The sequence below is a fragment of the Polaribacter sp. WD7 genome (assembly GCF_003335085.1).
Taxonomy (GTDB): Bacteria; Bacteroidota; Bacteroidia; order Flavobacteriales; family Flavobacteriaceae; genus Polaribacter.
The window spans coordinates 230687-288357 of sequence record NZ_QPEJ01000015.1; the positions used below are offsets into that span (position 1 = coordinate 230687).

Consider the following 57671-nt stretch of genomic DNA (forward strand, 5'->3'; position numbering starts at 1 on the left):
AAAAGCAAGGTGGGGAAGGTTTAATGTAATTAAAGGCAAGATTAAAGTAGAATTACCAAAAACTACTAAAATCGAAAAGTTATCTAAGGAGGAAGCTGTCAAAATGATTGAAGCAAAAACACCAAAGAAAAAAACTACAAAAAGAAAAACTACCACTAAAAAAACAGTAAAAAAGAAATAAGTATTTCTTATATTGCGTTAGTTTTCTAAAAAAAATTGATGAACCAAGATTTTTTAACCCCTATAAAAGATTCGGTTGTAGCACATTTAGTGTTGCAGTCTCCATTGTGTCTTGGTAAAAAAATTAAATTTCATTCCGCTCAAGAAGGTTTTCCAGATCTAGAAAATATCACTATTGCAATTTTTGGTGTTCAAGAAGATAGAAATTCAGAAAACAATTTTGGTTGTGGAGATCATTTGCAATTTATTCGTAGAAAACTGTATCAATTATTTCCTGGAAATTGGGATACTGAAATAGCTGATTTAGGAAACGTTTTAAAAGGAAACACTGTAAAAGATACTTATTTTGCGGTAAGAGAAATTATTTCAGACTTACTTAAAAGTAATATTTTACCCATTATCATAGGAGGAGGTCAAGATATTACCTATGTTAATTACAGAGCATACGATACCTTAGAGCAAACTGTAAATATCACAACAGTGGACAGTCGTTTTGATATCGGAAATTTAGATGATGAACTGACTTCACAATCTTATCTAAGTAAAATTATTATGGAGCAACCTAATAATTTGTTTAACTATTGCAATGTAGGATACCAAACGTACTTCAATCCTCAAGAAGAAATTCAACTGCTAGAAAGTTTAAATTTTGATGCATACAGATTGGGTAGGGCAAAAGAGTTAGAAAATATAGAACCAGCATTTAGAAATGCAGATATTGTTTCAATAGATATAGGAGCTATAAGGCAAAGTGAAGCGCCTGCAAATAACAATGCATCACCAAATGGTTTTTATGGAGAAGAAATTTGTGCCATATCCAGATACGCAGGTTTAAGTGATAAAGTATCTTCTTTTGGTATATATGAATACAACTCTAAATACGATAATAATCATCAAACCGCTAATTTAATAGCACAAATGATTTGGTATTTTATAGAAGGAGTAAATTACAGAGTAAAAGACTATCCGTTTTCAGGTAAAGAAAACTATCAAAAGTTTACTGTGCTATTAGAAAATGATGATCCAATGGTTTTTTACAAGAGTAATAAATCAGGAAGATGGTGGATGGAGATAAATATTTTGTCAGATAATAAATATAAAAGGCATGCGTTAATACCATGTACATATAACGATTACATTGAAGCTACCAAACAGAATATACCTGAAAAATGGTATAAGGCTATGAAAAAAATGGTGTAATCAAAAAAGAATAGAATAACATTACGTTAAAATGCATTACGAACGTTGTATTTTAGCAAAAAAAATAATAGGTTTACGAACTTTTTAGTAAAGATATTTTATAATATGAAAAAAGCAGCAATATTTGCACTTTTAGTAACCGTTTTATACAGTTGTGGCTCTAATGATAGAGGAGAGTTGGTTGGAGTAAGGTCTAAGAAAAAATGGTTTTCAGAAAAGCCTTTTGGAATGGCGCTAATTCCTGGTGGGTCTTTTACCATGGGAAAACAAGATCAAGACGTTATAGGAACATTAAATTCTCCTACAAAAACAGTAACAGTAAGGCCTTATTATATGGACGAAACTGAAGTTACCAACAATGAGTACAAAGAGTTCGTTTTTTGGGTTAAAGATTCTGTAGTAAGAACAAGACTAGCATATCAACAAGAATTTGCAGCTATGATTGCAGGAAATCCAGATGGCACACCTTTGTCAGGAGGCATTCATGATTATGCTTTTGCTGTAGCAGATACAACAGATGCATCAGCATATCAAAAATACATGTACGACAATTATTGGAGTTTAGGAGATGGTATAGATTCTATAAAACCATTAAATTGGAATGTTGATATTATTTGGGATAAAGAAGAATTTCCAGATGTAGATTATGTAGAGGTTATGGATTCTTTATATATTCCTAGAGAAGAAGCCGTAGACGGTTTGAGAACATTTAATACAAAATTCTTAAAATACAGGTATTCTTGGTTTGATAGAGATAATGCAGCAAGAAAAGGGGGCAATAGAAAAGATTTTGTAATTACAGAAGTACTAAATATCTATCCAGATACAACAGCATGGGTTAAAGATTTTAATTACTCTTACAACGACCCTATGCATCAAGATTATTTTAATCATCAATCTTATGGAGATTACCCAGTAGTTGGGGTTACATGGGGGCAAGCAAACGCTTTTTGTAATTGGAGAACTAAAAAGAAAAATGATTATTTAAGAAGTAGAAAAAACGCTACTACTGTTCCAAATTTTAGATTGCCTACAGAAGCAGAATGGGAATATGCTGCAAGAGGAGGCCTAGAATTTGCAACATATCCTTGGGGTACAGGAGGTACAACAAGTGATAGAGGTTGTTTTTTAGCAAATTTTAAACCTGTTCGTGGTAATTATGCTGTAGATGGTGCATTGTATACAATGGAAGCAAAATCATTTAATGCTAACGATTATGGTTTATACAACATGGCAGGAAATGTAGCAGAATGGACAAATACTGCATACAATCTATCTTCATACTATATGGCCTCAACAATGAATCCAAACGTAGAGGATCGAAAAAATAAAAGGAAAATTATTCGTGGTGGATCTTGGAAAGATGTTGCTTATTTCTTAGAGGTCTCTTCAAGAGATTACGAATATGCAGATACAGCAAGAAGTTACATAGGCTTTAGAACTGTACAAAACTACATAGGAACTTCAAACAAATAAAAAAAAAGAATAAAAATTAAAAAAATATTATGGCACAGTCAAGAACTTACAAAAAAACAATGAATTTTGTATACGGAATGGGAGCAGCAGTAGTTATCGTTGGAGCTTTATTTAAAATCCAACACATTTCTATTGGCCCAATAACAGGAGGTGTAATGTTAACAATTGGTCTGCTAGTAGAAGCTGCAGTATTTGCAATATCTGCTTTTGATACTCCTGAAGAAGAATTTGACTGGTCTAAAGTATACCCAGAGTTAGGAGAAGGTGGTAATGTTTCTGAACCAGAAAATACACAAGGTCTATTATCTCAAAAATTAGACAATTTATTACAAGAAGCAAAAATAGATGCTTCTCTAATGAGTAGTTTAGGAAATAGCATGAAAAATTTCCAAAATGCTGCCGAAGGTTTGTCTTCAGCATCAGAATCGGTTTCCTCTACAAACAAATACAATGAACAAGTTTCTTTAGCCGCAGCACAAATGGAAACTTTAAATAATTTATATAAAGTTCAAGTTGAAAATGTAGGGAAACAATCTGAGCTTAACGGAGCGGTTGCTGAAAATGCTGAAAAATTAAAAGCTCAAATGGATGCCTTAGCAGAAAACTTATCTTCTTTAAACGGAGTTTATGGTGGGATGCTTTCTGCAATGTCAAAAAAATAATTAGTGATAATTTGTATAAATATTAACTGTAAAACTAATTAAGAATGGCAGGAGGAAAAATGTCCGCAAGACAAAAAATGATAAACTTAATGTACCTCGTATTTATTGCAATGTTAGCATTAAATATGAGTAAAGAAGTTTTATCGGCTTTTGGCTTTATGAATGAGAAATTGTCGGATAATAACAAATCAACAATTGAAAAAAACAATGCTGCCTATGCTAATCTAGCTACAAAAGCTAGTGAGCAAGCTGCAAAATTTGGGCCTTTAAAGAAAAAAGCAGACCAAATAAAACAATACTCGGATGAATTTTATAGCTATATAGCTGAAGTAAAATCTGATATGTTAGCTACCATAGAAGATAATAAAGATTATGAATCTATGGATAAAACTGATTTTTTGGATGCTTATTTCTTTAAAGGAGATGGGTATACTCCAAAAGGACAAGAGTTTTTGAATAAAATTAATGGTTACAGGACAAACATCATCAATGAGTTAGGTCAAGATAATAAGTACGTTCCTGTTATTAAAGAACGATTTAATACTGATGATGTTAACAGAGGAGGAAAAAAAACAGAGCCTTGGTTAAGAGCTAGATATGAAGGTTTCCCTATGATAGCTTCTTTAACAAATCTTACACAAATACAAGCAGATATTAGAAATACGGAAAGCGATATTGTCGCTGATTTATTAGGAGGCCAACTGGAGTCTGAGGTGTCTTTGAATAACTATAAGGGTATCGTAGCTTTAGATAAAAATGCATATTTTTCAGGAGAAAAAGTTACAGGTAAAATTGTATTAGGACGCTACGATGCCACTTTAGAACCAGATAAAGTAATTTTAAACGGTAAAGATTATAGCAACATCAAAGCGGGTCAAGTTATTATAGATATGCCAGCAGGTAATGTAGGAAGCCATGATGTTAAAGGTAAAATAACTTTTACACAAGGAGGCGAACCAGTAGAAGTACCTTTTGAAAGTTCGTATTCTGTAATACCAGAACCAAGTACTGCCGTAGTTTCTGCTGATAAAATGAATGTGGTCTATAGAGGTTTAGATAATCCAATTTCTGTATCGCTACCAGGTGTTAGCGATAATAATCTAAAAGTATCTGCTTCAGGAGGTAGAATTGCTGGAAGAGGAGGAAAATATAGCGTAAGTCCAGGATCAGGCAAAGAACTCTCTATAAACGTAAGCGCAAAATTGAGTAGTGGTAAAAATGTTACTTCAAAAAAACAATTCAGAATAAAAGATATACCTGCAGCAATGGGAAGTGCTAGAGGGCAATTTGGAGTTGTTAGAATGCCAAAAGCAAGTTTAGCAAGAACTCCGATAGGAGCAGGTTTACCTGATTTTGTATTCGATTTAAAATTAAAAGTAAATAGTTTTAAGGTAAAAGTTCCGGGTCAGGTAACTGTCTTAGTTAAAGGTACTGTTTTTAGTGCACAAGCAAAAAAAGCATTAGCAAAGGCAAAGAGAGGAGATGTCGTTACAATTTTTGATATAAACGCATCTATAATAGGTAATTCTTCTTATAAATTACAAAAAGTATTACCTGTTAGTATAGAAATAACAAACTAGAAGAAAAAAATAGAATATGTTTAAAAATTGTTCAATATTATTTTTCGCTTTGATAATAAGCAGTTCAATATGTGCGCAAGCAAATTTATTGAATGTGAAATCTGTAGATCAAATAGGAAAGAAAAGTGATCAACAATTAGCCGCAGATAATGATGGGCCAATTCCTTATGGTTACATAGATGATAGAGATGTATTGTGGTCTAAAGTGGTTTGGGAATTTATTGATTTAAACCAAAAAATAAATTTACCATACTATTTTCCAATAGACACTACAAATATTTCCACTCATAGAAGATCTTTATTTGACACTTTATTAAAAGGAATTAAACAAGGAAAGATTAAAGAAGCATATTCAGATTCTTTTTTCACTTCAAAAGTAACTCAAGAAGAAATAGATACACGTTTAGTTAATGTTCGTGATGAAAATGGATACCAAGATACATTTAGAATTCAAACACAAGATGTAGAAGGGTATATGATAAAAGGAATGTGGTATTTTGACAAAAGACAAGGCGAATTAAAATATAGATTGTTGGCTTTAGCACCAATGGGCAAAGATGTACAAACATTAGGAGTTTCAGAAATTGATGATGAAAATTTATATGAGTTGTTTTGGATTTTTTATCCTTCGGCAAGACAGGTTTTACATGACTCTAAAGTTTTTAACCCTAAAAATGCATCCCAACCTATTTCTTTTGACCACATGTTAAATGCAAGAAGGTTTAGTGCAACAATTGTACGGGAAGAAAATATTTACGGTAACAGAGCAATATCTGACTACGTTAGAGGAAATTCTTTATTCCAATTGTTAGAAGCTAATAAGATTAAAGAAGATATTAGAAATAGAGAAATGGATATGTGGAATTACTAATAATGAATAACTGTCATTATATAAGACTATAAATTCAATAAAAAAATGAATAAGAAGCGTTCTGCAAAAGAACGCTTTTTTTGTGTAAAAAAGTTATTTTTGAAAAGTGAAGATAGATTATATTATAGTTGGTTTAGGTTTAGCAGGTTTAGCTTTTTGTGAAGAACTCTTAGCGGCAAACAAAACGTTTATAGTGTTTGAAGATGACTCACAAACATCTTCTTTAGTCGCTGGTGGCGTGTACAACCCTGTAATTTTGAAAAGATACACACCCGTATGGAATGCAAAACAGCAATTGGAAATTGCATTACCTTTTTACACTCATCTAGAAAAAAAATTGCAAATAGAAGTAGACCAAAAATTCATAACAAAAAAAGTTTTTAAATCTATAGAAGATCAAAACAATTGGTTCTCGGCATTAGACAAACCTAAATTAAAACCGTATTTAGATGGTAATTTAGACACAAGAAAATATAAAGGTGTTGTTTCTTTATATAATTTTGGTAATGTAAATAAAACAGGGAGAATAGATACATTGCAATTGGTAGAATCTTATAGAAAATATTTAAGAAAAAAAGAATGTATCCTTTTTGAACAATTCGATTATTCAGTTTTAGAAATTTTAGAAAATAAAATTCGTTATAAAAATATAGAAACAAAAAAGATTGTTTTTGCAGAAGGTTTTGGTGTTAAGAAAAACCCATTCTTTAATCACCTACCTTTACATGAAGCTAAGGGAGAATTACTTACCATACACGCTCCAAATCTTAAAATAGATTTTTTATTAAAATCCACTCTATTTGTATTGCCTTTGGGCAATCATTATTATAAGGTAGGGGCAACTTTCAATTGGAAAGATAAAACTTCCATTCCTTCACAAGAAGGAAAAGAAGAGTTAACCAATAAGCTTAAAAAAGTAATTGATGTACCCTATACAATAGTACAGCAAACCGCAGGTATTAGGCCCACTGTAAAAGATAGAAGACCTTTGGTGGGGGTTCATTCTAAACATTCTCAATTGTCAATATTAAATGGTTTAGGTACTAGAGGGGTAATGATAGCACCAACAGTTGCAAAAGAATTGTTTAACCATCTAGAATATGATGAAAAACTAGATAAAGAAATTGATATTAGTAGGTTTTTTTGATGTTTTAAATTATTATTTTTTGGTGCACAAAAAGTGGGGGATAGACCTTTTATAAGTAATAGATCTACTTTAAGTGCACCTTTTAAAAAATATTAATTTGTGAAAGTCTTCATCTTTTTATGAATTAGTGCTTAATAAAGTTATTATTTTTATTTAGAGATGCTAATCTTCTTTTTTCATTATCACGCAGATAAAAATATAAACAATAACAACTATTTGCTTTTCTTCTTTGAGTCTTGAAGTCTATTCTTTTTTTGTAACGTTTTATTTGCTTTTGAAATATCATTATTAAATTTTCAAAAAAAATCTCCTACAAAAATCGATACATTGTTTTAATTTATATTAGGTGTTAATACCCTATACACTAAAAATATTTAGTTAAATAAATGCTTGTTCTTTTGAACCCATGTATAAAGAGCTCTAGTTTGTTGAGGTAAATCTAATTTTAAGATTATTTTACTTCGGTATTTCTCTACTGTTCTTGGTGATAAAAATAGCAGATGACCAATTTCTTTATTGCTCTTATGTTGCGCAATTAGTTTTAAAATTCGTTTTTCAGCAACACTGAATATAGTTAGAATGGAAGAAGATTCTTCTGTAAAACCAATGAATTTTTGTAAAGCTTCACTAAAATAAGGTGTTTGTTTAGATACAGTAATAATGCAGTTTTCGATTTCATCTAAGGCAAACTCTTTTAACAGATAACCAAACACCCCGTTTTTTTTAGAAGCCAAATAAAGGTTCATATCTTTATGTAAAGTAATTAATATGATTTTTGTTTTCAGTTTGTTTTTTTTACAATATTCTGCTATTTCTAAACCAGAATAAAAAGGCATTTCAACATCCAAAATAGCAATATCTGGTATGTTTTTTATAATGAAATTTAATGCACTTCTACCTTCAACTGCTTTTCCTACTACATTAAATTTTTTTTCTAATAATAAATCTTGTAGTCCTTTTAATAAAATAGGATGATCATCAGCTATAAAAATTTTTAAGGTACTCAAATTTTAGGTATTTTAATGGTTATATTGGTTCCTCCATTTTTAAAAGAATCTATTTTTAAACTACCTTTTAAAAAATTAACACGTTCTTTTATATTCTTTAAACCAAGACTATTTAGAAGGCTATATTTATCTTTAAAATGAAAGCCAATTCCATTATCTTTTATATATAAATACAAATAATGTTTTTTATTTATTAATGTAATTCTTGCAGAATCTGCCTTAGAATGCTTGATGATATTTGATAAACATTCTTGAACAATTCTAAAAAGGTGAGTTTGATTTTCTTCTTTTAAAACTCCTTCAATATTATCAAAGTCGTAAAAAAAATATATTCCTTTATAAGAATTATCTAGCTGTTTAATTAAATTTTTAAGAGCATCATTTATTGATATCTGATTAAATTGTAAAGGTCGTAAAAACCTAGATATTGTTCTTACTTCATCAATAGATTTTTTAACTAATTCTTTAATATTTTGTGGGCAACATCTGGTAATCTCGTTATTAATTAATAATAGTGTTTGTCCTAGGCTATCATGTAAGTCTTTAGAAATTCGTTTACGTTCTTGTTCTTGAAATAAAATTAAATTTTGGGCATATTTTTCTCGAAGATCTTTTTTCTTATGCAAAATATTACGCTTAAATATTAAAATAATAACTAGAATAATTAAACTAGTACCTACCATTCCAAAAAGAATAATTTTAGTTTTGTGTTTTTTGTCTTGTTCTAATAACTTTATTTTAGAATTGCTATATGCAATAATTTTTTTGTTTTTTTCGCTCTCAAAAAGTGCAAAAATGTAATTGACAGCATTAATTTTTTCTAAAGAATTAAGAGAGTCTTTTTTTTTCGTATAAATCTTATAATAATACAATTCTTGCTTAGGGTCATTTAATTTTTCAAATACAAGAGATAGTAGTTTTACTGCCTCCAATTTGGTTTCTGGAGATAAGTTTTTCTTTTTAAGTAGATAGGTTAGTTTTTTTTTAGCTTTTTGAAATTTATTAGATCCAAATAATAAAAAAGCTTCAGATAAACAGAATGCATTTTTTATAAAATGATTTTCATCAATATTAATAATATATTCTTGAGATTTTTTAAAATATTTAGACGCTTCTGTTATATTTTTTGTGGCATAAAATTTTGTAAGAGAAGTATATATGCCAATTTTTAAGTGGTCTGCTGTTTTATGGGTTATTTGTTCAAGCGCTTTTAGTAAATATTCTTCTTGTTTATTTATATTAGAACTTTTTTTATAACTATTTGCAAGGTAGCAGAAATTAAAAATAAGTCCGTCTGTTTTTTTTAACTTAATTTTCTCTTCAATCAATTTTTCACTTTCAGAAATTGCTTTCTTATAAAAGCCACACGAAGTATTTAAGTTTATAATACATTGTCTTACTAAAAAAATATATTCTAAATCGTTTAAATTTTTGTAATACTTTATGGCAAGATGAAAGTTTTTCATAGCCTCTACGTATTTTTTTGTTTCAAGATATAACTGTCCCTTAAAAAAAATTACATCTGCGATAAAGATAGAATCTCTCTTGCCAAAAAAGTTTAATGCTTTGTTGTAACTATTTATTGCTTTTTTAAAATTGTTATTATTGTAATAAGCTGCACCTTTATCAGTAAATAATTTACCAATTAAATTAGAGTCATTTACTTGTAAGGAGTATTTTTCTACCTTATTTATCAAACTTAAGATGTTATTAGTTTTCCCTAACTGATGCCCTATATAATTATAACACTCTAAAACTTTATTAATTGCTTTTTCGTAATCTTTATGTTTTATAGATAAATCAACAAATTTGTTTGTGTATTTTAAAAAAGCTTTGTGTTTCTTTTCTTTCTTATATACTAGCAATAAACTATCTAAAGATAATAGCTGATTACTAAAGTTTTTAATAGTATCCTTTTGTTGTATGTTTTTGTAGATTTTACTTTGAGAAAAACCATAAGAAAAAATTAGAGAGACAAAAATATTTAATAAAAATTTCATCGTTATACTATAAAATTAGAAAGTAATTCGGGATAATTAGTTCGTATTAATACCCAAAAAAAAAGATTTATTTCTTGTAGGGTATAAACATGTTTATCCAAAGTAACCGAGAAAGTCTTAAGTTTATAGGAGCCAAAATTATAAGGACTACAACAATAGCTAAAAAACTTTGTAATAATGTAAAATTTAAAACTAATTTACATAGTAAAAAAGTAGTAACACTCAAAGCCACAGTAATGCCATAATTTACATACATGGCACCGTAAAAGAAAGAAGGTTCTAGCATATACTTTAAACTACATTTAGGACAATTGTGGTGCAGTTGCGTTATTTTTGAAGGATGAAACGTAAAATTATATTTAAAGAACTCACCCTCATGACATCGAGGACATTTTCCTTTTAAAATACTATATAGCTTTGTCCCTTTTTTTATCATTCCCCACATTAAATTATATACTTTTGTAAAGATAACATCTTTCAAATTTTAAATTCAATTATAATGAAAAAACTACACATAATATTGATGCTATTATTGCTAAATATAAACTTTTGTGTTGCACAAAATTTTAATTGGCAATCTGTAAAAAGTATTACTAATATAGACAACCAGAGATTTGATGATGTCTTTTTTCTAGATAAAAATACAGGATGGGCTGCAAATGGTTTTCATGCAGAAGTTTATAAAACCATAGATGGGGGGGTAAATTGGACAAAACAATTGGATGGAGCAGATTTAGGCACAGGGCTTTATTTTAGAAATATTGAATTTTTAAATACTGATATTGGTTTTTTAGGAACATTTCAGGGTAGGTTTTTCAAAACAACAAACGGAGGAGAAACTTGGGGAGAAGTAACAGGAATTATACCAAACCCAAGCGGAATTTGTGGTATAGAAACTGTAGGAACGTCTACCGTATACGGTGTTGGTGTTTTTTCTGAACCAGCAAGACTTATAAAATCAACAGATAGTGGAAATACTTGGGTTTCAATAGATATGTCTGTACATGCAACAGCCTTGGTAGAAGTACAATTTGTAGATGAAAATACAGGTTATGCTTCTGGAAGAAATGAAACTGGTGGTATTATTATAAAAACAACTGATGCCGGAGCAACTTGGACAGAAATTTACAACACAGGAATAGGAGGAGAATATATTTGGAAATTACAAATTCTAGAAGCATCTGAAAACAATATAATTTTTGGAGCAGTTCAGCAAGCATCTGCAAATCCGGGTAGATTGCTAAAATCTATAGATGCTGGATCAACTTGGGTAGAAAAGAATGTTCCTGGCGCAGATATACAAGCTGTAGGGTTTATCTCTGAAACTCATGGTTGGATGGGAGGTTCTGAATTAGGAATTATGGAAACATTAGATGGAGGAGATACTTGGGCTAAAATTGATGTTGGTGGTAATCTAAATAGAATATTTGTTATTAACAATATCTATGCTTTTGCATCAGGAACAACAATTTACAAATACACCAATGAAACACTATCAACCCAAAATATTGCTAATGCTAGAAATCCATTATCTATCACCTTATCAGAAAACCCAGTAGCAAAAGAGTTGTTATTTACTGTGCAATATAGAGGTTCAGATAATATGGTTATAGAATTGTACGATATTAATGGTAAACTTTTAAGACAACTGGCTAAAGATAAAATCTCAGACGCATCTGGAATTCAAAAAGAATATTCGTTTGAAGTAAGTGATTTGTCTGCAGGAGTCTACCTTGTCAATTTTCATAACAATACAGGTAGACAAACATTAAAATTTATAAAAAAATAAGCGAATAACATATGCTAAATGTCCATAATTTAACGGTTTCTTTTATGGGAACCGATCTCTTTTCTGGAATCACGTTTAAATTGAACAAAGGAGACAGAATAGGTTTAATTGGAAAAAACGGTGCAGGAAAATCTACATTGTTAAAAGTACTTTCTAAAGATATAGAAAGTAGTGGTGGTACCATGGCTTTTGATAAAGATGTAAATATAGGGTTTTTACGTCAAGATATAGATTTTGTAGAAGGAAGAACCATTTTAGAAGAAGCTTATCAAGCTTTTGAAGAAATTAAAGAAATAGAAGCAAAGCTAGAGCATATTAACACTCAATTAACAACAAGATCAGATTATGAGAGTGATGCTTACTCACAACTCATTCAAGATTTAACAGATTTTCAAGAACGATATGAATTATTGGGTGGTTACAATTATCAAGGTGATACAGAAAAAATTTTACAAGGTTTAGGGTTCCAAAGAGAAGATTTTGACAAACTAACAGATATTTTTTCTGGAGGATGGAGAATGCGCATAGAATTAGCAAAATTACTACTACAAAACAATGATATTTTATTATTAGATGAACCTACAAACCATTTAGATATAGAATCTATTATTTGGCTAGAAAACTTTTTAAAAAGTTATGCTGGTGCAATTGTATTGGTTTCTCACGATAAAATGTTTTTAGACAACGTAACCAACAGAACTATAGAAATCTCTTTAGGGCAGATTTACGATTACAAAAAACCTTACTCACAGTTTTTATTATTAAGAGGAGAAATTAAAGAAAAGCAATTGCAAGCGCAAAAAAATCAAGAAAAAGAAATTAAGCAAAAGCAGCAATTAATTAATAAATTTAAGGCAAAAGCAAGCAAAGCTTCTATGGCGCAATCTTTAATGAAACAGCTAGATAAAGTGGAGTTAATTGAAGTAGACCAAGATGATAATGCCGCCATGAATGTACGTTTTGCAATTTCTAAAGAACCCGGGAAAATTATTGTTGAAGCAGAAAATTTATCTAAAAGTTACGGAGACAAACATGTTTTAGATAAGGTAGATTTGTTAATTGAACGCAATAGCAAAATTGCGTTTGTTGGTCAAAACGGACAAGGTAAATCTACCCTGGCAAAAATGATGGTTGGTGAAATTCCGTTTGAAGGAAAATTAAAGCTTGGTCATAATGTAGAAGTAGGGTATTTTGCTCAAAATCAATCTGAACATCTACCACCAGAAAAAACCGTGCTAGAAATAATGGAAGATGCAGCAACGGATACCAATCGAATGCGAGTTAGAGATATGTTGGGGTCATTCTTGTTTGGTGGAGATGCAGTAGATAAAAAGGCAAAAGTACTCTCAGGTGGAGAAAGAAATCGTTTGGCTTTGTGTAAATTACTTTTACAACCGTTTAATGTATTGATAATGGATGAGCCCACAAACCATTTAGACATTGCTTCTAAAACCGTGTTAAAAGAGGCCTTAAATCAATTTAACGGAACGTTAATAGTTGTTTCTCATGATAGGGAGTTTTTACAAGGTTTAACTTCTACGGTATATGGTTTTAAAGACAAAGAAATTAAAGAATATTTAGGAGATATAGATTATTTCTTAGAGCAACACAAAATGGAAAGTTTACGAGATGCAGAAAAGAGAACTGTCGTGAAAGTTGAAAAAGAGAGTTCTAAAAAAGAAGCATACCAACTATCTAAAGAGCAAGAAAAAGAGTTGAAGAAACTCAATAATAAGTTGTCTAAAATAGAAGCCGAAATTGCAGATTTAGAGTCTGAAATTGAAAAGATAGACTTAGAGTTAGCAAATAACTACGATGAAGTTTCTGCAAGACCTAACTTCTTTGAAAAGTACAAAGCCAAAAAAGCTAAAGTTGATGCTCTAATGGAAGAATGGGAAAAGGTTGAAGAATTAGTTTCTAGCTATTAAAAAAAAGGTTAGCTAACGCCCCTGTATAAGCCTTGTTGCGTTGTTTTAAGACTTAAAGTTAACAAATAATTACTGACTAGAAAATTAGCTAGAATTTTTCCAAGTAAGCTAAAAGCTAGCAATAAGGCTTATACTTTGTTTGCTATAGTTAATTTAAAAATTAACATTAAATTATATTATTATTTCGTTTATTTCGTTTAATATTGTTGTAACTAAATTCACTATCAGTAATTATGGAAATCATAAAAAAAATTAATAGACCTTCAAAGGATGAGCAAAAATTAGCTATAGAGTCCTATGACGCATTAGCTTCTGTTATTGAACAGTTAAAGTCTGACAATCCTGAAATTGAAATAGAAGAAACACAAGAAAGAATAAAAATTCCATTAAAGGCATTAAAGTTTTTAGGGGAAATATTAAAGGCTATGAGTCAAGGAAAACCTTTTTCACTTGTTCCTATTGCAACAGAAGTAACAACTCAGAAAGCTGCCGAGATCTTAGGTTGTTCAAGACCACATTTAGTTAAATTACTTGAAGACGGTGAAATTGAGTTTACTAAAATTGGAAAGCATAGACGTGTTAGATTTGAAGATGTTATGGAATATAAAAAGAAAATGAAAAAGATTCAGAAACAACATATTATTGATATGATGAAATCTGATGAAGAATTAGGTTTATATGATTCACAGTGTAAGGTTTAAATGTGTATTGGATACAAATGTTATTTATCCAATAGAGATTAGAGATTTGCTTTTTTGGTTTGCATATTTTGATATGTATACTCCCAAATGGAGCGAACATATATTTGATGAATGGAGAAGTGTAATGAAAAGAAAAGGAATAAGTGAAGAGGAAGCAAATAAAAGAGTTGAAAGAGCTAATTCAGCATTTCCAGACGCTTTAGTAACTAACTATTCAGGATTGATAGGCAACTTAAGTTTGCCAGACCCTAAAGATTGCCACGTTTTAGCTGCTGCAATTAAAACTAATGCAAATGTTATAGTAACCAATAATATTAAGGATTTTCCTGAAGAATATTTAGCTTCTTTTGGTTTGACAGCAAAAACAGCAGATGATTTTTTGACAGATATTTTAGATTTAAATCCTGAACAAGCTGTAAAAGCTTTCAAGGAGTTAGTTTTAAATAGAAGAAATCCTGATTTAGATGAATTTCAAGTTCTTGATATTATGAGAAGGCAAGGGTTGAATGAAACAGCAGATTTCTTACATTCACAGATTTAGCCAATTAATTATAGCCAACTTAAGACGATCATAACGTCGTTTTTATGACTTACAATCGGCATTAGCTAATTTCGTATTTTAAATTGACAAAGTCAAGTTGGTTTTATGATAATTCAAAAATATATCTGTTATTTTTGCTTTACATGAGTGCAAAAGAAAATTCCTTTTTGAATCAAGATTTTAAAAGTAGAAACCAAGAAATAATTCTTCCAATTTTAAAAGAAAAACAAATCTCACTTTTTATTAAAAGAGAAGATTTAATTCACCCTTTTGTCTCTGGTAATAAATTCAGAAAACTAAAATACAATCTATTTGAAGCTGTTTCTCAAAAGAAAAACACACTGTTAACTTTTGGGGGTGCTTACTCAAATCACATCGTTGCTACCGCTGTTGTATCAAAATTAATGGGGTTGAATTCTATAGGAATTATTAGAGGAGAAGAATTAGCATCAGACTTAAAAAAAAACTTAAAAAATAATGCAACTTTAAAAAAAGCAGACCAAAACGGAATGACTTTAGAGTTTGTTTCAAGAGAACAATATAGAGAGAAAACAGACAAAGATTTTATTAAAAAACTTAAAGAGAAGTTTGGCGATTTTTATTTAGTTCCAGAAGGTGGTACGAATGATTTAGCTATAAAAGGATGTGAAGAAATTTTAACAAAAGAAGATGCTGAATTCAATTATATTTGTGCTGCAATGGGTACAGGAGGTACAATTTCTGGAATAATCAATTCTGCTTGCAAGCATCAAAATGTTTTAGGTTTTCCTGCCTTAAAAGGCAATTTTTTGGTTGATGAAATTAATCGGTTTACCAAAAAAAATAATTGGAAATTAATTACAAACTATCATTTTGGAGGGTATGCAAAATATAAACGAGAATTAATCGGTTTTATAAATGATTTTATTGAAGCCACACAAATCCCCCTTGATCCTATTTATACGGGTAAAATGATGTTTGGTGTTATAGATTTAATCAAACAAGATTATTTTGCAAAAGGAACAAAAATTCTTGTTATTCATACAGGAGGATTACAAGGTATTGAAGGCTTTAATGCAAAGTTGAAACAAAAAAATGAAGAGATTATAAAAAGTTTATGAGGTTAAGAGTTGTTGTATATATGGTTGGTTTATGTTTTTTAGCTAGTTGTAACGCTAAAAAAACAGTTGTTCAAAAAAGAAAGAATACAAAAACAATTACAGAGCCTAAACCTAAAAAACTGCCTTCTGTTAAAGAAGAAAAGTTGATAGAGAAATTAGAAAAATCTAAAAAAAATCTCAATAAAACTACCTTACAATACATAGAAGATTATGCGCCAGTAGCGGTTAATGAAATGTTTACATACAAAATACCTGCAAGTATAACCCTAGCACAAGGTATCTTAGAGTCTGGGAATGGAAAAGGACCGTTAGCTCGTAAATCTAACAATCATTTTGGAATTAAATGCCATACGGAGTGGAAGGGAGAACGTGTATACCATGATGATGATGAAAAGGGAGAATGTTTTAGAAAATACGAATATGTAGAAACCTCTTACCACGACCATTCAAAATTTCTAACTCAAAGAAGACGATATGCTTTTTTATTCAACTACAAAACTACAGACTATAAAAGTTGGGCAAGAGGTTTAAAAAAAGCGGGTTATGCAACCGATAAGAAATATCCATCAAAATTAATAAGCCTTATAGAACGTTATAAGTTATACGAATTTGACAAGATAAAAAAGAAAGACTTTACTTATAAGAAAGAGAAAATAAACGCAAAAAAGAACCGTAAAGATTCTAAAAAAGTTTATCAAGTACAAAAAGGAGATACCTTATACGCTATTGCTAGAAAGTTTAATACCACTGTAAGCAAACTTAAAAAAAGAAACAACTTAACCAATAATACGCTTGCTATTGGGCAGTTTTTAGTTATACAGTAGTTTGATCTTTTAAGAGTTTTGTCAAAACTTTTTCTACTCCAAAATTATCATTACTCTCTGTAATATAGTTGGCAATTTCTTTAATGTCTTTATGTGCATTTTTCATGGCAAAACTAAAATCTGCTTCTTGCAACATTTCTATATCATTATGGTAATCTCCAAAAACCATTGTTTCTTCTTTAGTGATATTTAATTGCGCTTGAACTTCTCTTAAAGCATTGCCTTTATTGGCTTTTGCGTCTGAAATATCTAACCAATTTTTACTAGAAATTTTGATTAGAAAATCTGAAGATAAATCTTTTACATGAGGGTATATGTACTTTTCTGATGAGGTATAATGGTATACCGCAATTTTTAAAAAGTCATGAGTTTCTGCCACTGAAACCAAATTATCCACAACATTATAACTTTGGTAATATTCTTGAAATAGTGTTATAAAATCTTTGTTTTTAGACTCTATAAAGGCCTTATCTTTTCCGCACAATACAATGTGTACACCTTCTATTTCTCTTAAAATTGAAATTAGTTGTTTTATTTTTTCTGCCTCAAGAACATTCATTTTCAATACTTGAGTTCCTTTTTTTGCCATTCCACCATTTTCAGCAATAACAAAAATATCTTCTTTAATAGTGTCTAATTTGTGTACAATACTGTTGTATTGTCTTCCGCTAGCAGCAGTAAAATGAATGTTTTTTTCTTTTAATTGTTTAAACAAATCAAAAAACAAATTACTTACTTCTCCTTTAGAGTTTAGTAATGTACCGTCCATATCAGAAACAACTAACTTTACTTTAGATAAATTCATAGATTTTTTTTTTGGCTTAAACATCAGGCGCTGCTGATAGTTGCATTATAAAATGTTTTTGGTAGAATTTCTTTCTACTAAATCTGTCTTTATGACGATGGTTTCTGCATTTTTTTTCTCTTCAGATTTGTTTTCTAAACGATTAATTAATCTTTCTGCAGCAGTTGCGCCCATAATTTCTCCATGTTGACTAACAGTAGTCATTCTTGGATTAGAATGTCTTGCTAAAATTCCGTTAGAAAAAGAAATTACAGAAAAATTTTCAGGCACTTTATGACCTAGTTTTTGGGCAACTTTCATTGCTGCAATGGCACAAGATTCATCTGTAGCCAACACACTATTTACAGTATTATTTTTAAAAATAGGCTCTAGTATTTTTTCGTAGTTTTTATAATTATCATCAATATTTATAATTAAATCTTTATTTACTTTAATTTGATGATCTTCTAAGCCTTTTAAATAGCCTAATTGTCTTCTTCTTCCAATATCTAAATTAGCCATAGAAGAAACGAATGCAATGTTTTTATGACCCAATTTAACCAAATGCCCAACGGTACTTCTGGCACTATCAAAATTATCGGTAACTACTTTGTCACATTCTAAATTTTCTGCAACCCTATCAAACATCACCACAGGTGTACCATTATGTATCACGTCTTTAAGGTGTTTGTAATCTTTTTTAGAAACGGTTTCTTCTGCAAGAGAAAGTATAAAACCGTCTATACTTCCGTTAGAAAGCATTTCTATAGTTTCTACTTCTTTGTCAAAAGACTCGTTAGAAATACAAGAAATAATTTTATAACCTCTATCGTTAGCAACCTTTTCTACACCCTTAAATACCTGTGCAAAAAAATAGTTTAACATATTTGGTATAACAATACCAATTGTTTTCGTTTTTCTATTTTTTAAACTTAATGCATTAAAGTTGGGTTTGTAGTTGTTCTCTTTGGCATATTTCTGAATTTTTTCTTTAGTACTTACACTAATTTCATAGCTATCATTAAGAGCTTTAGAAACTGTAGATATAGAAACATTAAACTCTTTAGCAATATCTTTTATGGTAAGTCTTTTCATAAATTCAATAAAAAATTAAGGTCTAAAATACAAAAAACTATCAAAAGAAATCGATAAAATATTTATTTTACTGTTTTATAACACGCTTATTTTTTTTAATTTCAAATATTAGAAATCCGTATAAAATAATATACTCTAAAGCAACAAAGTAAAGGTTTTCTCTCCATGGAAAATTTGCGTAGGCTTGGTAGCTTAAAATAATTACAAATGACCAAACTACAGGGAATTTATACTTGGTAAATACACCCAAAATTAAAGGAGTTGCCAAATACCAAGGATGTACAGTTGTGGCTGTAAAATAGTAAAAACATAAACCAAATAATAGTGCGCTTATGGTTTGTGTAAAGTTTTTATTGTTTCTAAAAAAAGTAATGTAAATTAGAAAAAGAATGGTTAGAATAGGTGTTATTTTACCAATAATAGCAATTTCATTATATCCTCTAAATAAATAGCCAATTTCTCTAAAAATATAATAAAAACTAGCGTTAAATTCAAAATTTCTAAACCACAATCCAACAGAGTTGGCATAGTTAGCCATTAATTCTGATGAGTAAAAAGGAAGAAACAATACTACAATACTGGTTAAACAGATTAAGTAAAATAATCCTAGATTGATATAACTTTTTATATAAAAACCAGATTTGTTATTTCGGTTTTTAACAAACCATTGAAAAAAGAGTGGTAAGAATAATAAAGGAATTAATTTTACAGAAACAGAGCAAGCTAATAACACAGCTGCCCAAACCCATTTTTGTTGATGCAATTTGTAGAAGCTCCAGACTAAGAAAAACAACATTACAGGTTCAAAATGTAAATTACCTGTCATTTCTATAATGATAAACGGGTTTAAAGCGTACCAAAAAATATTTCTCACAGGTAACTGCAAGCGTTCTAATAACTTTTTGCCAAAATATAAAATACCAAGATCTGCAAGTGTAATGAGAGTTCTTAAAACTATAACAGAACCAAATATACTTTTGCTCGCAAATAGAGCTGCTATGAAAAAACAAAGTTGGTTTAAAGGAGGGTAATTGGTGTAATGACTGCCATTCATCTCTCCCATACCTTCATACAATTGATACGCTTCGGTAATGGGTTGTATACCTTGTTGAATAAATGTTTCGGGTAATGATAAATAGGGATTAAAACCTGCTAAAATCATTCTTCCGTCCCAAATAAATCTGTAAAAATCTTGAGATAAGTTAGGTATGGCAAACAAAAATACCAACCTAAAAACAATGGCTATTCCTATTAAATTTGCGGTAGTAAGCGTGCTACTTTTAATGACAACGTAGAAACAACCAAATAAAGAAACCCATAAAAGAAGCAGTGTATAAAATGCTGTTCTTTCTAAAAAGTAAGCAATTATAAAGTATAAAATAATACTTACAAATACACAAAGAATCTCTTTATATTTTGAGATAAAAGACATTAAGCTTTAGAAAATATTGATTTAAAAAATACGTAACTAAAACCAATAAAAAGCATTAAGTGAAAAGGAAATAATCCATAATCTCCACCTTGTGTTCCTACAATAGAAGCACTATACATACCAAAAGCAAAGTAAATGGCTAATAAGCCCTCTAAAATTACGTGTACAGATGGTTTCTTTTTAACGTATTTGTTGTTTTTCCATCCATCAGAAAGCTTTTTAATATTAAATTTTGGAGTTCTTACAAATTCACTTTTTTTACCAAAATGACCTTCCAACACTGCTATAGTATTGTGTAAAGAAAAGCCCATAGCTATTGAGAAAAACGTAAAGAAAGAACCAATATATTTGACGAAATTGACAAAACCACCACCGTAAATACTCTTAAACATATGCCAATAGCAAACAAAAAAGATGAGTGTACTAACAACAAAGAAACTCATTACTATAAAGTACGTTTTTAAGTGTTCGTATTCATTTTTGATGTACAACATAGGTATGCTTAAAATAGCTACTAAAAATATGCAGGTAAACATAGAGCTATTTAGCAAATGTAATAGGCTATGAATTTTTGTTTTAAATGTAACGTTTTTGCTTTTGATGACCCGTTTCATCATTTTTTGAAAATTCTCTGCTCCACCTTTGTTCCATCGAAATTGTTGGGATCTTGCCGCACTAATAACCACAGGTAATTCTGCAGGAGTTTCTACATCTACCAAATATTTAAATTCCCAATTTTTCAATTGTGCTCGGTAACTTAAATCTAAATCCTCAGTTAAGGTATCTCCTTCCCAATTACCAGCATCGTAAATACATTCTTTTCTCCAAATTCCTGCAGTACCGTTAAAATTGATAAAATGACCTTTACTATTTCTACCCACTTGTTCTAAAGTAAAATGGGCATCTAAGGCAAATGCCTGTATTTTAGTTAAGGTAGAGTAATTTCTATTAATATGCCCCCAACGAGTTTGGACTACCCCAATATTATCATTTTTAAAATAAGGAACGGTTTTGTACAACCAATCTGATTTGGGTAAAAAATCAGCATCAAAAATGGCAATAAAATCACCTTTTGCAATTTTTAAACCTTCTTTTAAAGCACCGGCTTTAAACCCTTGCCTGTTGCTTCTTCTAATGTGTTGAATGTTTATACCTTTCTTTTGGATTTTTTTGATTTCTACAGCTGTAGTTTCTATAGATTCGTCAGTAGAATCGTCTAAAACCTGAATTTCTAATTTATCTTTAGGGTATTCTAGTTTTGCAATGTTTTTTAACAAACGTTTCATTACATAAAGCTCGTTGTAAACGGGTAACTGAATGGTAACAAATGGAATTTCATCAGGCTTAGAAAAATCGAAAGTATCTGAGTTATCTTTTTGTTTTCTTGCTTTTAAATAATTAAAGAGCAAGTTTAACTGAGCCAACGCATACATAAAAATAAGAAGCAACGAAATTGAGTAAATGACAATTATAATGTATTCTAAAACCACTATTTAAAACTATATTTAAAAATCCAACCTAAAATTTTCACACCCGCAAATATAGTTCCTTTTACGGTTCCTGAAACTTTTGACACACCAATTCTATTTCTATACTTCATAGGTACTTCTGTATAAGAGAGTTTTTGCTTTAGCGCTTTTAACTGCATTTCTACAGTCCAACCATAGGTTTTATCTTCCATTTGTAACTCTAAAAGTTTATGGTATTTGATTGCTCTAAAAGGACCTAGATCTGTAAATTTTGCTCCAAAAAAAACGTTCATTAAAAAAGTAGCTAACCAATTTCCGAAAACCTGTTGAGGTGTCATTGCACCCGCTTCTCTGTATTGTTTTACACGAGCACCAATAACAAAATCAATATCGTTTTCTATGATAGGTGCAACAATTTCAGTAAGTTGTTCTGGGTAGTCAGAATAATCTCCATCTAAAAAAACAATAATATCTGGTTTAATCTTTTGTTTTGCAATGTAATTCATACCTTTTAAGCAAGCATAGCCGTATCCTTTTCTGTTTTCAGATAAAACAGTTGCTCCTGCATTAGCGGCATTTTTTTCGGTAAAGTCTGTAGAGTTGTTGCTAACAACAATAACTTCGTTAACATTTTTAGGAATATCAGCAATAACATTACCAATAGATTCTTGCTCATTATAAGCAGGAATAATTACTTTTATTATGGGTTTCATTGTCTTAAGTCATTTAAATTATTCTCACTTTTAAATGAAGAAAAACTTGTCCATTCTTTAATCTTTACCCCTTGTTTAAATTTTGATGCTTTAATCAACTTATTGTCGCTATAAATTAAACAATACCCATTTTTAAGGTTGTTTTCTAGTTGGCATTTATGAATTATTTCTCCCTTATTATTGTAAAATAACCACCAATTACTTCTACTTCCTTTAATGTAATGCCCTTCTTTTTCTTTATGCGAATTTCTGTAGTAAAAGTACCAATAATCTATTTCTAAATTCTCTTTAAAATGGCCTTCTTTTTTTAGATTGCCATTTTGATAATAAAATTTCCAGTATGCTGTTTTTTTATCATTCAATAACCAACCTTCTTGTTTTATTTGTCCGTTTTGGTAATATTCTTTATGATATTTTTTTTGAGCATGTAAAAGGCATGAAAAAAAGAGAAAAAAAGTAAAAAGGATAACTTTCATTTAGATTGTTTACATAAAAAACACAGATGGTACCTATGAAATTATTTTATAAATACCATGTGCGTTTTTTTTAAAATTTTATTTTTTGTTTACCAATTGCATTAAATCTACATCATTACCCAATAAAACATCAGTAGGATTAATTCTACCAGTTTCAGGACCATTCTCTAATTTTAATACGCCTCTTGGACAAACTGCAGAACAAATACCACAACCTACACAACTAGCACGAACAATGTTTTCTCCTTTTTGTGCATAAGAACGTACATCAATTCCTTGTTCACAGTAAGTAGAACAGTTTCCGCAAGAAATACATTGACCACCATTAGTAGTAATTCTAAATCTAGATTTAAAACGTTGTACTAATCCTAAATACGCAGCCAAAGGGCATCCAAATCTACACCATACTCTGTTTCCAAAAATTGGATAAAAACCAGTACCAATTACACCCGCAAACCAAGCTCCAATTAAAAAACTATACGTATCTTTTATCCATTGCGATTTGATACCAATTAATGATTCTGTTCCAGAAAAATAACAGTATAATGTTACAATGGTCATTACTAAAGAGAAAACTAAAACAGAGTGAATTAACCAACGTTCTAATTTCCAAGCATTCAAGCTTTTATTAGAATGTTGTCTGTAAGGATCTCCTAAAGTTTCTGCAAGACCACCACAACCACAAACCCAAGAGCAGTACCATCTTTTACCAAAGAAATACACCATAACAGGAACAATAACTAAGGTTAACAGAATACCCCAAACTAAAATAAAAATTCCAATACCACCACTGTTGGTTAGGTTTTCTATATTCCAATCAAAGAAAAAATCATAGTCTAAAGGAAAAGCATTTTTAAAATCGTACCCAGGCATGTTTAAGCTGGTCATAATTTCTGGAATTAAAAACGCAAATACAATTTGGAAGAATAAAACAGAAGTTGTTCTAACTATTTGGTATTTGTTATGTCTATACTTAATGTACATTCTAACCCCCATAGTTAGCATAATGACACAGTATAAAAATCCGTAAACAAACCATTGAGAAGCTTCCCCGCCATTTAATGCTTTACTAATTGGGTCTAAAATATACGTCCAATTTACTGCATAATCTGCCATAAAATATAGTACCAAATAGAAAGTAACAAGGTATACCAGTACCAACCAAGCAATAGCGCCTCTATTTGTTGCAGAGTTTAAGTAAATACCGTTGTTTTTTATACCAGGTTTACCCAGTAAAATAACGTTAGGTAGTATAAATAGTAGTGCACCAATAATGCCCAAACCAAAGGTTAAAAACCACATAAGTCCTGCATTGTCTCTTACATAACCTTTTCCTGCTTTTTTAGCTAAGTTATAGCTTAAAGTATGTGGCTTACCATAAACTTTGTATTGGTATTGTTCTCCTTTTTTATCCCAATTTTTTTCTGCATCGTACTTTGCTATTAGTGCATCATAAAAATTGTTAGAAGTTTCAAAAGCACCTCTAACTCTAGATGAAAATTCGAAAATATTTAATGATTTATTGGTAACAACAGCGTTTTTAAGTTCTGTTTTTAAAATTTCGCTTTTGTATCCTTTTTCTTGAATATAATTGTCTAATTCTGTTTGGGTAAGACTAAAAGACCCTGTAAAAATTGTTCCTGTAAATATGGCTAATCCTATTAAAAATAATAGTAAACCTGTGTATTTTATTGCTTTCATGATCTTTTATGCTTTAGAAAAAATTCTTTTCCAACTTTTCTTTTGTAGTTTAATATTTGTTCCGTTTTCTTGATTGAATTTCTCCATAATTTCTCCTTCATGTAGTTTGTAAAATTCAGGATCAAAATTGGCATCTGCTAGGTGTTCTAAAACATATTCTATAGATTGGTTTTCAGTCAACCATTTGTCAAAAATTTCATGACGCATACGAATACCAAAGGTGTTAATACCTATAAACTGTCTAGATTCTTTATGAAAAGAAATGGTAATACATTTGTAATCTTTAGGGTGTCTCCACTGAAAATAAGTTTCACCTTCTTTTAATCCTCGTTCACTAAATACCCAACCATAAGTTTGATATTCAATATCTAAAAATTTAGCAGAATTAAACCAATGTCCAGGTTTGTATGCTGTTTTGTTACCACAGATGGTTTGGGCTAAGGTTTCTCCCATCATTCTTCCTGTATACCAAACTGCCTCTATATTTCTACGTTGGCCAATAGCATCGTGTTGTTCTGCACAATCACCAATTGCATATACATCTTTAACGTTAGTTTCTAAAAAACGATTTACCAAAACACCACGGTTGGTTGCTATACCACTTTCTTTTACAAAGTTGATGTTTGGAGAAACCCCTGCAGTTAAACCTACTACATTACAGAAAATTTCTTCACCTGTTTCTTCAATAATAATAGATTTTACCTTTCCGTTTTCATCAGCTTTTATCTCTTTAAGATTGGCACCTAAACGTAAATCTATATGATGGTCTTTAATATGTTCATTAATCATTTCAGATTCTTGAGCTGGTAACACACCATTCCAAAAACTAGATTCACGCACTAAAAAAGTAACAGGAATATCTCTACTTCTTAGCATTTCTGCCAATTCTATTCCAATTAAACCACCACCAACAATTACAGCTCTCTTACAGGCTTCTTTATTAGGAGCGTATTTTTCTAAATTCTCTAAATCTTGTTTATGATACATACCCATAACACCCTCTAAATCTTGCCCTGGCCAACCAAATTTATTTGGCTTGGACCCAGATGCTATGATGAGTTTGTCATAAGAAAGATGTTCTCCGTTAGAAAAATCTAACACCTTCTTTTCAGTATTTATATTGGCTACAAAAGCTTCTTTTAAACTGATGTTGTTTTTCTCCCAAAACCAGTTTTCATAAGGTTGCGTATGCTCAAATTTCATATGCCCCATATAAATATACATTAAGGCAGTTCTAGAAAAGAAGTACTTGTTTTCTTTAGAAATGATAGTGATTTGTTTATCAGAGTTTTTTCTGATGTGTCTTGCTGCGGTAACTCCAGATATTCCGTTACCAATAATTACAATATGTTCCATAGTTGATTGATTGCTGACCTTTCAGTCGTAGGTAAAGTTAATAACTTAAAATGAAAAAATAATTTAGAATTATTTTAAATAGAGAATCTAAAAAAACTTTGTAAGTTGTTTAAAAAAGAAAAGACTGATGCTGTAGAAAATTGATCAATCATTAAAAAATAATAACACAATTAAAATACAAAAAATGAAAACAATCAAAATAAAAAGTCTTTTTACTTTACTACTAATCATTAGCTTACAGTCTTTTGGGCAAGATAATAACGATACCCCTACAAGTAATATTCAAACGTTTACTCCTTCTCGATTAATAAATAAAGGACAGTGGGATATTAAATTCTTTAACGGTTTATATACACAAGATAGAAGAACTGATGCAGGTTCTACAGCGGTAGATATTCCAAGAGAAAATTTCTTTACCTCTACCTTAGAAATCTTTACAGGAGTTAGTGAAAACAATAGAATTAGTCTCGGTGTAATTTTTGAGTATAGGTCAAACACTTTTAATGGTAGAGATGCCTTATCGGTTTTTGAGTTTGATGGAAGATCTGGTTTATCTACAATAGCGCCAGCTATTAAATGGCAACCTATAGAAAGTGTAGGTAACTTTTCAATTCAAACAGCATTGCATATTCCCACTCATGGAGAAGAGAGGGAAGGTTCTGAATTTTTAGATCAATCTGCATGGGCTTTACAAAACAGGTTCTTTTATGATTACACTTTTCCAAGCAATAAATGGCAAATATTTACAGAATTAAATACGGAGTATAGTTTTGGTGCAGAAGAAAGTTTTGCAAATAATAGTTTGTTATTATCCCCAGGTGTATTTTTAAGTTATTTTCCAACTAATAAATCTACTGTATTGGTGTTCTCTCAACACCTACAAAGATTAGCTTTGGCAGAAGATGTGTTTACACAAAATGGTACCTCATTAGGTTTTGGAGGTAAATACCAATTGACTGATGTTACCAATATAGAAGTGTTGTATAATAAGTTTGTTAGAGGAACCAATTTTCAAGGTTTAGGTGCAACCTATAGTGTGGGACTTAGATTTTTATTTTAAGTTTTAACATTGGTTTAAGAGCCTTGTTTTGGTAAACAAACTAATTTAGGAGTAGAATTATGAAAATAACAAAACTCCTTTTTTTTGTACTATTTTTAGGTCAACTATCTTGTAATAGTCAGCAAAAAAAAATAAACGGAATCAGCTTTGTAGCCTCAAGAGAAGCTATAAATACAAAACATATTTCCCCAGTCCTTAAGGCGCAAAGCAATTATATTGCTTTGATGCCTTTTGGTTTTATTAGAGAATTGTCTTCACCAGAAATAGCTTACAATACTCAAAGGCAATGGTTTGGAGAAACACGAGCAGGTTTAGTGCAATATGCCAAAATTTTTAAAGAGAAAAAATTAAAAATAATGGTAAAGCCACAAATTTGGGTTTGGAGAGGAGAGTATACGGGGTTTATAGAAATGGATTCTGAAGAAAAATGGACGGTTTTAGAGAATTCGTATACCGCTTTTATGCTTACCTATGCAAAAGCAGCGCAAGAGATAAATGCAGAAATTTTATGTATTGGTACAGAATTGGAAAAATTTGTTTTAAAAAGACCTGAATATTGGAAGGAATTGATACAAAAGATAAAAAAAGTGTATACAGGTAAACTTACCTATGCCGCTAATTGGGATGAATTTAAACGGGTACCTTTTTGGAGCGATTTAGATTTTATAGGTATAGATGCCTATTTTCCGTTAAGTAATGAAAAAACACCATCTGTTGCTGCTTTAGAAACAGGATGGCAACCACATAAGAAAGAAATTATACGCATTCAAAATCAGTACCAAAAACAAGTGCTGTTTACAGAGTATGGGTATAGAAGTGTAGATTATAATGCTAAAGAACCTTGGAACTACAATAGAAATTCAGGAGCAGTAAACCTGCAAGCGCAAATAAATGGTTTGCAAGCCATTCATAATCAGTTTTGGAAAGAAGACTGGTTTGCTGGTGGTTTTTTATGGAAATGGTTTTCTAATCACAACAAAGTTGGAGGTAAAGAAAACACCATGTTTACTCCACAAAATAAACCCGCAGAAGTAATTATTCAAAAATTACATCAGCAATAATAAATATATAAAAACACGTTTTTTTTTTTAAGAAGAAACCTATACATGGCATAAAAATTGTGTTGTTATTTTAAATGAGAAATACTACATTTTTTTTAGTTTCAATAAAAGAAGTAAAAGCCTACATAATTTGTATATGTAAGCAAACAATTATCTTTTATTTTTGTAGTTAATTAAAATAAAATAGAGAAGATAGGTTGCTTTGTGCAAGCTTTAGGCTAATATGTTAATTAAATTATGAAAAGTACGTTTATTCTACTTTTAGTATCTGTATTGTTTTTTGCTTGCGCAGAAGATACAGATATTACTGTACCTAGAAACCTCCAAGAATATATAGAGCTTACATCAAATGACGACTTAGGAGAAGTTATTGCTTGCGCGGGTAATGCTGCTGGCAATCAAAATTTAACCTTTGTATTTTACTATCCTGTTATTGGGGCTACAGATGTCCGTTATTATGAAGCAGATAGTTTAAATGTAGACCCTAACGATTTTACCAATTATAGAAGACTTAACCTGCCTAGTCAAAATGTTTTTGGAGGTAAGTTAAAACGTTTTTCTAGACAAAACTCAGAAGAAAGCTGGGGGTTAGTAACCTATGTTTTAGATGGTAGATTGCATAGATCTAACCCTATCCGTTTTAAAAATAGAACCAATTTAACCACATGGACAAATCAGGTTAGCATAACTTACCCATCCATTACAGAGCCCAAATTCACATGGACAGATTTTGGAGAAGATAATGCTATTTATTTTCAAGCAATTAGTAATGAAGATGCAGAATTAGATGAAGATAAATTTATATCTGGCACCTATACCTTTGAAACCACATTTCAGTATTTTGATGATTCTAATGTAGTTTTAAGTATCAATGTTCCAGAAATTCCAAAAGATTTGATAGAAGATACAGCCTACAAATTTACAATGATGGCCGTTAGTGAAGACAATTGGGTAAACACGCTTGTAGAAGAAACCTTTGTGCCTAGAAATTTAAAAGAATACTTAACCATACATAATAACAAAACAGTAACTACAGCATTGGCATTTGGTGCAAGTGGTGTCTCTGATAAAAAATTAACTTACCTCTACTACCAACCTTTAGCAGGTGCAACAGATTTACGATATTATGAAACTGAAAATGCTGTGGTAGATCCTACAGATTTTTCAAATTATAGAAGAAGAAAAATTGCTGATGAAGCTGTTTTTGGAGGTAAACTTAGACGATATATTAGAACAAACAGTACAGAAAGATGGGCTATTGCTACCTATATTATAGGAGATACTTTTTATAAATCAGATCCTGTTAGAATTAAAAATATAGAAAAACCAACTGAGTGGATTTCGGGTGAAACCGAAAAGCTTACTATAGATTTTTCAGCTAGCTTACAACCAAAATTTACATGGACAGATGGTAAAATAGAAGAAAATGAAACCTATTTACAAGTTTTTACAACTAATGATAATAACTTTTTATCAGGTACTTTTACAACCTCCAAAACAGTTCAATATAGAAACTTCAATGGTTTGGCAACCCTAAATACAGAAACCCCGCCAGAATTAATATTAGCAGAAACATATAAATTTGCTTTATTGGGGCTAAGTTCAGATAATTGGGTAAATTTGTTCATTCAAAAGTCATTTGAAGCAGAATAATGAAACCCACAAAACACTTAGTTTACTTTTTTCTATTTTTTGGTCTTAGTGTTTTTGCACAAAAAGCTACAATTAGCGAGGTTATCATTCAAGGAGCTCACAAAACTAGTCACAACTTAATAAGAAGTCTTATTAGTACCAAAAGCGGTATTGTTTTAGATTCTACAGCCATAGCAAAAGATGTTACTTTATTAAAAAGATTGCCGGCATTTAACCATGTATATTATCAAGTAATAGCAGATAAAAATCAAGAATATATTGTAAAAATTGGTGTTGATGAAAACTTTACCATCATTCCAGATATAAACGTTTGGACGACTACCAATGACGTTTTTTCATATAAATTAGGACTCTACGATTATAATTTTTTAGGCAAAAATATTGCTTTTGGTGGGTTTTACCAGTATAACGGATTTGACTCTTATGGTATCAATTTTAGAGCTCCTAATTTATTTTCTAAAAAATGGGGATTGGCAGTAAATCATCAAAATTGGAAAAGTGAAGAACCTTTGTTTTTTGGTAATCAAACCGCTAACTATTTGTACAATAACATCTCATACGAGGCTTTGGCATTGTACCAAATCAATTTACAGCACGAAATAGATTTCGGAATTAACTATTTTTCTGAAAAATACTTATACTTATCTGGAGACACCTCTCCAGAAGTTCCTTTAGATTTAGACTTAGACAAAACACTGTTAAAGTTTGTCTATTCCTACAACAATTTAAAATATTACTACCAGTATGTTAACGGTTTTAAGAGTAAATTGTATGTGCAATACGTAACCACTACTAATGATTTTCAAAACGATTTTTTAATAGCTTGGAACGATTTTTTCTATTACAAAAGGTTAGGAAAAAAAGGGAATTTTGCCAACAGATTGCGCCTAGGTTTAGCTTCTAATGAAGATAGCCCTTTTGCACCGTTTGCTTTAGATAACAATTTAAATTTAAGGGGTGTAGGTATTTTGGTAGACAGAGGAACAGGGGTTGTGGTTTTAAATAGTGAATACAGGCATACTGTTTACGATAAAAAATGGTTGGCTATACAAACCAATGTTTTTACAGATTTAGGTTCTTGGAGAAACCCTGGAGGCGAATTAAGTGATATTATTCAAGGAGAAAACGTAAGAGCTTTTGCAGGTTTGGGGGTAAGAGTTATTAGTAAAAAAGTATACAACGCAACGTTTAGAATAGATTATGGGTTTAGTTTAGTTAACAAATTTAACGGTTCTAGAGGTGGTTTAGTTTTTGGTGTAGGGCAATATTTTTAATCTAAGAAATAACCCTAACACAGCATAATACTTGTCTAAAACTATTAGTTTTGCCAAAAAAACAACAGAGATGAGAACATTTGCTATTGGTGATATTCATGGAGGCTTAAAAGCTGTTGTGCAAGTTTTAAATCAACTAGAAGTTACAGAACAAGATACCTTGATTTTTATGGGAGATTATGTAGATGGTTGGAGCGAATCTGCTCAGGTGGTAGCATTCTTAATAGATTTATCAGAAAAAATAAACTGTATTTTTATTAAAGGAAACCATGATGTGTGGTGTCAAAATTGGCTTGCAGACCATAATGATGTTAATCCTTCTTGGTTTTTACACGGAGGTAAAGAGACTATGGAAAGCTATGAAAGTTTTTCAGCAGAAGAAAAAAAACAGCACCTCGCTTTTTTTGAAAGTATGCAAATGTATTACTTAGATGCTACTAATAGATTGTTTTTACATGCTGGTTTTACGTCTATGCATGGGGTAGCAAAAGAAACCTATACACATAAGTTTTGTACAGACAGAACTTTGTGGGAAATGGCTTTAGCTATGGATAAAAAAATAGGGCTAGACCATGCTTTATACCCTAAAAGGCTAAAGCATTACAAAGAAATTTACATAGGGCATACCCCAACTACTAATTACAACGAGTCTACACCAATGAATGCTGTTAATGTTTGGAATATAGATACAGGTGCAGCATTTAAAGGAAGCGTTACCGCAATGAATATAGATACCAAAGCGTTTTTTCAAAGCGATAGTTTACCAAGTTTGTATCCTAATGAAACAGGACGCAATAAGTAGATTAATTGCTAGTTGTTGATGTAATTTTGGGCGAAATGAAATGAACGCAAAAAATATCTCAAAAAAATGTGTTTTTGATACAATTTTATTATTTTTTAAAAATCACACCAATTTACAATTACTTGTTTTTACCTAAAGGATACATTTCTTGTCTAATAAAATCTTTCGGAAAATCTTCATCACCATTAAAACCCAACTCAATATCTTTACCAGAATATGGTATGTAATTGGTGTTAAAGAGATAATCCCAAACACTTAAGGTCAATCCAAAATTTACTCCAAATCTTCTTTCTTTTGGTAAGTCTTTGGCATGGTGCCAAATGTGCATTTTAGGGTTGTTTAATACGTATTTTAACCAACCGTAATCCCAATTAATATTGGCATGATTTAGATGCCCAATGGTAATGTTAAAAAAGTGTACAATGGCAACATCTTGGGCAGAAAATCCGCCAATAATAGCTAAAGGTACGTATCGTAATGAATTATAGACCACAGGCTCCATCCAATGGTAACGCAAATGCGCTGCAAACCCCATTTGTTTTACAGAGTGGTGTACCTTATGAAAATTCCAAAGAAATTCTACCCGATGTAACAATCTATGTGTCCACCATTGGGTAAAATCTACCACAATAAAAAAGATAAAAATTCTAGCCGGAAAACTAAGCGCATTCAATTCTAAAATTTGAAAACTAGATACAGATAAACCAACAAAACCTAAAATATCATCAAAGAAAACAGCAGCAGTATTAGATAAAGCAGTTAAGACAATTAAGTTGAGTAAAAAGAAATTAAAAAACATGTAAAAGGTATCTAACCAAAAATCTTTTCTAAATAAAGATTGGTGTTTGCGCCAAGGAAAAAGCGCCTCTAACCCCCAAACTACAAAAGAAATAAGAAGCAAACCATAAAAATAATTCTCCCAATTCAATTCCATCAAAATAGATTGTTTTATGTAATTCCAATACTCTGCATACGAGGTTTTTATGATGTCTATATACTTTTGCATGATGTTACAAATTTACGAAACTATTTGTCACTTTATCAATCCTTTTTATACTATAGTAGTAAATACCTTTATCATTCATAAAAGTAGTATGTTTATTATTTAAATCTAATTTATTGCCTTTAAAAGTAGTAGCTTGCACCCCTAATTCTTTACAAATACAAGCAGTGGCTGCAAAGTCCCAAAGGCTACCACAACCTTTTTCTTTTTTAGGGAGTTTTACAAAAATTGCAGGGGCGTTTTCAGCTACCAAAATAGCATTTAACACAGCCCCAGCACCTGAAATTTCTTGATAATCTTGTAGCCCTAATTCCATTCCTTTTTTGTGTAAAATATCTTTTATTTTATTTTGATTTGGGGTATCTGCTAATTTTTTATCGGTAACATAAGTTAGGTAATTGTTTTGAGATGTTGTAACCCAAGGTATACCATTTTTAAAAGCCCCTTTGGTATGTATGGCATGATACACTGTTGCACTAATTGGGTCATAAACTACGCCAATTTTTGGAGTGCCATCTTTAGCAACCAACGCAATAGCAACAGAAAACCCAGGACGTTTGTTAATGAAGGCTAATGTACCATCCAAAGGGTCTACACACCAAAAAAACGCTTTGTCAAATCGGCTTTTGTTGTCTTCTGTCTCTTCTGTTAACAGCCCTAAATCATAGGATGTGCAAGTTGGTGTTAGGTGTTTTAAAATAACCTCTTCACACGCTTTATCAACTTTAGTAACTATCTGAGAGGCATAGGTGTTGCCACCAATTTTTTTTTCTATATTAATATTTTTATGAATGTTGTTATGAATAATTTTTCCTGCTTTTAATGCCGCATGTATTGCAATTTGTGTAAGTTCTTCTAAAGGAATCATGATAAATTGTTGATTACAGATTTGGTAATTCTTTCGCTATAACTATTAATTTTCCAATGTTCTGGACTCCATCCTTTTAAAAAACGATGAAAATCTGCCCAAGCCACATAGTACAAATTGCGCCATTCTTTTTCTAGAGCTTCGTTTTTATTCCCTAAAGCCAAGTGTAGCTCTTTAAAGTAAGTGTCTAAGATTTTAGACTCTAAACGCTCGCAATCTTCTTCGTGCAAACAACTTCCAATAAAATAAGCAACATCTTTCATTCCGCAACCGCCACCAACATATTGAAAATCTACACCAGCAACCTGTCCTTCTTTAGAAAAACAGAAGTTTGCTAATTTAGCATCTCCATGAACTAAGGTTTTGAATTGACAATTGTTTAATTGCGCATCAATTTTTGAAGCAGCATCTTTAAGAATTATATCATTTAAAACATCCCATTCTTGAGGTCTAGTTGCTAAGTGCCAATAGGTGCCAATTTCCCAGAGCCCATGCGGATGTTTATTTAAATAACTTGCATGAAATTTAGCCAACCATTGTAAACAGGTTTTAATATGGCTCCATACTACAGCACTTTTTCGAATAGGGTAACCAGCCATATCTAAATCTTCTAAAATGATGAGTACTTCATCGTCTTTTTGTGCAACTCCAAAACATTTTGGCAAACGAGCTTTACTTTGCGTGCTGTACTGTTGATACCAATTGGTTTCTACTTGATAAGATTTTAGTTTTCTTTGATGCCCGATATTAGAATGCCAACCTCTTGGATGGTGTTTTTTTTTAGGAAGTTGTACGTTTTTAACAACAATACTCTTAAGCTCAGAACCCTGTAAAGCAATACGAATTATATTGCCATAACCACTCCACAATTTTTGAATAACCTCTTTTTCTTGTAAAGATGTCGCATGCGTTTTTTGTAGAATATAAGAGACAAAATAATCTTTCATAAAGGCGAAGTCTTAGTTATAATTGATGATAGACAGTTTATTTTTCAAACGTACAAATCCTTCAGATTATGAAATCTGGAGGATTTGGTATATCAATCTAAATATAATTTCATTGCAATTATTTTCTGATAGCACCTAAAGTGATTCAATCACCTCTTTAAACAAAGCAATCATTTTAGGTTCTGCTTTACCAGCAATGGCAATAATTTCTTCAATATTTATAGGTTGTAAGTGTTTAGGGTCGCACTCATCAGTCAATACAGAAATAGCAGCACAAGGCAGGTTAAGTTGTTTGGCTACAATAACTTCTGGTACGGTACTCATACCTACAGCATCGGTTTCTAAAATTTGTAGCATTCTATATTCTGCCCTAGTTTCTAGCTGAGGACCTAATACACTTGCGTAAACTCCCTCATGCAATTTTATGTGTTGCTGTTTGGCAATACGTGCTATTTTTGTATTGAGTTCTTTTGAGTAAGGAGCCAACATATCTGCAAAAATATTTCCAAAAGATTTGGCTTCTTTAAAAGCTAGTGGAGATTGTCCTTGCAAGTTAATATGGTCTTCAATCAACATTAAATCACCTTTTTTATAGCTAAGGTTTATGGCTCCTGCTGCATTAGAAATGAATAAGTTTTGAATTCCTAAACCATGCATTGTTCTAATGCCATATGTAACTTCCCAAGCAGTATAGCCTTCATACAGATGAAAACGACCAGACATGACAAGTACAGTTTTTCCTGATAACTCTCCGTAAATCAACCTTCCAGAATGAAATTCTACTGTAGCTTCAGGAAAATGAGGAATTTGTGCATACGGAATTTCTGTAATGATGTTAATTTCTGCTACTAACTTTCCTAAACCAGTCCCCAAAACAATACCAACTTGCGAATTGGTAATGCCTTTATCTTTTAAAAATTGAATCGTTTCTTGTAGTTGCTTTTGTTTTTCCATACGTTGTAAGTTCGCTTTTTTTTGAGTATTAAGTATGCGATTTTAAAACGACAAGATACGTTTTATTTGTTTTTGAGAAAGGAAAAAATAAAGACTGATTTTTACTTTTGAATAGCTTTTAAGATTATTCTATTACCAATTTTTGTGTTTTAGATCTTCCATCAGCATTGATGGTAAGCATATATATTCCGCTATTTAAATTAGAAATATCTATGGTTTGATTGCTAATATTAGACTGTTGCAGCACTTGTTTACCTAAGACATTGTAAATACGGATTTCTCCATTAATATTTTCTGTATTTGAAATAGTTAAGTTGCTTTTTGCTGGGTTAGGATAAAAGCTGACAGTGTCTAGAATAAAATTTTCTGTATTTAAAACTGCACAACTAGAAGAAGTAAAGGCTGTGTATGTTCCTATGTCCCAAAATGCGTTAAATTGCAAACAATAAAATAAGACAACCCCATAATCTGATATAGAAACGTCATCTGGTATTGCTTGTGTAAAACTTTGTGCCCCTCTTGCATTGGTTAAACCAAACTCAATATTTGTTAAATTGGCGATTCTAGTATTTTTTACCTGATCTATAGATCTGCCTTCTGGATTTACCAAATACACTCTAACATCAGGACCAGAAGCAGTACTAAAATTACTACCCAAATTAATAGTAACGGTATCATCTGTATTTAAGGTAACAGAAATATCTCCAGAAACGTTGTAAGAAGGAATGTTACTGTTGTTTCCAAAATTAGAGGCAGTCTCAGTACATTGTGCATTAATTTGGTAAAAACAAAAACTTAAAAACGTAAAAAGTAGTATTTTTTTCATTGTAAATTATTTAGTATTGATAAAGGTTTCCATGATTTCAGGGATATCTACAATATCCTCATATACATCTATGTCGTTCTTTTCTACTAATAATTTCACTTTTTTACCAATTAAATCATCCAACGTATCTTTTCTTACGGTTTCTGTGCCCCAGTCTTTGTTTTTAAACACTTTAGCATGTAGTTTGCTCATACCTAATAGGTAATATCCGCCATCTATTGCAGGCCCAATAACAACGTCGCTACTTTCTAACTCTGTAAAAGCGTTGTCTATTTCTTTGGATGATAAATCATACAAATCACTTCCAATAATAATGATGTTTTCATAGCCTTTATCAAAACCATTTTGAAAAGCGTTGTACATTCTAGCACCTAAATCTTCTCCTTTTTGTTGGTGTTTTTGAAAGATAGATGCGTCCCAAATATCATTTTTTCTAATTTTTACCGAGTAGTAAACGGCCTTATCTGCAGAAACGGAAGTAGAAATTTCTTTGGTTTTTTGAAGTAAAAACGTATAGATTTCTAGAGCAATTACATCACCCACTGTTTTTGCCAAACGCGTTTTTGCCTTACCCAATTCTGGATTTCTAGTAAAAATGAGCAAAAGATTTTTTGATTGCACTAAAAACGATATTTATAATTTTATTTTAACGAAAAACTAAAACACCTTTTGTCCTTTTTCTAACCACCTGCCCCAATCTTTATTAAAAGAGTGTACTTTTTCTGTAGGTTTACCTAGTGTATCTACAACTTGAAAAGCTGAATTTTTCCATTTAAAAATTCCGCCATACAAATTAAAAACATTGGTATATCCTGCTTTTATAAGTTTATGAGCAACGGTTTCAGACCGAATACCTAGAGAACAATACACAACAATTTTTGCGTTTTTATCTTTGGGTAATTTTTTTATAGTTTCTTCTAATTTAAATTTATGATACCCTACGTAAATGGCATCTTCTAGATGGCTTACTTCATACTCTTTTTTTTCTCTAGCATCTAACAAAATTGCATTGGTTTTAGGTAATGCTAGTGTTTCTACAGAAATATAAGGTACATTTCTTGTATTCCATTTGTCTAGTAGTTTGTCTAGCTTTTCTTGCCCAAAACCAAGAGAACTTATTAGTGTAAAGAGAATAACAAGATGTTTCATAAATTAAAATAATATTGTGATATAATGCGTTCAAACAAGAAACCTTACATACAAAACAGAGGTGCTTAGCCTTATTTTATTTCTTTTAAAATGACAAGGTAATAATTGTTAATCAACTAAAAGTTAACAACTATTAACTAAAAAAAATTAAATTAGCAACAGCCACCACCATCATAATGATAAGTAGAAGGTGAAAAGAAAATGTCATTTCTACCCAATGCTTCTAACGCAGCAGCAGTTTTGTCGCAAATTGCTAAGGGTTGATTTTTTAATAAGGTATGCCCTTTACCATCATCAAAATAATCTTCATCTCCATAATATATGGCAGCTTTTCCTGTAAAAATACAAGGACCATCTTCTGGCATAGGATCTTTTATTGCAGCAACCTCAATAGATTCTATATAAATTAGTTCTTCTGTCGGATAATTTTTAGGGTCTAAAATTCTATATGGTTTTCTTGCTCTAATTTCTATAGTTCCAAAACCAGCATCGGTTAATGCTTTTACATAATCTGCAATTGATAAACTACCGCTTAAACATAACGCACGTAAACGCTCGTCATTACGTAATTCATCATTCATTTCTTGTTCACAAGTAGGGTCGCTCATAACCAAACGTCCATGAGGTTTTAACACTCTGTACATTTCTGAAATGGCTTTTTTCAAATCATCAGACTTAAAAATATTAAACAGACAGTTTTGAGCAGCTACATCTATAGAGTTATCTTCTACAGGTAAATTCATAGCATCACCTTTACGTAAGTCTACAAAATCGCTTTTAAACCAATCGTTTTGCTCTTCGGCTACTTTAAAGTTTTTACGAGAAGCTTCTAACATTTCATCTACAACATCTAGCCCAATAACACCACCTTTGTTTCTGTTAAAGTATGCAAATTGAAGTAACTCCATACCTCCACCAACACCAACATATAACATTTTTGGGTTGTTGGTTAAATCACGAGCATGCACAGTAGAACCACAACCGTAATTCATTTCTTGCATAATTCTAGGTATCTTTAACCCTGGTAATTCCCAAATTGGATTTGTAGTGCAACACAGTCCAACATCTGGTGTTAATGCTGCCTCTTTATATACATCGTGTGTGGTATCTAAATAACTCATAATTTTATTTTTATTGATTTTTTGTTAGGCTACAGTTCCTTGGCAACTACTTCCTGCACCAGCTGTACAACCATAACAATGTTGATTGATAATTATATTTCTATTTTGTAGTAATTCCTCGTTATAATCTGCTATATGTTTTACTTTACTGGCTACTTTTAGATTTAACATTTGGTTAAAATCACAATCGTATAACCAGCCATCCCAACTTACAGAGATTGTGTTAGTACACATTACATTGGCAACTGCAGCAGGATTGTAGGCATCAACCAAAGCAACCATATAATCTTCATAATTTTCTGAGGCTATCAAATAGTCTAAAAAACGACTAATAGGTAAATTGGTAATGGCAAAAAGATGATGAAAATCAATATTGAAATCTTCTTTTAATGCCTTTTTAAAATCTCTTTCTAAGCCCATTTGATCTCCAGGCAAAAAAGCACCAGAAGGATTGTAAACCAAATCTAATTTTAAATTAGAACCCTCTTTACCATAACCTACAGCATTTAATTCTTGTAACGCTTTGATAGATTTGTCAAAAACACCATCACCACGCTGTTTATCCGTTTTTCCACGTGTCCAATGCGGCATTGAAGAAACCACATGTACGTTGTGTTTTTTAAAAAACTCTGGTAAATCGTAATATTTTTTATTAGCTCTAATAATAGTCAGGTTAGATCGTACAATAAAATCTGTAATACCTGCTTTAGAAGCTTCTTCTACAAACCACCTAAAATTAGGATTCATTTCTGGAGCACCACCCGTTAAATCTAAGGTATGTGCCTCAGTTTTTTTTATGACATCTAAACACTGCTGCATAGTCTCTATCGTCATAATTTCTTTACGATCTGGTCCTGCATCTACGTGGCAATGTTCGCAAACCTGATTACACATATAGCCCAAGTTAATTTGTAAAATTTCCAACTTTTTAGGACGTAATGGAAATTGATTAGTTTCTTTCAGTTTTTTTGCAAAAGTAGGTAACTCTCCATCAGCAAATATTCCGTTTGAAAGAATATCCATTTGACGTTGCGTGTTTGCAATATCGTTATTTCTTGCTTTTAATGATTTTGTAGCCATTAATATCTGTTGATTTTTAGTATTTACGAAGAAACTTAGAATATGGTTTTTTAAACTTCTCTTTTAATGTAGTTGCTATAAACTTTTTCTGTAAAATATTAGAAAATAGCTATTTGACTACATTTCTAGTTTATTAACCTTATTCATCATTTGAACTCCATGAACTAAAGTTGCACCACTTTTTATAGCTGCACCTACGTGTATGGCTTCCATCATTTCTTCTTTTGTAATTCCTTTTTGTAATCCATCTTTGGTGTAAGCATCTATACAATAAGGACATTGCTCTGTATGTGCTACAGCTAAAGCAATAAGACTTTTTTCTCGAGCAGTCAAAGCCCCCTCTTCAAAAACTTTTCCATAATAGTCAAAGAACTTGTTTCCAAGTTCTTCGCTCCATTCTGTAATTTTTCCGAACTTTCTTAAATCGGAAGCATCATAATATGGTTTTGACATATGTCTATATATTTTTAGAATTTAAAGATACAAATTGTTTCTAAAAGAGGATTGTTTTTGTAAAAGTTCCTTGACTTATTTTCCGTTTAAAGACCAATCATATTTCAAATAAGATATTCTAGCTTTAGGGCTAATTTCTGTATCGGCATATTTATTTAAATAGTCTACAACAGAACCGTTCTTAGTAAAATCTTCTTTAAACCAATCAAATATAGATGATATTTGCACTTTTTTTGTACTTAACTTATTTCTATTTGTATCATTTACAAAGGCCTTCATTAATTTTGTTAATTCTGCCTCTACATTACTTTCTGTAAAAGCCATATTTCCTAATTTAGGACAAGATCCAGATGCACAATTTACACCCACATGAATTTTTGGATCAAACAATGTTTTACGAAGAATTTCGTGCTCTATATGGTCTAAGGTATATGTTTTACCCCCCACGTTTACAAACGGAATTTTCCAAGCGGTTTTTCCTTTTTCTTTAATGTCTAAAATACTTTTTAAAGGATAGTTTTTTAAGATTAATTTAATAGTGTATGCGTTGTATGCATTAATCCAAAATGCTTTTTTCTTATTGTCAGACCAAGAACTACTTGGAGTTGTTTTTTGTAAATACGAAATAAAGGTATCTAATTTTGCTTCATCTGCTTTAAAAGATGTGTAATCTACAACACCTTCATTAGAAACGTATTTTTGAAGTAGGTCATTAAAAACTGATGTTTGAGCATTTACTTGTGATAAAGTAAGAATGGTTACGATGGCTATAATTATTTTTTTCATTTTATTATTTAATTTCTGTTTTTTTAGACGAAACCTTTTTCTATAGTTTACAAAATCTACTTTAAATTTTTTGTACCAATGTCAGTAATCTCATTATCAAGACCAATTAATGTATTGTCATTTATTTCATCATTACAGTTTAAACGGAATCTTGTTCTAAAACTGTGCACTACAATGTATAAGATAGGAGTGTCTAAAGCAGCAATAAGTATCTTAAAAAGTACACCGCTAATTAAAAGTCCCCAAAAGTTTTCCCATTTTATAATGTTAAAAACACAAAGCAATATCAAAACCGTTAAGGTATCTATAAATTGAGAAGAAAAGGTAGAAAAGTTGTTTCTTAGCCATAAATGCTTGCCTTTTGTAAATGTTTTCCAGAAATGATATACTTTTATGTCTATAAATTGAGCAAATAAATAGGCTAACATAGAAGCAAAAACAGCTAGAGGTGTTGCACCAAAAACTTCAGAAAAGGTGCCGTCATTAACAGAAGACCAAGATGTAGCAGGTACATTTTGGGATACATAAATGATACATAACGAAAAAAAAGAAGCAAAAATACCAGCAATAACAGCTTCGTTTGCTTTTTTCTTACCATAGATTTCAGATAAAATATCTGTAATTAAAAAAGTAATAGGGTAAGGAAGTAAACCTACTGAAACCTCAAATAGTTTAACATCAAAAACCTCCAGATGAAAAGGATACCAATAAAAAAATTTTTGAAAAATAAGATTTGAGGTTACTAATGAAGCAACAAATAAGGCAATAAGAACTAAATAAATTCGATTGGCTAGTATTTTGTCTTTATAAGTCATAAAACGAAGTTACACATTTTTAAGATTTGCAGCCATAACTAACTGATGTACTTTCTGTTTTTTATAATATTTTTTTTGCGTTTTAATCATTTGAAATATAGTTGTTTAAATTTATTTTTTTAATTGATGCAAAAGTTTTGTGAAAAGAAAGTTACATGTTTTTTTGTATTAATCACCGACAACGAGTTATCGGTAAAATGAGAGAAATGCTTCAAGTAAAAATTAGTATTTTTGCCGAAATTAAACAGTTAAATAATTTAACGATTATACAATACGATGAAAGCATATATTTTCCCAGGTCAAGGAGCACAATTTACAGGTATGGGATTGGATTTATACGAAAAATCTCCTTTAGCTCAAGAATACTTTGAAAAAGCAAATAAAATTTTAGAGTTCTCTATTACAGATATTATGTTTGAGGGATCAGCAGAACAATTAAAAGAAACTAAGGTTACACAACCAGCAATATTTTTACATTCTGTAATTTTAGCAAAGGTTCTTGGAGAATCTTTTCAGCCAGAAATGGTAGCAGGTCATTCTTTAGGAGAATTGTCTGCGTTGGTTGCAAACGGTGTACTTACTTTTGAAGATGGGTTGCAACTTGTTTCTAAAAGAGCTTTAGCAATGCAAAAAGCCTGTGAGGTTCAAGAGTCTACCATGGCAGCTGTTTTAGGACTAGAAGATGAGGTTGTAGAAGCGGTTTGTGATTCTATAGATGGTGTAGTTGTTGCTGCAAATTACAACTGTCCAGGGCAGTTGGTGATTTCTGGAGAAATAGAAGCCGTAAAAAAAGCCTGTGAAGTTCTTACAGAAAAAGGAGCCAAAAGAGCTTTGTTATTACCTGTTGGTGGTGCTTTTCATTCGCCAATGATGGAACCTGCTAGAGAGGAATTGGCTGCTGCTATTAAAGCGACCGAATTTAGTAAGCCAACTTGTGCTATCTATCAAAATGTGGTGGCAAAAGCAGTTACAAACCCTGAAGAAATTAAAGAGAATTTAATTGCGCAATTAACTGCTCCTGTAAAATGGACGCAATGTGTACAAGCAATGATAGCAGATGGTGGAACTGAATTTATAGAAGTTGGACCAGGAAAAGTTTTGCAAGGTTTAATGCGTAAAATAGATAGAAGTGTTGCTGCTAATGGTGCAAGTTTTGAATAAAGAATATACAAGTAAAAAAAACCTGAATTTTTAAAATTCAGGTTTTTTTTATTTCGTAAATACGTTTTACTATTGCTGCTGCTGCTGTTTTAATTGTTGTTTTTGTTGCCATTTCCAAGCAGATTCTAATGCTTCTTCTAAAGATTTTTCTGTTTTCCAACCCAATTCTTTATTCGCAATAGTTGTGTCTGCATAAGCAGCAGTTATATCTCCTGCTCTTCTAGCAACAATTTTATAATTTAGTTTTAAGTTATTTACCTTTTCAAAAGTTTTAATGATTTCTAAAACAGAACTTCCTGTTCCAGTACCTACATTAAAAAATTCAAAAGAAGCTTTATTGTTCTTATAAATTAATCTTTTTAGAGCGGCTATATGTGCTTTGGCCAAATCTACAACGTGAATGTAATCACGAACGGCAGTTCCGTCAGGAGTATCATAATCATCACCAAAAACAGACAATTCTTTACGTATACCTGCAGCAGTTTGTGTAATAAAAGGAATTAAATTTTGAGGAACCCCTAAAGGTAACTCGCCAATTTTTATAGAATCATGAGCTCCTATAGGATTAAAGTAACGTAAGGCAATTGCATTCAAATTGTACGCATTGCTAGCGTCTTTTAAAATTTCTTCTCCAATTTGTTTGGTGTTGCCATAAACAGATTCTGCAGTTTTTACAGGTGCTTTTTCTGTAATTGGTAACTCATCAGCTTGTCCATATACAGTGCAAGAAGAAGAAAAAATAAAGTTGTTTAATTGATGGTTTCTCATTTCTTGAAGCAAGTACACGAGTGTTCCTAAATTGTTTTCGTAATAATCTAAAGGTTTGTGCATGCTTTCTCCAACAGCTTTAAAGGCTGCGAAATGTATGATTCCGTCAACAGTATTATTGCTAAAAAACTCCTGTACATCACCTTTGTTTCTTAAATCTATTTGATGAAAATCTGGGGTAATACCAGTAATATCTGCAATACTTGTTAAAACATTTATAGAGGTGTTAGATAAATTGTCTATAATAACAACTTCAAACCCTTCATTTTGTAATTCAACAACGGTATGTGCTCCTATAAACCCTAAGCCTCCAGTAACTAAAATTTTTTTCATATTTGATTGATTAGTTCGCAAGAAAATTTAAAATTGTTTGTGTTATAAAAGTCAATTGTTCTTCTGTTAACTCTGTATGCATGGGTAATGAAATAACTGTTTTTATCAACGCGTTGGTTATAGGAAAATCACTTTCTTTATAGCGAGAATCTTTATATGCTTTTTGGGCATGCAAAGCAACTGGGTAATAAATGGCATTCGGAATTTCTTTGTCTAGCAAGTGCTGGTGCAAATCGTCTCTCTTGCCATTGGTTATTTGCAATGTATATTGATGAAAAACATGGCAATCACAAACCGCACAAATTTCTCCGCAGTTAGAAGTGTTATAAGATGTAGCAGTTGGCGTAATAATATTAGAATGGTTTGCAAAGGCTTTATTGTAAAAACGAGCAGCATTTCTTCTTGCATTACAATAGCTGTCTAAATGTGGTAGTTTTGCTTTTAAAACCCCAGCCTGAATAGAATCTAATCTAGAATTTACGCCTACAACATCATGGTAATAACGTTTGTACATTCCGTGATTTACAATCCCTCTTATGGTATGTGCTAAATCATCATCATTCGTAAAAATAGCACCTCCATCTCCATAACAACCTAAGTTTTTAGAAGGAAAGAAAGAAGTAGTACCCACATTGCCTATAGTACCCGCCTTTTGTTTTTTACCATTTTTAAAGGTGTAATTGGCACCTATGGCTTGTGCATTGTCTTCAATAACAAACAAATTGTGTTCTTTTGCAATTTCTAAAATAGCATCCATATTGGCAACTTGTCCAAACAAATGCACCGGAACAATGGCTTTCGTTTTTGGGGTAATGGCCTTTTGTACAGCATCAATATCTATATTAAATGTTTTTGCATCCACATCAACCAAAACTGGTGTTAATTTTAGCAAAGCAATTACTTCTACGGTAGCGGCAAACGTAAAATCTGCAGTAATAACTTCATCACCTTGTTCTAAACCTAAGCCCATCATTGCAATTTGCAATGCATCTGTACCATTGGCACATGGTATTACGTGTTTTACGTCTAAGTAATTTTCTAAATCGGTTTGAAACTCTCTAACCAACGGTCCGTTTATGTATGCAGAAGAATTTAGCACCTGATCTATAGAAGAGTTTACTTCTTCTTTTATATGTTGGTATTGACTTTGCAAGTCAACCATTTGAATTTTTTTCATGAAAGAAATTTTGCTTTTCAAAAATACAAACTTCAGACCATTTAGAATGTGTTTCAAAGAAAATATATAATTCTAGTATCTTTGATAAAAATCAATTTTATGAAGATTTTAAAACGGTTTCTAAAAATAGTTGTAGCGCTTCTAATATGCATTGTCATTTTTGGCTGGCTATATACAAGGTATGCAGCTCCAACATACTCAGGAGAACTAGATATTAAAAACATTGCCCAAAAAGTAACTGTTTACTTCGATGAAAATGGTGTGCCTCATATTAATGCTCAAAGTCAAAAAGATGCGTACGTGGCTTTAGGGTATGTGCATGCGCAAGATAGATTGTGGCAAATGGAGTTGATGCGAAGAATTGCCGCTGGAAGATTATCAGAAATTTTTGGAAAAGATTTGGTTAAAGTAGATCAGTTTTTTGGAGGTTTAGGAATAGAGGAAGCTGCTGAGAAAACCATTAGAAATTTAGATAAAACCTCTCAAGCTTATCAATTGACGCAAGCATATTTAGATGGTGTCAATCAATTTTTAGACAACGGAAAAACACCTGTTGAGTTTTACATGGTAGGTGTAAAAAAAGAACACTATACTTTAAAAGACATCTATAATGTGTTTGGTTATATGGCTTTTAGTTTTGCCGTGGCGCATAAAACAGATCCTTTGTTAACCGAAATAAAAGAGAAATTAGGAGAAGAATATGTAGGGGAATTAATAGGCGCCTACAAGAAAAATGTAACTATAAATAAAACACATTACAGGCCAAAAATAGAAGCTACATTTTCTAAAACGGTAAGTGTTATAGTAGATGATTTGCCAGTTGCTCCTTTTATTGGAAGCAATTCTTGGGTGCTTGGGCCCGAGAAAACAAAAAATGGCAAAGTAATTTTTGCAAACGATCCTCATATTGGTTTTTCGCAACCCTCTGTATGGTATCAAAATCATATTAAAACTCCAGATTACGAAATTTACGGTTTCAATATTGCTTTGATGCCCTTTCCATTATTAGGGCATAATCGCAAATATGCTTATGGTTTAACAATGTTGGCAAATGATGATTTAAATTTTTATGTAGAAGAAGAAAATCCAGAAAACGCATTGGAATATACGACTGTCAACGGATTTGAAAGGTATGAAATTAGAAACAAAACGATTAAAATAAAGGAGGCTCTAGATACCACTTTTCAGGTAAAAGTGAGTAGACACGGACCGATTATGAATGGATTGATAACGCATATTATAGATGAACGACCAATTGCAATGAATTGGATTTACACGCAGTTGCCTAATCAATTATTAGATGTTAGTTATGGTATTTCGCATTCAACATCAATAGAAACTTTTCAAAGCGCTGTGGCTAAAATTCATGCACCTGGTTTAAATGTAATGTATGGTGATGCAAAAGATAATATTGCTTGGTTTTCTTCTGCACAACTCTATGAACTAAGAGATAGTGTTTCTTCAAAAACGTATTTAGATGGGGCGTCTGGCAAAGACGAAATTTTAGCATATTTACCTTTTGAAGAAAATCCGAAAGCTGTTAATCCTCCTTGGAATTATGTATATTCTGCAAATAATCAGCCAGATTCTGTAAGAGGTAAACTGTATCCAGGGTATTATCAACCGCAAGATAGAGCCAAAAGAATTGTAAAAATACTGGCTCCAAAAAATGATTTTACAAAAACAGATGTGGCAAATATGATGAGTGATGTAACTTCTGCGACAGTGCCAGAAATTATTCAAAATTTATTGTTTCATGTAGAATTGTCAGAGTTGTCTGTTTCGGGTAGAAAGGCTTATTCCGTATTAGAAAAGTGGGATGGAACCTATTTAAAATCATCAATAGGAGCAACCTTGTACAATCGATTTTTATACGAGTTTTTAAAAGCAACATATAAAGATGAGTTAGGGGGTAGTTTTGAGTTGTTTATCAATTCTCAACTGCAAGACCAAGTACTTTTCAATCAAATTAAAAATAAATATTCTGTTTGGTGGGATAATATTGATACGGATGATAACAGAGAATCTAGGCAAGAAATTATACAAGAAGCTTTTGAAAATACAATTGGATTTTTACAAAACCAGTTAGGAGAAAATATTGAGAATTGGTTTTGGGAACGTGTAATTTCTGTTGAACATGAACATGCAATTGGTAAAGCTGGTGGTGTATTACGTACACTATTTAACGTAGGACCTTTTAAAACTGTTGGAGGAAATGAGGTGCTTAACAATCAAATTTTTGATTTGGATAGTACAGGTGTCTATAAGGTAAAAGCGGGTCCTTCAACCAGAAGAGTCATCGATTTTTCTGATGTAGAAAACAGTTGGTCTATAATCCCGACAGGACAATCTGGAAACGTTTTTAGCGATTACTACAAAGATCAAGCCCAGAAATTTCTTAATGGAGAATTTATAAAGATGAAACTAAATCAGCAAGAAATTGAGCAAAGTAAAAATGTATTGATTTTGATACCTGAAAAATAGTTTAATTTTCAGGAATTTCAACTAGTTTTAAGTTTTTAGGTTTTATAAAAATAGTGTCATTTAAACTTTTTCTTTCTATAGCGGTTAATTTAAGGTAGTTTCTACTGCTTTCTGTGTCGGAAATAGAAATAAGAGATAATGCTCCTCCTGTTTTATTTGTAAAGAAACTCCACAATCCTAACTTGTGATTTTTATAATTTTCTTTATCAGATTTAAAATCTTTATTAAAATAATATTGATGATAACCTTTGTTTGTTTTTACCTCTAACAACTCACATTGGTAACCAAGAACTATAGAATCTGTTTCTTTAAATACATAAGAAATTACTTTTTCTTTTTCTTTTTCTTTACTGGTTATTGTGTATAGAAGATTGTCAGCACCATTTATCTTTGTAAAAAGAGTATCTTTTCCTTCATGGTAATTTATTATTTTTAAAATTCCATCTAGCTCAGATTTGTATTTTTTTCCTTTTAAATAATAGATTTGTTTTGTTCCCATAAACATTTTAGATTGCTCGTCTGACATCTTACCTGTTTTATCTTGAATTTTAATCTTAAATTTTAAGATGCCTTCAAAATTTTCTTGAGAAAATAAAGAAAAATGAAACAATAAAGTAATTGATATGAACGCTATTTGTATTTTTTTCATTGTAATTGTTTAACAGAAAAGTTTTACTATTTGTTTTTATTAGGGGCTAATTATAGTTCTTTATACACTTCATTAAAAGGGATTCTAAAACGCTTGCCATAAACTCCTTTTTCAGTTCTAATTCCGCAAGAAACAATCATGTTAATTTCAGCGCCATAGGGTAGTTTTAAAAGTTTTTTTATGCGTAATGTGTCAGAGCCCTCCATGGGGCAAGTGTCTAATCCTTTTGCGGCCATAGAAATCATAAAATTTTCTGCCGCTAAACCACAAGTTTTATGGGTAACTATACGCATATCACTCTTTCGTACCTGCCTGTAAATAGGTTTAAAAATACCAATAACAGATACCATTAGAAATTTGAAAAAACCAAAAATTCCTAAAAATTCAGCATAGGCAAAAGGAATGATTTTTCCGTAGTAATTGCGAGCAACTTTTTCTCTATTACTTTGTTCTGCTTTTGCTGTATGTTTACCAAAAACTGTGTCTAAATAGGTTAAATTAGCCTTTGCTCTTTTTTTCCACAAGTCTTTTCTAACCACAAATACAACCAATTGTTGTGCTGTTTTTGCCGCGTTTTGATTAAAACATAACGGCGTAATTTTATCAATAATACTTTTAGAAGTAATATGATAGAATTCCCACAATTGCATGTTGCTACTGTTAGGGGCAAGAGCGGCTTGTTCTAAGCATTCTTTTACAACTTTTGGGTCTATGTTTTTTTTGGCATCATAGATTCTAACAGAACGCCTATATGTAATAGCTTCTGAAACTGTTTTTTCTTTGTGCATTCTGGTGTAGAAATTTTTTTAAAGATACCAATTAGTTACAAGCGTTCCAAATTACATCATTGGGGGTGGGTGCAGTTAGTTGTATTTTTTCTTTAGTAACAGGGTGTAAAAAAGTGATTTTTCTAGCATGTAAATGTATACTACCGTCTTTATTGCTCCTTGCAAAACCATATTTTAAATCTCCTTTTATCGGACAGCTAATACTTGATAATTGGGTTCTTATTTGATGGTGTCTGCCTGTTTCTAAGTCGATTTCAAGTAGTGTGTAATTTTCTAATTTTTGAATTATCGTATAATGTAAAACGGCTTTTTTACTTCCAGGAACTTCTTTTGGGAAAGCAGTAGATTTATTGTTTTTAGGGTTTTTTTTAAGGTAATTTACCAGCGTACCCTTTTCTTTTTTAGGTTTATTTTTTATGATTGCCCAATATGTTTTTTGAATGTTTTTTTCACGTAACATCTTGTTTAGACGTTCTAACGCTTTAGACGTTCTTGCAAAAATAATAATACCAGAAGTGGGTCTGTCTAATCTATGTACAACACCTAAGTATACATTGCCAGGTTTGTTATATTTATGTTTAATATATTCTTTAACAATTTCGCTTAAAGGTTTGTCACCAGTTTTATCGCCTTGGGTAATGTCTCCTGCTTTTTTGTTTACAATTAAAAGATGATTGTCTTCAAATAAAACCTGTAAGTTGTTTCTAGTAGATTGCATTTTTAGTGATTTCAATCTAGCGTATGAGTTATTTAAAATTATCTTTTACATCTTCATTAACACCATCAATAAAATTTAAAAACTCATCTCTTCCAAAACCTGTAGAAGATGAAGTTACAAAAGATGTAGGTAAAGATTCCCAATATTGTAAAAGTTTCTTTTTGTAAGAAGTAATTTGCTTGTTTAGTTTAGAGCTTCCCAATTTGTCTACTTTTGTAAAAACAATACAAAAAGGAATTTGTTGTTCTCCTAAAAACTGCATAAAGTCTAAATCTATTTTTTGAGGGTCGTGTCTAGAATCTATTAAAATAAAAGTACAAACAAGTTGTTCTCTTTCTTTAAAATAATTTTCTATAAAGTATTGAAAAATAACTCTTTTCTTTTTAGATACTTGGGCGTAACCATATCCAGGCAAATCTACTAAAAACCAAGAGTCATTAATTTTAAAATGATTGATGAGTTGCGTTTTTCCTGGTTTTCCAGAAATTTTAGCTAAATCTTTGCGTTGCATTAGCATGTTAATAAGCGAAGATTTACCTACGTTAGAACGCCCAATAAAGGCATATTCTGGAATTCTATCTTTAGGCGCTTTTGTAACATTACTATTGCTCATTACAAATTCTGCCGAAGTAATTTTCATAAAAATTTAGATTTTTCTTGAAATAAACCAATCATGAAGAGTTTTGTTAAATTCTTCAGGTTTTTCCATCATAGCAGCATGCCCGCATTTGTCTAGCCAAAATAAATCAGCATCTGGTAAAAGTTTATGAAAATCTTCTGCAACCTCTGGTGGTGTTACATTGTCTTGTTTTCCCCAGATTAAACAAGTAGGTTGTTGCATTTCTATAAGATCATTTTTCATATTATGGCGTATTGCACTTTTTGCTATAGAAAGCGTTTTTAGGGCTTTAATTCTATCGTTTACAGTGCTGTATACGTCGTCAACCAATTCCTTAGTGGCTACTGCAGGGTCATAAAAAACATCTTTTGCCTTTTGCTCTATGTATTCGTAGTTACCTCTTTTAGGAAAACTGTCTCCCATGGCTTTTTCGTATAAACCGGAACTTCCTGTAAGTACAAGTGCATTTACCTTTTCAGGAAAATGTTTGGTAAAGTATAATGAGATATGTCCACCTAAAGAATTGCCTAATAAAATGGCATTTTCTAGTTTTTTATGTTGCATGAATTCTTCTAAAAAACTTGTCAGGTTTTTGACATTAGTTTTTATAAGAGGCAATGTGTATAGGGGTAATTCTGGAATTAAAACTTTATACCCATTTTTAGAGAAGTATTCAAAAGTGCTTCCAAAATTACTTAAAGCACCCATTAGTCCATGCAAAACAATGATTGCAGGTCCTTCTCCAGCCTCTGCATACGTAAATTTTCCTTCCGTTATTAACTTGTCAGTCATTGATTTTTCATTTCACTTGTTAGCAAATGTAATTCTTTTTTGTCAAATACAAATTCTTTTCGAGGTCTAGTAATTTTTTACAAAAATACATTTTGAGGTAATTAATTGTTAATAAAAACATTATTTATTAACAAAGTGTCAAAAAGTGGTAAAAAGTGGTAAAATTTATATATTTTTGATATCAACAAATTTCTTTTTAGAGTGATAAACTTGATTGGTACACACGAATGTAAAGCTGATGCTAAAGGAAGGTTGATGTTTCCGTCAGCTTACAAAAAGCAATTGGCTGCTGTGTTGCAAGAGGGTTTTGTTGTAAAGAGAGCGGTTTTTCAACCTTGTTTGGAGTTGTATCCAATGAAAGAGTGGAATCTGCAAATGGGTAAAGTAGGTAAGCTGAATAGGTTTAAGAAAAAAAACAATGATTTCATTAGAAAGTTTACAGCTGGCGTAAAATTGGTAGAAATGGATGCTTCTGGTAGAATTTTGATTCCGAAAGATTTGATTGTTTTTGCAAACATTAAAAAGCAAGTGGTCATGTCTTCGTCCATCAATATAATTGAAATTTGGGATAAAGATTTGTATGAAAAAGTGTTGGATGATTCGGCGGAAGATTTTCCAGATTTGGCTGAAGAAGTAATGGGAAATACAGAATTTGATGAGTTATCATAATCCGGTGTTACTGCATCAAAGTGTAGATGCGTTGGCTATAAAAGAAGATGGAGTTTATGTAGATGTGACCTTTGGAGGAGGTGGGCATTCTAAAGAGATTCTAAGTAGGTTAGGTGTTAATGGGAGGTTGTTTGCTTTTGATCAAGATCCTGATGCTCAAGATAATGTAATTGATGATGTTCGTTTTGTTTTGATTCCTGAAAACTTTAGGTATATCTCAAGATTTCTTAGGTTTCATGGGGTTAAAAAAGTAGATGGAGTTTTGGCTGACTTAGGGGTTTCTTCACATCAATTTAATGAGGTAGAGAGAGGGTTTTCAATTCGGTTTGATGGAGATTTGGATATGAGGATGAATCAAAAATCAAAAATTTCTGCAAAAGAAATTGTGAATACATATTCTGAAGAGAAATTGGCGGAAATATTGTTTTTGTATGGTGAGTTAAGAAATTCAAGAAGTATTGCAAAAACAATAATCGAAAAAAGAGAAGTACAAAAAATTGAGACAAGTTTTCAGTTAAAAGAAGTTTTGCAACGCTATTTGCCTAAAGCCAAAGAGCATAAAATACTAGCTCAAATATTTCAGGCATTCCGAATAGAAGTAAATGAAGAGTTGGAAGTTTTGAAAGAATTTTTGCTTCAAATTCCGAGTTTGCTAACTCAAGAGGGTAGGTTGAGTGTGATTTCTTATCACTCGTTAGAAGATAGGTTGGTAAAGCGATTTATAAGAACGGGTTTGTTTAGTGGTGAGCCAGAAAAAGATGTTTTTGGTCGTAGCAACGAGCCGTTGCAAAAAGTGGGAAAATTAATTGTGCCTACTATCCAAGAGATAAAAGAGAACAATAGGGCGCGGAGTGCAAAATTAAGAATAGCAACCCTTAAAGTTGATAGGAAGAAGGGGTAGTTCTTATGTATTTGTATTTAGTTCATGAAATAAAATCATTGTTTATACAGGATGTCAAAAGTTAAAAAAGGTGTTTATGATTTTTTAAGAGGTAGTTTCCTTACGGATGAATCTGCTTTTAGAAATTGGCGAATTATCATTTTTGTCGTCGTTTTGTTGTTGATAATGATTTCTAGTGCGCATAAGGCAGATAAAAAAGTAATTAAAATATCAGAATTAAATAAAAAGAAAAGAGAGCTAAGAGCAGAATATGTAGATACGGGTACCATTTTAATGAGAATGAAAATGGAATCCAATATCAGAGAAAAAGCAAAAGTTAGAGGTTTAAAACCTTCCTTGATACCCCCAAAAAAAATTAAAGTAATCATTAAAGAATAATAAAATTGGCAACTCATAAAAAAAGCATACTCAAAAAATTCTACTTGGTAGGTGCTTTTATGACGCTTTTTTTGATGGCTATTGTATTACGTATATTTAATATTCAATACAAAGAAGGTGAGAAGTATAGAAAACTTTCTACAGAATTAACTATCAAGCAAGATACTATATACGCTAATAAAGGAAATGTTTATGCATCTGATGGGAATTTGTTAGCAACATCAATGTCTAAGTTTACCATTAGAATGGATGTTATGGCAGCAGTAATTAACGGAATTTTCGAAAAAAATGTAGCTGCTTTGTCAAGAGAATTGTCTAAAATGTTTGGCAAGTCGCAACAATACTATCAAAATAAACTAAGAAGGGCTAAGAATAAGAGAAATAGGTATCTGCTTATTGCAAGAAATGTAGGTTACGTAGATTATTTAAAAATAAAGCAATTTCCAATCTTTAAAGAAGGTGTGTATAAAGGAGGGTTCATTGCAATTCAAAAAACGGTTCGTGCACATCCTATTGGTAAAATAGCAGAACGAACTATTGGTTATGATGATTATAGGGGTGAAGCTGGTATAGAGGGTGCTTTTGCAGAATTTATGCAAGGCGAAAACGGTTTGCGATGGAAACAAAAGATTGCAAAAAACCAATGGAAACCTATTAATGATATCAACGAAAAAGAACCTGTAGATGGACATGATATCATTACAACTATAGATGTAAATATTCAAGACATCACACATCATGCATTGTTGGGAAGTTTAGAGTATTTTGAAGCAGATCATGGTTGCGCTGTGGTTATGGAGACTGCAACAGGAGAGGTAAAAGCAATTTCTAATTTAGGAAGAACTTCTAAAGGTACGTATTATGAAAAGAGAAATTATGCGGTTTGGGAGAGTCATGAGCCTGGTTCTACATTCAAGCTAGCCAGCTTAATGATCGCTTTAGATGATAAAAAAATAGATACATCTACCATTGTTGATACGGAGAAAGGACGAATTTTTATACATAAAAAGAAAGTAGAAGACTCTAGAAGAGGTGGCTATGGTAAAATTTCTGCGGCAAGGGTTTTTGAGGTGTCATCCAACGTAGGTATTGTAAAACTCATAAGAAAACATTATGACAATCAACCAGAAAAATTTATTTCTAAGTTAGAATCGTATGGTTTTACAAAGCCAATCGGTTTTCAAATTAAAGGAGAAGGAAAGCCATACGTGCCAAATCCTAAAGATAAAAGTTGGAGTAAAATTTCTTTAGAATGGATGTCTTGGGGTTATGGGGTTTCTGTTACACCAATGCAAACACTAATGTTTTACAATGCTGTAGCAAATAATGGAATTATGGTAAAGCCAAGATTTATAAAAGAGTTGAGACGAGAAAATAAAACTGAAAAAATCTTTGAAACAGAAGTTGTAAACCCTCAAATAGCCTCAGACGAAACGTTGAGAAAAATTAGAAAAGTGATGGAAAATGTGGTTGTTAAAGGAACAGCAGATAATATTTACTCTCCAAACTTTTCTATGGCAGGAAAAACGGGTACTGCCAAAAAAGTTGTAAACGGTATTTATTCTACTAAACATTATGTGGCTTCATTTGCAGGTTTTTTTCCAGCTGAAAACCCTAAATACTCTTGTATTGTTGTGGTTCATGACCCTAAAAAAGAAAAAGGATATTACGGTGCTACAGTTGCAGCGCCTGTATTTAAAGAAATTGCTCAAAAAATATACACCACAACCCCTATAGATAAACAATCTGTAGATGATAAAGTGGAGTTTGCTGTCTTAGAAAATCGATATAAAGAGTTTGATGAAATTATTCAAAAGACGTACAATAAAATTCCAGATGTAGTGGGTATGTCTGCAATGGATGCGTTGTCTTTGTTAGAAAATATAGGGCTAAAGGTAAAACTTTATGGAGTAGGAAAAGTGAAGTCTCAATCACTTAAAAAAGGAGAGCAACTCATTAAAGGAAAAACAATTATTTTAAAACTTTCGTAAGCTGAAAAATTTAAAAGACATATTGTATCAAGTTGGCATTCAACAAGTGTTTGGAGTAACAAATATAGCTGTTAATTCTGTAGTTTTTGATTCTAGAAAAGTAGCTAAGAACGATGTTTTTGTTGCTCAAAAAGGGGTAACTGTAGATGGTCATTTATATATTGATAAAGCAATTGGTTTGGGTGCTATAGCTATTGTTTGTGAAGATTTCCCAAAAGACAAAAAAACAGGTGTTACCTATATACAGGTGTCAGATGCAAATGTTGCATTGGCAGTTTTGGCATCAAATTTTTATGACAACCCTTCTTCTAAATTACCATTGATTGGGGTGACAGGAACCAATGGTAAAACAACCGTTACATCACTGTTGTATCAATTATTTAAAAAAGCAGGATATAAAGTTGGCTTATTGTCTACGGTAAAAATTTTGGTTGACCAAGAAGAGTTTAAAGCAACACATACCACACCAGATTCACTAACAATAAACAGATACCTAGATAAAATGGTAGAGGCTGGTGTAGATTATTGTTTTATGGAGGTTAGTTCACATGGTATTCATCAAAAAAGAACAGGTGGTTTAACATTTACTGGTGGAATATTTACCAACCTTACTCACGATCATTTGGATTATCATAAAACATTTGCTGAATATAGAAATGTTAAAAAATATTTTTTTGACAATTTACCAAAATCCGCTTTTGCGTTAACTAATATTGATGATAAAAACGGCGATTTTATGTTGCAAAACACAAGAGCTAAAAAATATAGCTATGCCGCAAAAACAATAGCAGATTACAAAGTTAAAATTTTAGAAAAACAATTTTCAGGAAGCTTATTAAAGTTGAATGATATTGAGGTTTGGACAAAATTAATAGGCGGTTTTAATGCCTATAATTTACTTGCAATATACGCAACAGCAGAATTGTTAGGTTTAGAAAAATTAGAAATCCTTAGAATTATAAGTCAGTTAGAAAATGTAAGTGGTCGTTTTGAGTATGTGGTTTCAAATGATAATATTACGGCTATCGTAGATTATGCACATACACCAGATGCTTTAAAAAATGTGTTGGAAACCATCAATTCTATACGAACTGGTAACGAAAAATTAATCACAGTTGTGGGTTGCGGAGGAGATAGAGATAAAACCAAAAGGGCTAAAATGGCAAATATTGCTTCCCAATTAAGTAATCAAGCCATTTTTACCTCAGATAATCCAAGAACTGAAAACCCGCAAGCCATTATTGACGAAATGGAAAATGGGGTGCCTGCTGAAAACTATAAAAAAACAATATCCATTTTAGATAGAAGACAAGCAATAAAAACGGCTTGTAAATTTTCTGAAAGCGGAGATATTATTCTAATTGCTGGAAAAGGACATGAAAATTATCAAGAAGTAAATGGGGTGCGTTTTCATTTTGATGATTTAGAAGAAGTAACTCATTGTTTCAATCAACTAAAAAACACCTAAAATGCTGTATTATTTATTCGAATATCTAGAAAGTCAATTTAGTTTCCCAGGAGCTAGTGTATTTCAATTTATCACGTTTAGGGCAGCTGCAGCATTTGTTCTATCAATACTGATTTCTGCTATCTATGGTAAAAGAATAATCAATTTTTTAAGAAAACAACAAGTAGGAGAAACTGTTCGTGATTTAGGTTTAGAGGGTCAAAAACAAAAAACAGGTACACCAACAATGGGTGGAATAATAATTATTCTAGCAACCTTAATTCCTGTTATACTGCTTACTAAATTAGATAATATTTACATAATACTGTTAATTATTACAACAGTTTGGATGGGGTTAATTGGGTTTTTAGATGATTATATAAAAGTATTTAAAAAAGACAAAGAAGGTTTAAAGGGTAAATTTAAGGTTTTAGGGCAAGTGGGGTTAGGTGTAATTGTTGGGTCTTTATTGTATTTTAATGAAGGTGTAACTATAAAAGAGCAACTTCCTGCAGAACAGCAGATTTTTCAGGAAAATGGACGAAAAAAAGTTTTTGGAGAAGCTCATAAATCTACCAAAACAACAGTTCCTTTTTTTAAAAATAACGAGTTAGAATACGCAAAAGTACTAAGTTTTTTAGGTGATGGATATGAAAAGTATGGATGGATTGTTTTCATTTTTATAACGGTATTTATTGTAACAGGTATCTCAAATGGTGCCAATTTAACAGACGGTATAGATGGTTTGGCAGCAGGGTCTTCAGCTATAATGGTAGTCACATTGGCTGTTTTTGCGTGGGTGTCTGGTAATATCATATTTGCAGATTATTTAGATGTAATGTACATACCAGATTCAGGAGAAATGACGGTTTTTATTCTTGCTTTTGCGGGGGCTTTAATAGGTTTTTTATG

The 57671-nt window shown here is 31.3% G+C and carries 56 protein-coding genes (2 of these 56 running past the window's edge); 26 read left to right on the plus strand and 30 right to left on the minus strand.

Features of this window, described 5'->3' with window-relative positions; genetic code table 11:
- The 7 genes from topA to DUT90_RS03640 form a co-directional block, all read left to right on the plus strand.
- Positions 1–181, plus strand: partial view of a type I DNA topoisomerase gene (gene topA, locus DUT90_RS03610; protein ID WP_114425452.1) — the 3' portion only. It extends 2318 nt beyond the left edge of the window; only the last 181 of its 2499 coding nucleotides appear in the window; its start codon lies beyond the left edge, outside the window; the stop codon is at positions 179–181.
- Between the two features lie 38 nt (positions 182–219).
- A complete protein-coding gene (locus DUT90_RS03615; RefSeq protein WP_114425454.1) occupies positions 220–1380 on the plus strand; it encodes a formimidoylglutamase in 1161 nt (386 codons plus the stop codon).
- A gap of 105 nt (positions 1381–1485) precedes the next feature.
- Positions 1486–2856, plus strand: coding sequence for a gliding motility lipoprotein GldK (gldK, locus tag DUT90_RS03620; RefSeq protein WP_114425455.1), 1371 nt, complete (start codon positions 1486–1488; stop codon positions 2854–2856).
- Positions 2857–2885: 29 nt separating this feature from the next.
- Positions 2886–3518, plus strand: a complete 633-nt coding sequence (gene gldL / locus DUT90_RS03625; protein WP_114425457.1) for a gliding motility protein GldL — start codon at positions 2886–2888, stop codon at positions 3516–3518.
- Between the two features lie 44 nt (positions 3519–3562).
- Positions 3563–5098 carry a gliding motility protein GldM gene (gldM, locus tag DUT90_RS03630; RefSeq protein ID WP_114425459.1) on the plus strand — a complete coding sequence of 512 codons (1536 nt, stop codon included), beginning with the start codon at positions 3563–3565 and terminating at the stop codon, positions 5096–5098.
- Between the two features lie 16 nt (positions 5099–5114).
- Positions 5115–5969 carry a gliding motility protein GldN gene (gene gldN, locus DUT90_RS03635; protein ID WP_114425460.1) on the plus strand — a complete coding sequence of 285 codons (855 nt, stop codon included), beginning with the start codon at positions 5115–5117 and terminating at the stop codon, positions 5967–5969.
- A 106-nt stretch (positions 5970–6075) separates the two neighbouring features.
- Positions 6076–7116: an FAD-binding oxidoreductase gene (locus tag DUT90_RS03640; RefSeq protein WP_114425461.1), complete on the plus strand. Its 1041-nt coding sequence runs from the start codon at positions 6076–6078 to the stop codon at positions 7114–7116.
- A gap of 374 nt (positions 7117–7490) precedes the next feature.
- Here the strand turns inward: DUT90_RS03640 and DUT90_RS03645 are convergent, their stop codons facing one another.
- The 3 genes from DUT90_RS03645 to DUT90_RS03655 all read right to left on the minus strand — a co-directional run bounded on the left by DUT90_RS03645 (position 7491) and on the right by DUT90_RS03655 (position 10604).
- Positions 7491–8123, minus strand: a complete 633-nt coding sequence (locus DUT90_RS03645; protein WP_114425463.1) for a response regulator transcription factor — start codon at positions 8121–8123, stop codon at positions 7491–7493.
- Complete coding sequence (locus tag DUT90_RS03650; RefSeq protein WP_114425465.1) at positions 8120–10123, minus strand: sensor histidine kinase; 2004 nt, start codon at positions 10121–10123, stop codon at positions 8120–8122. Before DUT90_RS03650 ends, DUT90_RS03645 begins: the two co-directional genes overlap by 4 nt.
- 67 nt (positions 10124–10190) lie before the next feature.
- Positions 10191–10604 (minus strand): DUF983 domain-containing protein, encoded by a 414-nt coding sequence (locus DUT90_RS03655; RefSeq protein ID WP_258848494.1) that lies wholly within the window; start codon positions 10602–10604, stop codon positions 10191–10193.
- Positions 10605–10622: 18 nt separating this feature from the next.
- Here DUT90_RS03655 and DUT90_RS03660 point away from each other — a divergent pair, with 18 nt between their 5' ends.
- The 6 genes from DUT90_RS03660 to DUT90_RS03685 all read left to right on the plus strand — a co-directional run bounded on the left by DUT90_RS03660 (position 10623) and on the right by DUT90_RS03685 (position 17006).
- Positions 10623–11912 carry a T9SS type A sorting domain-containing protein gene (locus DUT90_RS03660; RefSeq protein ID WP_114425467.1) on the plus strand — a complete coding sequence of 430 codons (1290 nt, stop codon included), beginning with the start codon at positions 10623–10625 and terminating at the stop codon, positions 11910–11912.
- Between the two features lie 11 nt (positions 11913–11923).
- Positions 11924–13840: an ABC-F family ATP-binding cassette domain-containing protein gene (locus tag DUT90_RS03665; RefSeq protein WP_114425469.1), complete on the plus strand. Its 1917-nt coding sequence runs from the start codon at positions 11924–11926 to the stop codon at positions 13838–13840.
- Positions 13841–14073: 233 nt separating this feature from the next.
- Positions 14074–14541 carry a helix-turn-helix domain-containing protein gene (locus tag DUT90_RS03670; protein WP_114425471.1) on the plus strand — a complete coding sequence of 156 codons (468 nt, stop codon included), beginning with the start codon at positions 14074–14076 and terminating at the stop codon, positions 14539–14541.
- Positions 14519–15082, plus strand: a complete 564-nt coding sequence (locus tag DUT90_RS03675; RefSeq protein WP_114425473.1) for a PIN domain-containing protein — start codon at positions 14519–14521, stop codon at positions 15080–15082. The genes DUT90_RS03670 and DUT90_RS03675 overlap by 23 nt, the downstream gene beginning before the upstream one ends.
- A 143-nt stretch (positions 15083–15225) precedes the next feature.
- Positions 15226–16182, plus strand: coding sequence for a 1-aminocyclopropane-1-carboxylate deaminase/D-cysteine desulfhydrase (locus DUT90_RS03680; protein WP_114425475.1), 957 nt, complete (start codon positions 15226–15228; stop codon positions 16180–16182).
- Positions 16179–17006, plus strand: coding sequence for a glucosaminidase domain-containing protein (locus tag DUT90_RS03685; protein WP_114425477.1), 828 nt, complete (start codon positions 16179–16181; stop codon positions 17004–17006). Before DUT90_RS03680 ends, DUT90_RS03685 begins: the two co-directional genes overlap by 4 nt.
- Here the strand turns inward: DUT90_RS03685 and DUT90_RS03690 are convergent.
- The 8 genes from DUT90_RS03690 to DUT90_RS03725 all read right to left on the minus strand — a co-directional run bounded on the left by DUT90_RS03690 (position 16996) and on the right by DUT90_RS03725 (position 26032).
- Positions 16996–17811: an HAD family hydrolase gene (locus tag DUT90_RS03690; RefSeq protein WP_114425651.1), complete on the minus strand. Its 816-nt coding sequence runs from the start codon at positions 17809–17811 to the stop codon at positions 16996–16998. The two genes, DUT90_RS03685 and DUT90_RS03690, sit on opposite strands and share 11 nt — an antisense overlap.
- 45 nt (positions 17812–17856) lie before the next feature.
- Entirely contained in the window at positions 17857–18885 is a 1029-nt protein-coding gene (locus DUT90_RS03695) for a LacI family DNA-binding transcriptional regulator (RefSeq protein WP_114425479.1), read from the minus strand.
- Between the two features lie 67 nt (positions 18886–18952).
- On the minus strand, positions 18953–20317 hold the full coding sequence (locus tag DUT90_RS03700; RefSeq protein WP_114425481.1) for a mannosyltransferase: 1365 nt from the start codon (positions 20315–20317) through the stop codon (positions 18953–18955).
- Positions 20317–21807, minus strand: a complete 1491-nt coding sequence (locus DUT90_RS03705) for a cellulose synthase family protein (RefSeq protein WP_114425483.1) — start codon at positions 21805–21807, stop codon at positions 20317–20319. Before DUT90_RS03705 ends, DUT90_RS03700 begins: the two co-directional genes overlap by 1 nt.
- Positions 21807–22499 (minus strand): glycosyltransferase family 2 protein, encoded by a 693-nt coding sequence (locus tag DUT90_RS03710; protein ID WP_114425485.1) that lies wholly within the window; start codon positions 22497–22499, stop codon positions 21807–21809. The genes DUT90_RS03705 and DUT90_RS03710 overlap by 1 nt, the downstream gene beginning before the upstream one ends.
- On the minus strand, positions 22496–22975 hold the full coding sequence (locus tag DUT90_RS03715; protein WP_114425487.1) for a toxin-antitoxin system YwqK family antitoxin: 480 nt from the start codon (positions 22973–22975) through the stop codon (positions 22496–22498). Before DUT90_RS03715 ends, DUT90_RS03710 begins: the two co-directional genes overlap by 4 nt.
- A gap of 78 nt (positions 22976–23053) precedes the next feature.
- Complete coding sequence (locus tag DUT90_RS03720) at positions 23054–24676, minus strand: 4Fe-4S binding protein (RefSeq protein WP_114425489.1); 1623 nt, start codon at positions 24674–24676, stop codon at positions 23054–23056.
- A 6-nt stretch (positions 24677–24682) separates the two neighbouring features.
- Entirely contained in the window at positions 24683–26032 is a 1350-nt protein-coding gene (locus DUT90_RS03725) for an NAD(P)/FAD-dependent oxidoreductase (RefSeq protein WP_114425491.1), read from the minus strand.
- A gap of 184 nt (positions 26033–26216) precedes the next feature.
- On the opposite strand from DUT90_RS03725, the gene DUT90_RS03730 reads away from it, so the two are divergent.
- The 5 genes from DUT90_RS03730 (at position 26217) to DUT90_RS03750 (ending at position 31882) form a co-directional block, all read left to right on the plus strand.
- On the plus strand, positions 26217–27092 hold the full coding sequence (locus tag DUT90_RS03730; protein WP_114425493.1) for a hypothetical protein: 876 nt from the start codon (positions 26217–26219) through the stop codon (positions 27090–27092).
- Positions 27093–27151: 59 nt separating this feature from the next.
- Positions 27152–28153, plus strand: coding sequence for a glycoside hydrolase family 113 (locus DUT90_RS03735; protein WP_114425495.1), 1002 nt, complete (start codon positions 27152–27154; stop codon positions 28151–28153).
- A 237-nt stretch (positions 28154–28390) separates the two neighbouring features.
- Complete coding sequence (locus tag DUT90_RS03740; RefSeq protein WP_114425497.1) at positions 28391–29806, plus strand: hypothetical protein; 1416 nt, start codon at positions 28391–28393, stop codon at positions 29804–29806.
- Positions 29806–31080 carry a POTRA domain-containing protein gene (locus tag DUT90_RS03745; protein WP_114425499.1) on the plus strand — a complete coding sequence of 425 codons (1275 nt, stop codon included), beginning with the start codon at positions 29806–29808 and terminating at the stop codon, positions 31078–31080. The genes DUT90_RS03740 and DUT90_RS03745 overlap by 1 nt, the downstream gene beginning before the upstream one ends.
- Positions 31081–31150: 70 nt before the next feature.
- Positions 31151–31882, plus strand: a complete 732-nt coding sequence (locus tag DUT90_RS03750; RefSeq protein WP_114425653.1) for a metallophosphoesterase family protein — start codon at positions 31151–31153, stop codon at positions 31880–31882.
- 118 nt (positions 31883–32000) lie between these two features.
- Here the strand turns inward: DUT90_RS03750 and DUT90_RS03755 are convergent, their stop codons facing one another.
- From DUT90_RS03755 to DUT90_RS03810, 12 genes are all read right to left on the minus strand, one after another.
- Entirely contained in the window at positions 32001–32888 is an 888-nt protein-coding gene (locus DUT90_RS03755; RefSeq protein WP_114425501.1) for a sterol desaturase family protein, read from the minus strand.
- 4 nt (positions 32889–32892) lie between these two features.
- Positions 32893–33753 carry a 3'(2'),5'-bisphosphate nucleotidase CysQ gene (locus tag DUT90_RS03760; RefSeq protein WP_258848495.1) on the minus strand — a complete coding sequence of 287 codons (861 nt, stop codon included), beginning with the start codon at positions 33751–33753 and terminating at the stop codon, positions 32893–32895.
- The gene (locus DUT90_RS03765) at positions 33750–34700 is read right to left on the minus strand and encodes an oxidoreductase family protein (protein WP_114425503.1); all 951 of its coding nucleotides are present in this window, start codon (positions 34698–34700) and stop codon (positions 33750–33752) included. The genes DUT90_RS03760 and DUT90_RS03765 overlap by 4 nt, the downstream gene beginning before the upstream one ends.
- A 135-nt stretch (positions 34701–34835) precedes the next feature.
- Positions 34836–35654: a purine-nucleoside phosphorylase gene (locus tag DUT90_RS03770; RefSeq protein ID WP_114425505.1), complete on the minus strand. Its 819-nt coding sequence runs from the start codon at positions 35652–35654 to the stop codon at positions 34836–34838.
- A 124-nt stretch (positions 35655–35778) separates the two neighbouring features.
- On the minus strand, positions 35779–36480 hold the full coding sequence (locus tag DUT90_RS03775) for a DM13 domain-containing protein (RefSeq protein WP_114425507.1): 702 nt from the start codon (positions 36478–36480) through the stop codon (positions 35779–35781).
- A gap of 6 nt (positions 36481–36486) precedes the next feature.
- Positions 36487–37083, minus strand: a complete 597-nt coding sequence (locus DUT90_RS03780; protein WP_258848496.1) for a TIGR04282 family arsenosugar biosynthesis glycosyltransferase — start codon at positions 37081–37083, stop codon at positions 36487–36489.
- A 54-nt stretch (positions 37084–37137) separates the two neighbouring features.
- Positions 37138–37629, minus strand: coding sequence for a rhodanese-like domain-containing protein (locus tag DUT90_RS03785; protein WP_114425511.1), 492 nt, complete (start codon positions 37627–37629; stop codon positions 37138–37140).
- Between the two features lie 152 nt (positions 37630–37781).
- Positions 37782–38750 (minus strand): arsenosugar biosynthesis arsenite methyltransferase ArsM, encoded by a 969-nt coding sequence (gene arsM, locus DUT90_RS03790; RefSeq protein WP_114425512.1) that lies wholly within the window; start codon positions 38748–38750, stop codon positions 37782–37784.
- A gap of 24 nt (positions 38751–38774) precedes the next feature.
- Positions 38775–39830 carry an arsenosugar biosynthesis radical SAM (seleno)protein ArsS gene (arsS, locus tag DUT90_RS03795; protein ID WP_114425513.1) on the minus strand — a complete coding sequence of 352 codons (1056 nt, stop codon included), beginning with the start codon at positions 39828–39830 and terminating at the stop codon, positions 38775–38777.
- Between the two features lie 117 nt (positions 39831–39947).
- Positions 39948–40283: an arsenosugar biosynthesis-associated peroxidase-like protein gene (locus DUT90_RS03800; RefSeq protein ID WP_114425515.1), complete on the minus strand. Its 336-nt coding sequence runs from the start codon at positions 40281–40283 to the stop codon at positions 39948–39950.
- A 75-nt stretch (positions 40284–40358) separates the two neighbouring features.
- On the minus strand, positions 40359–41069 hold the full coding sequence (locus DUT90_RS03805; RefSeq protein ID WP_114425517.1) for a DUF547 domain-containing protein: 711 nt from the start codon (positions 41067–41069) through the stop codon (positions 40359–40361).
- 56 nt (positions 41070–41125) lie between these two features.
- Positions 41126–41884: a queuosine precursor transporter gene (locus DUT90_RS03810; protein WP_114425519.1), complete on the minus strand. Its 759-nt coding sequence runs from the start codon at positions 41882–41884 to the stop codon at positions 41126–41128.
- Positions 41885–42160: 276 nt separating this feature from the next.
- Between DUT90_RS03810 and fabD the strand changes: the two genes are divergently transcribed.
- Positions 42161–43045 (plus strand): ACP S-malonyltransferase, encoded by an 885-nt coding sequence (fabD, locus tag DUT90_RS03815; protein ID WP_114425521.1) that lies wholly within the window; start codon positions 42161–42163, stop codon positions 43043–43045.
- Between the two features lie 69 nt (positions 43046–43114).
- On the opposite strand, the gene galE is transcribed toward fabD, so the two are convergent.
- Both galE and DUT90_RS03825 read right to left on the minus strand, forming a co-directional pair.
- Positions 43115–44146: a UDP-glucose 4-epimerase GalE gene (galE, locus tag DUT90_RS03820; protein WP_114425523.1), complete on the minus strand. Its 1032-nt coding sequence runs from the start codon at positions 44144–44146 to the stop codon at positions 43115–43117.
- 10 nt (positions 44147–44156) lie between these two features.
- The gene (locus tag DUT90_RS03825; protein ID WP_114425526.1) at positions 44157–45323 is read right to left on the minus strand and encodes a DegT/DnrJ/EryC1/StrS aminotransferase family protein; all 1167 of its coding nucleotides are present in this window, start codon (positions 45321–45323) and stop codon (positions 44157–44159) included.
- Between the two features lie 99 nt (positions 45324–45422).
- Here DUT90_RS03825 and DUT90_RS03830 point away from each other — a divergent pair, with 99 nt between their 5' ends.
- Entirely contained in the window at positions 45423–47807 is a 2385-nt protein-coding gene (locus DUT90_RS03830; protein WP_114425528.1) for a penicillin acylase family protein, read from the plus strand.
- 1 nt (position 47808) lies between these two features.
- On the opposite strand, the gene DUT90_RS03835 is transcribed toward DUT90_RS03830, so the two are convergent.
- Genes DUT90_RS03835 through DUT90_RS03855 form a run of 5 tightly spaced genes read right to left on the minus strand, consistent with a single transcriptional unit; the run spans position 47809 to position 51373 of the window.
- Positions 47809–48456, minus strand: a complete 648-nt coding sequence (locus DUT90_RS03835; RefSeq protein ID WP_114425530.1) for a hypothetical protein — start codon at positions 48454–48456, stop codon at positions 47809–47811.
- A 50-nt stretch (positions 48457–48506) separates the two neighbouring features.
- Positions 48507–49244 carry a nitroreductase family protein gene (locus DUT90_RS03840; protein WP_114425531.1) on the minus strand — a complete coding sequence of 246 codons (738 nt, stop codon included), beginning with the start codon at positions 49242–49244 and terminating at the stop codon, positions 48507–48509.
- Positions 49245–49275: 31 nt separating this feature from the next.
- The gene (locus tag DUT90_RS03845; RefSeq protein ID WP_114425533.1) at positions 49276–49962 is read right to left on the minus strand and encodes an RluA family pseudouridine synthase; all 687 of its coding nucleotides are present in this window, start codon (positions 49960–49962) and stop codon (positions 49276–49278) included.
- Between the two features lie 28 nt (positions 49963–49990).
- The gene (gene yihA / locus DUT90_RS03850; RefSeq protein WP_114425534.1) at positions 49991–50602 is read right to left on the minus strand and encodes a ribosome biogenesis GTP-binding protein YihA/YsxC; all 612 of its coding nucleotides are present in this window, start codon (positions 50600–50602) and stop codon (positions 49991–49993) included.
- Between the two features lie 6 nt (positions 50603–50608).
- Positions 50609–51373 (minus strand): alpha/beta fold hydrolase, encoded by a 765-nt coding sequence (locus tag DUT90_RS03855; RefSeq protein ID WP_114425536.1) that lies wholly within the window; start codon positions 51371–51373, stop codon positions 50609–50611.
- A 201-nt stretch (positions 51374–51574) separates the two neighbouring features.
- On the opposite strand from DUT90_RS03855, the gene mraZ reads away from it, so the two are divergent.
- The 6 genes in view from mraZ to mraY are tightly spaced (at most 59 nt apart) and all read left to right on the plus strand, a layout consistent with a single transcriptional unit that may run on beyond the window.
- On the plus strand, positions 51575–52042 hold the full coding sequence (mraZ, locus tag DUT90_RS03860) for a division/cell wall cluster transcriptional repressor MraZ (RefSeq protein ID WP_114425538.1): 468 nt from the start codon (positions 51575–51577) through the stop codon (positions 52040–52042).
- Positions 52029–52943 carry a 16S rRNA (cytosine(1402)-N(4))-methyltransferase RsmH gene (rsmH, locus tag DUT90_RS03865; protein ID WP_114425540.1) on the plus strand — a complete coding sequence of 305 codons (915 nt, stop codon included), beginning with the start codon at positions 52029–52031 and terminating at the stop codon, positions 52941–52943. The genes mraZ and rsmH overlap by 14 nt, the downstream gene beginning before the upstream one ends.
- A 51-nt stretch (positions 52944–52994) precedes the next feature.
- Positions 52995–53321 carry an FtsL-like putative cell division protein gene (locus DUT90_RS03870; protein WP_114425541.1) on the plus strand — a complete coding sequence of 109 codons (327 nt, stop codon included), beginning with the start codon at positions 52995–52997 and terminating at the stop codon, positions 53319–53321.
- A 59-nt stretch (positions 53322–53380) separates the two neighbouring features.
- Entirely contained in the window at positions 53381–55312 is a 1932-nt protein-coding gene (locus tag DUT90_RS03875; protein ID WP_114425657.1) for a penicillin-binding protein, read from the plus strand.
- 1 nt (position 55313) lies between these two features.
- A complete protein-coding gene (locus tag DUT90_RS03880; RefSeq protein WP_114425543.1) occupies positions 55314–56780 on the plus strand; it encodes a UDP-N-acetylmuramoyl-L-alanyl-D-glutamate--2,6-diaminopimelate ligase in 1467 nt (488 codons plus the stop codon).
- Between the two features lies 1 nt (position 56781).
- On the plus strand, positions 56782–57671 hold the 5' portion of the coding sequence (gene mraY / locus DUT90_RS03885) for a phospho-N-acetylmuramoyl-pentapeptide-transferase (protein WP_114425545.1). It continues 337 nt past the right edge of the window; 890 of the gene's 1227 nt are visible here — the first part of the coding sequence; it begins with the start codon at positions 56782–56784; its stop codon lies beyond the right edge, outside the window.

Coding starts and splice junctions, on each gene's coding strand:
- DUT90_RS03615 (WP_114425454.1), top strand. CDS start 220: ATGAACCAAGATTTTTTAACCCCTATAAAAGATTCGGTTGTAGCACAT.
- gldK (WP_114425455.1), top strand. CDS start 1,486: ATGAAAAAAGCAGCAATATTTGCACTTTTAGTAACCGTTTTATACAGT.
- gldL (WP_114425457.1), top strand. CDS start 2,886: ATGGCACAGTCAAGAACTTACAAAAAAACAATGAATTTTGTATACGGA.
- gldM (WP_114425459.1), top strand. CDS start 3,563: ATGGCAGGAGGAAAAATGTCCGCAAGACAAAAAATGATAAACTTAATG.
- gldN (WP_114425460.1), top strand. CDS start 5,115: ATGTTTAAAAATTGTTCAATATTATTTTTCGCTTTGATAATAAGCAGT.
- DUT90_RS03650 (WP_114425465.1), bottom strand. CDS start 10,123: ATGAAATTTTTATTAAATATTTTTGTCTCTCTAATTTTTTCTTATGGT.
- DUT90_RS03660 (WP_114425467.1), top strand. CDS start 10,623: ATGAAAAAACTACACATAATATTGATGCTATTATTGCTAAATATAAAC.
- DUT90_RS03665 (WP_114425469.1), top strand. CDS start 11,924: ATGCTAAATGTCCATAATTTAACGGTTTCTTTTATGGGAACCGATCTC.
- DUT90_RS03670 (WP_114425471.1), top strand. CDS start 14,074: ATGGAAATCATAAAAAAAATTAATAGACCTTCAAAGGATGAGCAAAAA.
- DUT90_RS03675 (WP_114425473.1), top strand. CDS start 14,519: ATGATTCACAGTGTAAGGTTTAAATGTGTATTGGATACAAATGTTATT.
- DUT90_RS03680 (WP_114425475.1), top strand. CDS start 15,226: ATGAGTGCAAAAGAAAATTCCTTTTTGAATCAAGATTTTAAAAGTAGA.
- DUT90_RS03685 (WP_114425477.1), top strand. CDS start 16,179: ATGAGGTTAAGAGTTGTTGTATATATGGTTGGTTTATGTTTTTTAGCT.
- DUT90_RS03690 (WP_114425651.1), bottom strand. CDS start 17,811: ATGAATTTATCTAAAGTAAAGTTAGTTGTTTCTGATATGGACGGTACA.
- DUT90_RS03695 (WP_114425479.1), bottom strand. CDS start 18,885: ATGAAAAGACTTACCATAAAAGATATTGCTAAAGAGTTTAATGTTTCT.
- DUT90_RS03700 (WP_114425481.1), bottom strand. CDS start 20,317: ATGTCTTTTATCTCAAAATATAAAGAGATTCTTTGTGTATTTGTAAGT.
- DUT90_RS03710 (WP_114425485.1), bottom strand. CDS start 22,499: ATGAAACCCATAATAAAAGTAATTATTCCTGCTTATAATGAGCAAGAA.
- DUT90_RS03715 (WP_114425487.1), bottom strand. CDS start 22,975: ATGAAAGTTATCCTTTTTACTTTTTTTCTCTTTTTTTCATGCCTTTTA.
- DUT90_RS03720 (WP_114425489.1), bottom strand. CDS start 24,676: ATGAAAGCAATAAAATACACAGGTTTACTATTATTTTTAATAGGATTA.
- DUT90_RS03725 (WP_114425491.1), bottom strand. CDS start 26,032: ATGGAACATATTGTAATTATTGGTAACGGAATATCTGGAGTTACCGCA.
- DUT90_RS03730 (WP_114425493.1), top strand. CDS start 26,217: ATGAAAACAATCAAAATAAAAAGTCTTTTTACTTTACTACTAATCATT.
- DUT90_RS03735 (WP_114425495.1), top strand. CDS start 27,152: ATGAAAATAACAAAACTCCTTTTTTTTGTACTATTTTTAGGTCAACTA.
- DUT90_RS03740 (WP_114425497.1), top strand. CDS start 28,391: ATGAAAAGTACGTTTATTCTACTTTTAGTATCTGTATTGTTTTTTGCT.
- DUT90_RS03745 (WP_114425499.1), top strand. CDS start 29,806: ATGAAACCCACAAAACACTTAGTTTACTTTTTTCTATTTTTTGGTCTT.
- DUT90_RS03750 (WP_114425653.1), top strand. CDS start 31,151: ATGAGAACATTTGCTATTGGTGATATTCATGGAGGCTTAAAAGCTGTT.
- DUT90_RS03755 (WP_114425501.1), bottom strand. CDS start 32,888: ATGCAAAAGTATATAGACATCATAAAAACCTCGTATGCAGAGTATTGG.
- DUT90_RS03760 (WP_258848495.1), bottom strand. CDS start 33,753: ATGATTCCTTTAGAAGAACTTACACAAATTGCAATACATGCGGCATTA.
- DUT90_RS03765 (WP_114425503.1), bottom strand. CDS start 34,700: ATGAAAGATTATTTTGTCTCTTATATTCTACAAAAAACGCATGCGACA.
- DUT90_RS03770 (WP_114425505.1), bottom strand. CDS start 35,654: ATGGAAAAACAAAAGCAACTACAAGAAACGATTCAATTTTTAAAAGAT.
- DUT90_RS03775 (WP_114425507.1), bottom strand. CDS start 36,480: ATGAAAAAAATACTACTTTTTACGTTTTTAAGTTTTTGTTTTTACCAA.
- DUT90_RS03785 (WP_114425511.1), bottom strand. CDS start 37,629: ATGAAACATCTTGTTATTCTCTTTACACTAATAAGTTCTCTTGGTTTT.
- arsM (WP_114425512.1), bottom strand. CDS start 38,750: ATGAGTTATTTAGATACCACACACGATGTATATAAAGAGGCAGCATTA.
- arsS (WP_114425513.1), bottom strand. CDS start 39,830: ATGGCTACAAAATCATTAAAAGCAAGAAATAACGATATTGCAAACACG.
- DUT90_RS03800 (WP_114425515.1), bottom strand. CDS start 40,283: ATGTCAAAACCATATTATGATGCTTCCGATTTAAGAAAGTTCGGAAAA.
- DUT90_RS03805 (WP_114425517.1), bottom strand. CDS start 41,069: ATGAAAAAAATAATTATAGCCATCGTAACCATTCTTACTTTATCACAA.
- DUT90_RS03810 (WP_114425519.1), bottom strand. CDS start 41,884: ATGACTTATAAAGACAAAATACTAGCCAATCGAATTTATTTAGTTCTT.
- fabD (WP_114425521.1), top strand. CDS start 42,161: ATGAAAGCATATATTTTCCCAGGTCAAGGAGCACAATTTACAGGTATG.
- galE (WP_114425523.1), bottom strand. CDS start 44,146: ATGAAAAAAATTTTAGTTACTGGAGGCTTAGGGTTTATAGGAGCACAT.
- DUT90_RS03825 (WP_114425526.1), bottom strand. CDS start 45,323: ATGAAAAAAATTCAAATGGTTGACTTGCAAAGTCAATACCAACATATA.
- DUT90_RS03830 (WP_114425528.1), top strand. CDS start 45,423: ATGAAGATTTTAAAACGGTTTCTAAAAATAGTTGTAGCGCTTCTAATA.
- DUT90_RS03835 (WP_114425530.1), bottom strand. CDS start 48,456: ATGAAAAAAATACAAATAGCGTTCATATCAATTACTTTATTGTTTCAT.
- DUT90_RS03840 (WP_114425531.1), bottom strand. CDS start 49,244: ATGCACAAAGAAAAAACAGTTTCAGAAGCTATTACATATAGGCGTTCT.
- DUT90_RS03845 (WP_114425533.1), bottom strand. CDS start 49,962: ATGCAATCTACTAGAAACAACTTACAGGTTTTATTTGAAGACAATCAT.
- yihA (WP_114425534.1), bottom strand. CDS start 50,602: ATGAAAATTACTTCGGCAGAATTTGTAATGAGCAATAGTAATGTTACA.
- DUT90_RS03855 (WP_114425536.1), bottom strand. CDS start 51,373: ATGACTGACAAGTTAATAACGGAAGGAAAATTTACGTATGCAGAGGCT.
- rsmH (WP_114425540.1), top strand. CDS start 52,029: ATGAGTTATCATAATCCGGTGTTACTGCATCAAAGTGTAGATGCGTTG.
- DUT90_RS03870 (WP_114425541.1), top strand. CDS start 52,995: ATGTCAAAAGTTAAAAAAGGTGTTTATGATTTTTTAAGAGGTAGTTTC.
- DUT90_RS03875 (WP_114425657.1), top strand. CDS start 53,381: ATGACGCTTTTTTTGATGGCTATTGTATTACGTATATTTAATATTCAA.